This window comes from Jatrophihabitans fulvus, from assembly GCF_054781375.1.
The window spans coordinates 1,450,813-1,508,483 of sequence record NZ_BAAGUN010000001.1 but is presented as its reverse complement, the minus strand read 5'-3'; the positions used below and the strand labels follow the sequence as shown (position 1 = coordinate 1,508,483).

At 72.3% G+C, this 57,671-nt stretch carries 48 protein-coding genes (2 of these 48 only partly in view); 24 read left to right on the top strand and 24 right to left on the bottom strand.

What is annotated here, in order from left to right; genetic code table 11:
- The 7 genes from ACYVP9_RS07355 to ACYVP9_RS07325 form a co-directional block, all read right to left on the bottom strand.
- Positions 1 to 333, bottom strand: the 5' end (the start) of a protein-coding gene (locus ACYVP9_RS07355; protein ID WP_460604047.1) for a transglutaminase domain-containing protein. 1,902 nt of this gene lie to the left of the window's left edge; only the first 333 of its 2,235 coding nucleotides appear in the window; the start codon lies at positions 331 to 333; the stop codon falls past the left edge of the window.
- Positions 330 to 1,490, bottom strand: a complete 1,161-nt coding sequence (locus ACYVP9_RS07350; protein ID WP_460604046.1) for a DUF58 domain-containing protein — start codon at positions 1,488 to 1,490, stop codon at positions 330 to 332. The genes ACYVP9_RS07355 and ACYVP9_RS07350 overlap by 4 nt, the downstream gene beginning before the upstream one ends.
- Positions 1,491 to 1,492: 2 nt before the next feature.
- Positions 1,493 to 2,485 carry an AAA family ATPase gene (locus tag ACYVP9_RS07345; RefSeq protein ID WP_460604045.1) on the bottom strand — a complete coding sequence of 331 codons (993 nt, stop codon included), beginning with the start codon at positions 2,483 to 2,485 and terminating at the stop codon, positions 1,493 to 1,495.
- Positions 2,482 to 4,950, bottom strand: a complete 2,469-nt coding sequence (locus tag ACYVP9_RS07340) for a protein kinase domain-containing protein (RefSeq protein WP_460604044.1) — start codon at positions 4,948 to 4,950, stop codon at positions 2,482 to 2,484. The genes ACYVP9_RS07345 and ACYVP9_RS07340 overlap by 4 nt, the downstream gene beginning before the upstream one ends.
- Positions 4,951 to 5,031: 81 nt before the next feature.
- Positions 5,032 to 9,552: an FtsK/SpoIIIE domain-containing protein gene (locus tag ACYVP9_RS07335; RefSeq protein WP_460604043.1), complete on the bottom strand. Its 4,521-nt coding sequence runs from the start codon at positions 9,550 to 9,552 to the stop codon at positions 5,032 to 5,034.
- 30 nt (positions 9,553 to 9,582) lie between these two features.
- Complete coding sequence (locus ACYVP9_RS07330; RefSeq protein ID WP_460604042.1) at positions 9,583 to 9,840, bottom strand: WXG100 family type VII secretion target; 258 nt, start codon at positions 9,838 to 9,840, stop codon at positions 9,583 to 9,585.
- Positions 9,841 to 9,940: 100 nt separating this feature from the next.
- On the bottom strand, positions 9,941 to 10,681 hold the full coding sequence (locus tag ACYVP9_RS07325) for a hypothetical protein (RefSeq protein ID WP_460604041.1): 741 nt from the start codon (positions 10,679 to 10,681) through the stop codon (positions 9,941 to 9,943).
- Between the two features lie 129 nt (positions 10,682 to 10,810).
- On the opposite strand from ACYVP9_RS07325, the gene ACYVP9_RS07320 reads away from it, so the two are divergent.
- The 3 genes from ACYVP9_RS07320 to ACYVP9_RS07310 all read left to right on the top strand — a co-directional run bounded on the left by ACYVP9_RS07320 (position 10,811) and on the right by ACYVP9_RS07310 (position 15,717).
- Complete coding sequence (locus ACYVP9_RS07320; protein WP_460604040.1) at positions 10,811 to 13,699, top strand: PASTA domain-containing protein; 2,889 nt, start codon at positions 10,811 to 10,813, stop codon at positions 13,697 to 13,699.
- Positions 13,700 to 14,059: 360 nt separating this feature from the next.
- Positions 14,060 to 14,338, top strand: a complete 279-nt coding sequence (locus tag ACYVP9_RS07315; protein WP_460604039.1) for a hypothetical protein — start codon at positions 14,060 to 14,062, stop codon at positions 14,336 to 14,338.
- Entirely contained in the window at positions 14,335 to 15,717 is a 1,383-nt protein-coding gene (locus tag ACYVP9_RS07310) for a CHAP domain-containing protein (protein ID WP_460604038.1), read from the top strand. The genes ACYVP9_RS07315 and ACYVP9_RS07310 overlap by 4 nt, the downstream gene beginning before the upstream one ends.
- Positions 15,718 to 15,720: 3 nt before the next feature.
- Here ACYVP9_RS07310 and ACYVP9_RS07305 read toward each other — a convergent pair whose 3' ends face one another.
- The 5 genes from ACYVP9_RS07305 to ACYVP9_RS07285 form a co-directional block, all read right to left on the bottom strand.
- Positions 15,721 to 16,941 (bottom strand): ROK family protein, encoded by a 1,221-nt coding sequence (locus tag ACYVP9_RS07305; RefSeq protein WP_460604037.1) that lies wholly within the window; start codon positions 16,939 to 16,941, stop codon positions 15,721 to 15,723.
- A 31-nt stretch (positions 16,942 to 16,972) separates the two neighbouring features.
- A complete protein-coding gene (locus tag ACYVP9_RS07300) occupies positions 16,973 to 18,355 on the bottom strand; it encodes a sugar ABC transporter permease (RefSeq protein WP_460604036.1) in 1,383 nt (460 codons plus the stop codon).
- Positions 18,352 to 19,134: a sugar ABC transporter ATP-binding protein gene (locus ACYVP9_RS07295; RefSeq protein ID WP_460604035.1), complete on the bottom strand. Its 783-nt coding sequence runs from the start codon at positions 19,132 to 19,134 to the stop codon at positions 18,352 to 18,354. Before ACYVP9_RS07295 ends, ACYVP9_RS07300 begins: the two co-directional genes overlap by 4 nt.
- Before the next feature lie 103 nt (positions 19,135 to 19,237).
- A complete protein-coding gene (locus tag ACYVP9_RS07290) occupies positions 19,238 to 20,401 on the bottom strand; it encodes a sugar ABC transporter substrate-binding protein (RefSeq protein ID WP_460604034.1) in 1,164 nt (387 codons plus the stop codon).
- Between the two features lie 289 nt (positions 20,402 to 20,690).
- Positions 20,691 to 23,465, bottom strand: coding sequence for an aconitate hydratase (locus ACYVP9_RS07285; protein WP_460604033.1), 2,775 nt, complete (start codon positions 23,463 to 23,465; stop codon positions 20,691 to 20,693).
- A gap of 147 nt (positions 23,466 to 23,612) precedes the next feature.
- Here ACYVP9_RS07285 and ACYVP9_RS07280 point away from each other — a divergent pair, with 147 nt between their 5' ends.
- The 4 genes from ACYVP9_RS07280 (at position 23,613) to ACYVP9_RS07265 (ending at position 28,857) form a co-directional block, all read left to right on the top strand.
- Positions 23,613 to 24,605, top strand: a complete 993-nt coding sequence (locus tag ACYVP9_RS07280; protein ID WP_460604032.1) for a phosphatase PAP2 family protein — start codon at positions 23,613 to 23,615, stop codon at positions 24,603 to 24,605.
- 234 nt (positions 24,606 to 24,839) lie between these two features.
- Complete coding sequence (locus ACYVP9_RS07275; RefSeq protein ID WP_460604031.1) at positions 24,840 to 26,246, top strand: C40 family peptidase; 1,407 nt, start codon at positions 24,840 to 24,842, stop codon at positions 26,244 to 26,246.
- 43 nt (positions 26,247 to 26,289) lie between these two features.
- Entirely contained in the window at positions 26,290 to 27,330 is a 1,041-nt protein-coding gene (gene moaA, locus ACYVP9_RS07270; protein WP_460604030.1) for a GTP 3',8-cyclase MoaA, read from the top strand.
- 105 nt (positions 27,331 to 27,435) lie between these two features.
- Positions 27,436 to 28,857, top strand: a complete 1,422-nt coding sequence (locus tag ACYVP9_RS07265) for an Ig-like domain-containing protein (RefSeq protein WP_460604029.1) — start codon at positions 27,436 to 27,438, stop codon at positions 28,855 to 28,857.
- Positions 28,858 to 28,891: 34 nt separating this feature from the next.
- Here ACYVP9_RS07265 and ACYVP9_RS07260 read toward each other — a convergent pair whose 3' ends face one another.
- Positions 28,892 to 29,074, bottom strand: a complete 183-nt coding sequence (locus tag ACYVP9_RS07260) for a hypothetical protein (RefSeq protein ID WP_460604028.1) — start codon at positions 29,072 to 29,074, stop codon at positions 28,892 to 28,894.
- A 106-nt stretch (positions 29,075 to 29,180) separates the two neighbouring features.
- Positions 29,181 to 29,420 carry an acetone carboxylase gene (locus tag ACYVP9_RS07255; protein WP_460604027.1) on the bottom strand — a complete coding sequence of 80 codons (240 nt, stop codon included), beginning with the start codon at positions 29,418 to 29,420 and terminating at the stop codon, positions 29,181 to 29,183.
- Positions 29,421 to 29,566: 146 nt separating this feature from the next.
- On the opposite strand from ACYVP9_RS07255, the gene ACYVP9_RS07250 reads away from it, so the two are divergent.
- From ACYVP9_RS07250 to ACYVP9_RS07220, 7 genes are all read left to right on the top strand, one after another.
- Positions 29,567 to 30,667 carry an AAA family ATPase gene (locus ACYVP9_RS07250; protein ID WP_460604317.1) on the top strand — a complete coding sequence of 367 codons (1,101 nt, stop codon included), beginning with the start codon at positions 29,567 to 29,569 and terminating at the stop codon, positions 30,665 to 30,667.
- The gene (locus ACYVP9_RS07245; protein ID WP_460604026.1) at positions 30,664 to 31,680 is read left to right on the top strand and encodes a DUF58 domain-containing protein; all 1,017 of its coding nucleotides are present in this window, start codon (positions 30,664 to 30,666) and stop codon (positions 31,678 to 31,680) included. Before ACYVP9_RS07250 ends, ACYVP9_RS07245 begins: the two co-directional genes overlap by 4 nt.
- Complete coding sequence (locus ACYVP9_RS07240) at positions 31,680 to 32,633, top strand: VWA domain-containing protein (RefSeq protein WP_460604025.1); 954 nt, start codon at positions 31,680 to 31,682, stop codon at positions 32,631 to 32,633. Before ACYVP9_RS07245 ends, ACYVP9_RS07240 begins: the two co-directional genes overlap by 1 nt.
- Before the next feature lie 61 nt (positions 32,634 to 32,694).
- Positions 32,695 to 33,402: a 3-oxoacyl-ACP reductase FabG gene (fabG, locus tag ACYVP9_RS07235; protein ID WP_460604024.1), complete on the top strand. Its 708-nt coding sequence runs from the start codon at positions 32,695 to 32,697 to the stop codon at positions 33,400 to 33,402.
- A 26-nt stretch (positions 33,403 to 33,428) separates the two neighbouring features.
- A complete protein-coding gene (gene fabI / locus ACYVP9_RS07230) occupies positions 33,429 to 34,196 on the top strand; it encodes an enoyl-ACP reductase (protein ID WP_460604023.1) in 768 nt (255 codons plus the stop codon).
- A 2-nt stretch (positions 34,197 to 34,198) separates the two neighbouring features.
- Positions 34,199 to 35,245, top strand: coding sequence for a ferrochelatase (locus ACYVP9_RS07225; protein ID WP_460604022.1), 1,047 nt, complete (start codon positions 34,199 to 34,201; stop codon positions 35,243 to 35,245).
- Complete coding sequence (locus tag ACYVP9_RS07220) at positions 35,242 to 36,054, top strand: aminoglycoside phosphotransferase/kinase family protein (RefSeq protein ID WP_460604021.1); 813 nt, start codon at positions 35,242 to 35,244, stop codon at positions 36,052 to 36,054. Before ACYVP9_RS07225 ends, ACYVP9_RS07220 begins: the two co-directional genes overlap by 4 nt.
- 121 nt (positions 36,055 to 36,175) lie before the next feature.
- On the opposite strand, the gene ACYVP9_RS07215 is transcribed toward ACYVP9_RS07220, so the two are convergent.
- The 4 genes from ACYVP9_RS07215 to ACYVP9_RS07200 all read right to left on the bottom strand — a co-directional run bounded on the left by ACYVP9_RS07215 (position 36,176) and on the right by ACYVP9_RS07200 (position 41,348).
- Complete coding sequence (locus ACYVP9_RS07215; RefSeq protein ID WP_460604020.1) at positions 36,176 to 37,162, bottom strand: electron transfer flavoprotein subunit alpha/FixB family protein; 987 nt, start codon at positions 37,160 to 37,162, stop codon at positions 36,176 to 36,178.
- The gene (locus ACYVP9_RS07210) at positions 37,159 to 37,935 is read right to left on the bottom strand and encodes an electron transfer flavoprotein subunit beta/FixA family protein (protein ID WP_460604019.1); all 777 of its coding nucleotides are present in this window, start codon (positions 37,933 to 37,935) and stop codon (positions 37,159 to 37,161) included. The genes ACYVP9_RS07215 and ACYVP9_RS07210 overlap by 4 nt, the downstream gene beginning before the upstream one ends.
- 2 nt (positions 37,936 to 37,937) lie before the next feature.
- Entirely contained in the window at positions 37,938 to 40,454 is a 2,517-nt protein-coding gene (locus ACYVP9_RS07205) for a GcvT family protein (protein ID WP_460604018.1), read from the bottom strand.
- Between the two features lie 102 nt (positions 40,455 to 40,556).
- Positions 40,557 to 41,348 carry an IclR family transcriptional regulator gene (locus ACYVP9_RS07200; protein WP_460604017.1) on the bottom strand — a complete coding sequence of 264 codons (792 nt, stop codon included), beginning with the start codon at positions 41,346 to 41,348 and terminating at the stop codon, positions 40,557 to 40,559.
- A gap of 76 nt (positions 41,349 to 41,424) precedes the next feature.
- On the opposite strand from ACYVP9_RS07200, the gene purU reads away from it, so the two are divergent.
- A complete protein-coding gene (gene purU, locus ACYVP9_RS07195) occupies positions 41,425 to 42,288 on the top strand; it encodes a formyltetrahydrofolate deformylase (RefSeq protein ID WP_460604016.1) in 864 nt (287 codons plus the stop codon).
- Positions 42,289 to 42,379: 91 nt separating this feature from the next.
- Here the strand turns inward: purU and ACYVP9_RS07190 are convergent, their stop codons facing one another.
- Positions 42,380 to 43,819: a trimethylamine methyltransferase family protein gene (locus ACYVP9_RS07190; protein ID WP_460604015.1), complete on the bottom strand. Its 1,440-nt coding sequence runs from the start codon at positions 43,817 to 43,819 to the stop codon at positions 42,380 to 42,382.
- Between the two features lie 94 nt (positions 43,820 to 43,913).
- Between ACYVP9_RS07190 and ACYVP9_RS07185 the strand changes: the two genes are divergently transcribed.
- From ACYVP9_RS07185 to ACYVP9_RS07160, 6 genes are all read left to right on the top strand, one after another.
- Entirely contained in the window at positions 43,914 to 44,678 is a 765-nt protein-coding gene (locus tag ACYVP9_RS07185) for an IclR family transcriptional regulator (RefSeq protein WP_460604014.1), read from the top strand.
- A gap of 2 nt (positions 44,679 to 44,680) precedes the next feature.
- Entirely contained in the window at positions 44,681 to 45,346 is a 666-nt protein-coding gene (locus ACYVP9_RS07180; protein WP_460604013.1) for a corrinoid protein, read from the top strand.
- 10 nt (positions 45,347 to 45,356) lie between these two features.
- A complete protein-coding gene (locus ACYVP9_RS07175; protein WP_460604012.1) occupies positions 45,357 to 46,238 on the top strand; it encodes a pterin-binding domain-containing protein in 882 nt (293 codons plus the stop codon).
- Entirely contained in the window at positions 46,235 to 48,160 is a 1,926-nt protein-coding gene (locus ACYVP9_RS07170) for an ASKHA domain-containing protein (protein WP_460604011.1), read from the top strand. The genes ACYVP9_RS07175 and ACYVP9_RS07170 overlap by 4 nt, the downstream gene beginning before the upstream one ends.
- A gap of 79 nt (positions 48,161 to 48,239) precedes the next feature.
- On the top strand, positions 48,240 to 48,752 hold the full coding sequence (locus tag ACYVP9_RS07165; RefSeq protein WP_460604010.1) for a DUF1638 domain-containing protein: 513 nt from the start codon (positions 48,240 to 48,242) through the stop codon (positions 48,750 to 48,752).
- Positions 48,737 to 49,936: a PLP-dependent aminotransferase family protein gene (locus tag ACYVP9_RS07160; protein WP_460604009.1), complete on the top strand. Its 1,200-nt coding sequence runs from the start codon at positions 48,737 to 48,739 to the stop codon at positions 49,934 to 49,936. Before ACYVP9_RS07165 ends, ACYVP9_RS07160 begins: the two co-directional genes overlap by 16 nt.
- 156 nt (positions 49,937 to 50,092) lie before the next feature.
- On the opposite strand, the gene ACYVP9_RS07155 is transcribed toward ACYVP9_RS07160, so the two are convergent.
- The 3 genes from ACYVP9_RS07155 to ACYVP9_RS07145 all read right to left on the bottom strand — a co-directional run bounded on the left by ACYVP9_RS07155 (position 50,093) and on the right by ACYVP9_RS07145 (position 52,823).
- Entirely contained in the window at positions 50,093 to 50,965 is an 873-nt protein-coding gene (locus tag ACYVP9_RS07155; RefSeq protein WP_460604008.1) for a methylenetetrahydrofolate reductase, read from the bottom strand.
- A gap of 73 nt (positions 50,966 to 51,038) precedes the next feature.
- A complete protein-coding gene (locus ACYVP9_RS07150; RefSeq protein WP_460604007.1) occupies positions 51,039 to 52,049 on the bottom strand; it encodes an alpha/beta fold hydrolase in 1,011 nt (336 codons plus the stop codon).
- 39 nt (positions 52,050 to 52,088) lie between these two features.
- A complete protein-coding gene (locus ACYVP9_RS07145; RefSeq protein ID WP_460604006.1) occupies positions 52,089 to 52,823 on the bottom strand; it encodes a hypothetical protein in 735 nt (244 codons plus the stop codon).
- Positions 52,824 to 52,887: 64 nt separating this feature from the next.
- Between ACYVP9_RS07145 and ACYVP9_RS07140 the strand changes: the two genes are divergently transcribed.
- The 3 genes from ACYVP9_RS07140 (at position 52,888) to ACYVP9_RS07130 (ending at position 55,494) form a co-directional block, all read left to right on the top strand.
- Positions 52,888 to 53,733, top strand: coding sequence for a DUF3097 domain-containing protein (locus tag ACYVP9_RS07140; RefSeq protein ID WP_460604005.1), 846 nt, complete (start codon positions 52,888 to 52,890; stop codon positions 53,731 to 53,733).
- 66 nt (positions 53,734 to 53,799) lie between these two features.
- Positions 53,800 to 54,237: an NfeD family protein gene (locus ACYVP9_RS07135; protein WP_460604004.1), complete on the top strand. Its 438-nt coding sequence runs from the start codon at positions 53,800 to 53,802 to the stop codon at positions 54,235 to 54,237.
- Positions 54,238 to 54,249: 12 nt separating this feature from the next.
- Positions 54,250 to 55,494: an SPFH domain-containing protein gene (locus tag ACYVP9_RS07130; RefSeq protein ID WP_460604003.1), complete on the top strand. Its 1,245-nt coding sequence runs from the start codon at positions 54,250 to 54,252 to the stop codon at positions 55,492 to 55,494.
- Between the two features lie 4 nt (positions 55,495 to 55,498).
- On the opposite strand, the gene ACYVP9_RS07125 is transcribed toward ACYVP9_RS07130, so the two are convergent.
- Positions 55,499 to 56,986 (bottom strand): alpha-amylase, encoded by a 1,488-nt coding sequence (locus ACYVP9_RS07125; protein WP_460604002.1) that lies wholly within the window; start codon positions 56,984 to 56,986, stop codon positions 55,499 to 55,501.
- Between the two features lie 70 nt (positions 56,987 to 57,056).
- Positions 57,057 to 57,671, bottom strand: the final stretch of a protein-coding gene (locus tag ACYVP9_RS07120; protein ID WP_460604001.1) for a putative GNAT family N-acetyltransferase. The gene runs 648 nt beyond the window's last position; only the last 615 of its 1,263 coding nucleotides appear in the window; its start codon lies beyond the right edge, outside the window; it ends in the stop codon at positions 57,057 to 57,059.

The following is a 57,671-nucleotide window of genomic DNA, read 5'->3' as shown; positions in this document are numbered from 1 at the left end:
CAGCAGCCGGTACGGCCCGGCGGCCACGTCACGCCCGGGACGGGCCGCGAGCGCCACCGCGAGCACGGTGGTGACGAGCGCGGCCGCCGCCGCGGCGGTGACGGCGAGGCCGCAATGCCTCGCGATGCCGACGACGAGCGCCGGTGCGACCGCGCCGGCCGCGACCGCGACGAGCAGGCGTGCCGGCGCGGGGTCCGAGAGCGTGAGCGCGCCGCCGAACGCGGGTGACGCGGCGAGCCCGCACCCGAGCGCGAGCAGCGCCAGCACGGCCTGGGTCAGGGCCGCCCGCGCCGGGTGGGCCGGGCGCGACGGCGCCGCGAGTGAGTAGGTCATTCCGACTGACCACCGGCCATGTGGTTCCAGCGGGTCACGGCGTCGACGGCGCGCGCCGCCGTGATCACGGTCATCCCGGGACGGCGGTGCATGCCGTCCGCCCGGTCGTCTGACGCGGTCGCCATCTGCACGACGACGACGGGGTTGAACCGCCGCCGTTGGTCGGCGAGCCGCGGCAGCAGCGTGGGTCCGGCCGAGGTGACCACGACGAGCACGCCACCGCCGGGCAACCGCTGGATCGCGTCGAGCACGCCCGTGCTCTCGCCCCGGTGCAACCGGACGGCGGCGAGCAGATCCATCGAGTCGAGCGCGTCGCCGGCGACGGCGTCGTCCTCGTCGTGCACCAGGTGCACGCGCACGGGGCGTCCTTCGAGCTCCACGGCGCGGTAGATCGACGCGGCCACCTCGACCGCCTGCTCGAACACCTCGTCGCCGGGCAGCGACACGTTGTCGAGCAGCACCGTGGTGGTGGGTTCGGTGGTGTCGATGTGCTCCTTGACGACGAGGTGCCCGACGCGGGCGGTCGTGCGCCAGTGGATGCGCCGCGGGTCGTCACCGGCCACGTAGTCGCGCAGCGACGAGAACGTCAGCGTGCCCAGGCGGGCGTTCGCGGTGGTGCGCGCCTCGAAGTCGAGCACCACGCCGACCGGCAGGGTGGCCGCCGGGTGCACGCGCGGGTGCACCCACAGCAGCGCGGGGGACGCGACCCGGCGGGCCGTCCGCAGCAGTCCCAGGGGATCGCGCCGCTCGACGGTCAGAGGACCGAGCTCGACCCGTCCGCGGCGGGTCGTCGGGATCGGGTAGTAGACCGGGCGGGCACCGCCGGCGGGCAGCACGGGCACCGGCAGCTCGACCTCGTCGGACCCGACCCGGTCGACGGCCACGAACGGGACGGACGGCAGCCGGGAGCGGTTGCGCACGTCGATGCGGCCCAGCGCCGGCTCACCCACCGAGACGCGGTCGGGATCGACGGTGCGCACCAGGTCGACCCCCGGTCGCAGCACCACCCACAGCACGGCCAGCACGAGCATCGCCGCGAGCCCGACGCCGCACGCGGCGAGCAACCGGTAGCCCAGCAGGGCGCCGAGCGCGTAGGCGGCGACCGCGAGACCCAGGACGGTCCACCCGGCCGGGGTGACCGGGACGCGGCGGGCCACGGTTACCGGACGGCCGCGGGCGCGTCCGGGACGGGCACCGCCGCGACGGCCTCGGCGAGCACGGCCTCGGCGGAGGTGCCGCGCACCTCGGCCTGCGCCGTCACGACGAGCCGGTGCGTGACGACGTGCGGCAACACCGTGCGCACGTCGTCGGGCACCACGAAATGCCGCCCGTCGCAGGCGGCGAAGGCCTGTGCCGCGCGCAGCACCGCGAGCGAGCCCCGGGTGCTGAGCCCGAGACGCAGCCCGTCGGCCCGCCGGGTCGCCGCCGCCACCTGCGTGATGTACGCGGCGATCGCGGGCGCGACGTGCACCCGCGACACCGCGTCCTGGATCCAGCGCACCTGCTCGAGGGTCGCGATCGCCGGGACGGTCGGGGCCGGCGCCGCCGCGCGCTGCAGCAGGATCTGCTCCTCGACCTCGGCCGACGCGTAGCCCACCGAGAGCCGCATCAGGAACCGGTCGAGCTGGGCCTCGGGCAGCCGGTAGGTGCCCTCGAGGTCGATCGGGTTCTGGGTGGCGACGACGAGGAACGGGTCGGGCACCGGGTACCCGGTGCCGTCGACCGTCACCCGGCCCTCCTCCATCACCTCGAGCAGCGCCGACTGCGTCTTCGGCGACGCGCGGTTGATCTCGTCGGCGACGACGACGTTCGCGAAGATCGGGCCCTGGTGGAACTCGAACGTCGACGTGCGCTGGTCCCACACGGACGTGCCGGTGATGTCGGTGGGCAGCAGGTCGGGCGTGAACTGGATGCGCGTGCTCGTGCCGGTGACGCTCTGCGCGAGTGCCCGCGCCAGCGACGTCTTGCCGGTGCCGGGAACGTCCTCGACGAGCAGGTGCCCGCCCGCGAGCAGGCACACCAACGCCAGGCGGACGGTGTCGTGCTTGCCCTGCAGCACGCGTTCGACGCCCGCGCCGACCTTGCCGGCGAACTCGGCGATGAACCGCGCGCTGTCGGGCGACGCCGCGGACGGGGTGGGGGAGTTGGTCACGGACTCGTGCTCCTGGAGCTCGACGACGGCGATGACTTCTTCGGCGGGGTGAAACAGTCCTCCGGTTGGCCGGCGTCCTTCGGAGGCGCGATCTTGGGGTACCAGGCGCTGACCTGGACGCAGTCGTTCGGCTGCAACGTGCCGTCCCTGAAGGTCGTCTGGCCGAGGTCGGTGATGGCAGGCAGTTGGCGGTAGCCGCCGTCGTGCCGCACCTGCACGATCACCACGGTCTGCTCGGCCTTCACCGACTCGGGAACGGACCAGCTGATCGTGCGGTCGGCCGACACCTTCACCCGCAGGGGATACGGGTCGTTGGTCGGCCGGGCGTCCTTGTCCTTGGTCAGCAGCACGTACCCGAACCCACCGCCGAACCCGAGGACGACCACCGCGGCGGCGGCGAGCCAGAGCTTCGTCCGCTTGCGTCTCGGCGCCGGCGCAGCGGGTGGGGCGTCGTCGAGCGGGCGGGCGGACGCGGTCGTGTATTGCACGCCGCTGCCGGTGAGCAGCGCGCTGTCGGTACGCACCCCGGACCCGTCCGGCTCGGGCCACGACGGCACCCGGTCGTCGTCGGCGACGGGCACCGGCGCAGGCGTGGGCTGCCCGGCGGGGCGCGACGGCAGCGCGGCCGGCGCACCGTCGGCGACCTGCCGCCACGCCGCGGCGAGGTCGGCGGCGGACGGCCGGCGGGCCGGGTCCTTCTGCAGGCAGGCGGCCACGATCGCCCAGAGCTCGTCGGACATCCCTTCCGGACGCGACGGCGGCTCGTCGAGGTGGGCGCGCAGCAGCGCGGCGGTGCTGGGGGCCGCGAACGGGCGGCGGCCGGTGAGCACCTCGTAGGCGGTGACGCCGAGGGCGTACACGTCGACGGCGGGGCCGGGGGTGCGTCCGGCGACGACCTCGGGAGCGACGTAGGCGGGTGTGCCGACCAACTGGGTCACCCGTGTCAGTGCCGATGACTCGACGGCGCGGGCGAGGCCGAAGTCGGTGAGGCGGGCGCGGGTCGAACCCGCGTGCGGCTCGACGATGACGTTCTCGGGCTTGAGGTCGCGATGGACGATGCCGGCGTCGTGCACGGCGGCGAGCGCGGCCGCCGTGCCGGCCAGCAACCGTCCGGCATCGCGCGGGTCGAGGGGCCCGCCGGCGAGCTCGGCGCGCAGGTCCTTGCCGGGGACGAGGTCCATGACGATGGCGAGGGCGCCGCCCTCGGCGACGAGGTCGTGCACCGCGACGAGGTGCGGGTGCGACAGCCGCATCAGCGCCGCGCGCTCGCGCATGAACCGGGTGACGACCTCGGGGTCCTCGGCCAGTTCGGAGCGCAGCAGTTTCACCGCCACCGGCCGCCCGGTGTCGCGCTCGTGACCCCGCCACACGTGACCGGTGGCGCCGCGTCCGATGAGCGCGTCGAGCAGGTACCGGCTGCCCAGCGGGCGTCCGGAGTCGCCGACCGGACGGGTGGGGGCGAGCGTGTCCTGGCGCGCGTCGGCCCCGTCCGACCGCATCTCGGGACGTACCGGCACCCGCGTGGTCTCGGGTGCGTCGGCACGCGGCGCACCGGGCTCGAGGATGCGCGCGGTCGCCCGCGGCGGGGCGGCCACGGGCGACGACCCGTCGGCGACGATGCGCAGCGCGTGCGTGAGCGTGGCCAGCTCGGGACGCCGTCCGGGATCGGCGGCGAGCGCGGCGCGCAACGTGTCGGCCAGCGCGGGCGGCACGTCGGCGCGGACGAGCGGCGGCGGTTCGGCGGCGGTGAGCCGGGCGAGCCGGTCGTCCGGCGCGCCGAACGGCGGACGTCCGGTGAGCAGCGTCCAGGCGGTCGAGGCGAGCGAGAACACGTCGGCCGCCCACGTCGTCCCGCCGCCGCGCAGGACTTCGGGGGGTTCGTGACCGGTGCCGCCGGCGAGCGCGACGATGTCGGCCAGCGCGGCCGGCAGCGGAGCGACCAGGCGCACCCGTCCGCCGGGTTCGTCGATCAACGACTGCGGCGAGATCAGCCCGTGCGCGTGACCGTGCCGGCGCAGCTCGTCGAGCGCGGCGGCGCCGACGAGCGCCGCGGACACGACCTGCGCGACCGGCAACGGTCCGCGCAGCAGCCGGTCCGACAGGCTCGGCCCGGGCCGCTCGCACACCACGTACGGGCGCGGCGCCCGCGGGTCGCCGTACTCGAGCCAGGGCAGCAGGGTCGCGCCGTCGGCAGTCGCGCAGACCTCGCGCAGCATGCGGTCGAGTTCGGGCTGGTCACCGCGCAACCGGCGGCGCAGGTCCTTGCCGGCGCGGCCGTCGAGCGACCCGACGACCGTGAACAGCAGCCCGGGGCGGCCGTCCGGGCCGGTGACCCGCAGCCGCAGCACCGCGGCGGGCGAGGTGTCGTCGGACTCGGGCAGCGGATCGGCGGCACTCCAGCCGACCGGCACGACGGCAGCGCGGTCACCGCGCCGCGCCGCCCCCGTGGCTCCCCGTGCAGACACGCGCCTCCCGTCGCCGTGGCCCGCGCCCGGCGGCCGTCCGGCCTCGGCGGGGCGCAGTCCCGTGGGACACATGATCGCCGATCACCACCGGTCGCGCTCGGTGGCGTCGGGACGGGTCGGCAGGGGCGCGCCGTCCGGCCCGAGGATGCGTCCGGCGACCGGCGGCGCGACGGTGTCGTCGGCGGTGTCGTCGGCGACGGTGACGGCGGTGTCGCCGTTGGTGTCGCCGGTGTCGTCCGCGGTGTCGGGGACCGTCGCGACCTGCACCGTCGACACCGCGCCCGAGCGGACGAGCAGCGCACGTCCGGGCACCCAGCCGCCGCCGGTCGAACGGGGCAGACGCAGCTCGAACACCTCGCCGTCGACGTGGCTCGCGGGGTTGAGCAGCAGCCCGCTGCGTTCGCGCCGGGCCGTCGCCAGCCAGCCGCGGTACCGGTTGAGCAGGATGTCGTCGGTCGTGCCGGCCGCCAGCACGATCGACCCCGAGTCCCGGCTGTTGCGCACGAAGGTCTCGAGCACGCCCTGCAGCGCGTGGTCGTCGAGCAGCTCGGCGTCGTCGACGACCAGCGCCAGCGGCCCGCTCGCCGACTCGAGCGCGGCGCGCAGCCCGGCTGCCACGTCGGTGGCGAGCACGGTGACGTCGTCGCCGCTCACGTCGCGCAGCGGTGACGGGCGGGGGGCCGCGATCACGATCGGCAGCGGTCCGCCGCGCAACGACTCGACCATGGTCCGCAGCGCGGTCGACCGTCCGCTGCGGGCAGGTCCGGCGACGACGAGGGCGCCGCCCAGCTCGGCGACGTCCAGGTCGACCGGCGCCAGGTGGTCGCCGCCCACGCCGACGGTCACGACGGTCGGCGACGCCGGGCGCGGGCCGGTGCGCAGCGCCGCCACCTGCTCGGTGTCGATCTCCTCGGGCAGCGGGTCGAGGCGACGCGGCCGGTTCAGCGCGGGCAGCCCGTCCCACCGGCGCGTGAGGTCCTCGCCCAGCCGGCGCAGCTGGGCCAGTTGCGCGGTGCCCGACGGGTCGTCGCCGAGGATCGCGACCTGCACCTCCTCGCCGGTGGGAGTCCAGATCGCGCGCCCCGGCGGCATGTGACCCGGGACCGAGCGGTGGTCGACTCCGAAGTGCACGAGGTCGTCCGTCGTCGCCTGCGCGAGCACCAGACGGGCGCCCACCGCGGAACCCAGCCGGTGCGTGAGACCCGTCCGATCGGTGGCGAGCACGCACCCGACACCCACGGCCGGACCCGTCCGCAGCAGCGTCTCGAGCCGGTCGAGCAGCGCACCCGAGTCGTGCTCCTCGTAGCGGCCGACGAACGACTCGAGCCGGTCGAGCAGCAGCACGAGGTGCGGCAGACGGTCCTCGGCGGCGACCGCCGCGCGCTGTTCGGCCAGCGAACCGAACCCGGCGGACGAGAACAGCCGCTGCCGCCGGGCGATCTCCTCGCCGAGCATGCCGAGCAGCCGTTCGGTGCGTGCCTCGTCGGTGCCGTCGATGACCGCGCCGGTGTGCGGCAGCGCGTCGAGGGCGGCGAGCGCGTGGTTGCCGCAGTCGAGGGCGTAGAGGTGCAGGTCGGCCGGTGGCGTCGCCGAGGCGAGCGAGCCGGCGAGGGTGCGCAACGCGGTCGAGCGTCCCGACCGGACGGCGCCCGCGACGACGACCGGGCCGGTGGCGTCGAGGTCGATCGCGAACGGGTCCTGCGACTGCGCGGCCGGGCGGTCGACCAACCCGATCACCGCGCTGGTGGTGCTGCGCACCGGCTCGGGCAGCCAGGCCGCGGGCACCTGCGCCGGCAGCGGCGGCAGCCACGGGCGGCGCGGCTGCTCGAGCGCGAGCCCCTCGGCCGCGGTGGTGATGGCCGCGACGAGCTGGCCGAGGTCCGTCCGGCCGTGCTCGTCGACGTCGGTCGCGACGGTCTGCGCGGGCGGCAGTCCGAGCAGCGCGAACTCGCGCGGCGACACCTGCGGCACGGGGTCGGCCGCCGTCGCGGCGTCCTCCTCGGGCAGCGGCCAGCCGACGCGCGCGGCCTGGAACGCGGTGAGCTCGCCGTGGCCGGTGCGGACGTACCCGCGGCCGGGCTGCTTGGGCAGGATGCGCGCCGCGGCCGGCGTCTCGATGACGTCGTTGGACTCGGCGTCGGACGTGACCCGCAACGAGATGCGCAGGTTCAGGTTGGCGCGCATGTCGGCGCTGACGACCCCGCCCGGGCGTTGGGTGGCCAGCACCACGTGCACGCCCAGCGAGCGTCCGCGCATGCCGATGCCGACGACACCGGGCACGAAGTCGGGGACCTCCTCGACGAGCGAGGCGAACTCGTCCACGACGATCACCAGCCGGGGCAGGCGGGCGCCGGTGCGGGCCCAGTAGTCGGCGATGTCCTTGGCGCCGGCCTCGGCCAGCAGCGTCTCGCGGCGTTTGAGCTCGGCGGACAACGAGTCGAGGGCGCGGGTGACGAGGTGACCGTCCAGGTCGGTGATCAGCCCGGCGCAGTGCGGAAGGTCGGCGCAGGCCGCGAACGCCGACCCGCCCTTGTAGTCGACGAGCACGAAGTTCATGGCGTCCGGCGTGTTCGCCAGCGCGAGCGAGGCGACGAACGTCTGCAGCAGCTCGGACTTGCCCGAACCGGACGTGCCCGCGACGAGCCCGTGCGGGCCGTCCTTCACGAGGTCGACGACGACCGGTTCGCCCGCGGCCATGCCGAGCAGCGCGCGCGAGGAGCGTCCGCCCGGGGAGGTGGCCCAGCGGCGGCGGACGGCGTCGGCGTCGGCGGTGATGTCGGCGAGCTCGGTGAACCGGACGCGGTCGGGCAGCTCGCGGTCGGCGTCGCCGTCGCCGAGGGCGTGGAGCGGGGTGAGCGAGCGGGCGACCCGCTCGGCATCGGCGGCCGCGCAGCCGTCGAGCAGCACGTCCTCGACGGGCTCGGCGCCGTCGGCGCTGACGCGCGCGCGGGTGCCGGTGGCACTGGTGGCCACGACGGTCGCGCCGCACTCGTCGGGCAGCGCGGTCTCGTCCGCGTCGAGGCACAGCGCGTACACGCCGACGGCCGGTCCCTGCGCGAGCAGGCGCGCCAGCCCGGGCACGGCACGCATGCGGCGGGCACCGTCGAGCACGACCAGCACGGCGCGGCCGGGCGGCGGGCCCCCCGCGAGCCGGGCGCGCTGCTCGGCGCTGCGGTCCTCGATGAGACGCAGCAGTTCGGCCAGGCGGGCGCTCGCCTGGTCGCCGTCGACGGCGACGGTGCGGTGGCAGGCCAGGGCGTCCGAGGCGGGTCGCGTGTGCGGCAGCCAGCCGGTCCACCGCCAGTCGTCGGCGGTGTCGCCGCCGGTGACGACGGTGATGCCGAGGTCGCCGGGGGAGTGCAGCACGGCCGCCTGCACGACGAGCGCGCGGGCGGCGGCGAGCAGCGCGTCGCGGGGCGCGGCGACGCCGACGACTCCCGCGGTGCGGACGGCCACCGCCACCGGCACGTCGTGCACGGTCGGCACCGTCGGCGGCGGCGCGTCGCTCGAGGCGCGCTGCAGCGTCAGTTCGGCCGGACGGTCGGAGGTTCCCACCCGCAGCTCGAGGAACGACCCGCTCGCGCGGCGGCGCTGCCACAGGGTGGCGTCCGGCAGCAGGGCGCGGCGGATCAGTTCGGCGGGGTCGGGGGCGAATCGGCGGCTGTCGTGCTCGTCGGCGGCGGCCGCGGCGGCGACGTCGCGCTCGTAGGTCGCCAGGTCGGCGCGGTACTCGCGCAGCTGGGCGGCGTAGCTCTTCTTCCCGCCGCGGCGCTCGCTCAGGTAGTTGGCCACCAGCATCACCGGCGACAGCAGCATCATGATCACGAGGTACGCGCCGTAGCGCGGGAAGATCACGAAGATGACGGCACCGAGCACCAGCGGGGCCAGCGCGGCGATCCACGGCATGCGGAAGCCGGTCGGCTTCTTCGGCTCGGCGGGCTGCGTCAGGGTCACCCGACGTCGGGGCGGCTCGAGGTGCGGTGGACGGTTGAACGCGCGCCGCCCGGTGGCGGGGTCGTCGGTGAGGTCGGCCGGGCGGGCCTCGACCGGACGGGCCGCGACCACCGTCTCGCCGAGGCGGACGGGTTCGTCGAAGCCGACGTCCGTGGTGTCGGGCAGGCGCACCCCGTGCCGACCGACGCCGTTGCGCGAACCGAGGTCGCGCAGCTCCAGGCGGGACCCGTCCGCGGTGAGCCGGAACGCGGCGTGCCGACGGCTCACCTCCGGGTCGCGCAGGCGCAGCCCGCACGCCGGCGCGCGCCCCGCCTCCACGACCTCGCGCCGGCCGAGACCGACGGCCGGCCCGGCGTTCAGGCCTCCGACGGCGCTCAGCACCACGCCCTCCGGCGGGGGGACGGGGCCGTCGACCGGGGCGTCGAGCCCGACGACGGCGCCGCTGCGGACCTCGCTGCCGGCCAGTGGTTCGTCGGCCGACAGGAAACGGGATCCCAGCCAGAGTCCAGGACGGTCGGCCGCGCCGAGCGCCGTGCAGAGGTGCCCGATCGTGGTGCCGGCGGTGTCGTCCGTCCGGATCGTCACGTCACGGAGCTGCCGATGCGCGGCATCGGCAGCCCCGGTGACGACCGTCAGTTCGAGTTCCACGACGCGGTCCCGTGTCCGTCGGCGGCAGGGTCAGTTGCCGGCCCGGTCGAGGGCCATCTTGCGGTTGTTGACCTCGGTCGAGGCGTCGGTCAGCGCGGCGGACATCTGGTCGAGCGCCGGACGGAACTGCGACTCCCACGCCTCGCGGAACCGGGCGGCGGCGCCACCCTCCCAGTCGGTGCCCGAGATCAGCGCGGACAGGTTGGCCTTGAGGTCGTGCACGTCGCCGCTGCAGACGCCCAGGCGGCGGGAGAGGCTCTCGAGCTGGGGAAGGTCGGCCTTGATCATCGGTGCTCCTCGGGTTGGGGCGGGTCTGCTGCCCGCCTGACACCGACGACGTTATGAACGTCCCGGGGGCCGCGAAATCGGAAACCCTCCCCAGGAAGGGCTACCGGTGCAGCAGCTGCAGGTCCTCACGCGAGACCAGACCGGTGGTGAGCGCGTACTCGGCCAGGTTGTTGAGGGCGAACGGCCCGGTGAGGTTCGGGACGCCCGCGTTCGACAGCCGCGCGCGCAGGTACTCGATGCGCTTGACCAGCGTGGTGCGCGGCCAGCCGAGCCGGGCCGCTGCGGCGGCGTACGACTTCGGGTTCGGGTCGTAGCGCGGTCCCTCCTCCAGGTACCCCGCGAACAACGCGATGAGGGCGGCGCGGTCGGCGGGGTTGACGACGACCTCCTCGCCGATGGTGGTGGGCTGCCCGGCGACGGGGACGTCGTCGTCCGGCCCCGCCGCCGCGACGGGCAGATCGAGCGCGAACTCGTGCGTGCGGTCCTGGCCGTCGACGAGCACCCGGGTGGGGCCCTCGGCGGCCCGGCGGCGTCCGGGCGGCAGCACGCTGCGCAGCCCGTACTCGTCGACGATCGCCAGCGAGCGGGACGCGCTCGCGTTGACGACCCACCACAGGCCGCTGTCGCGTTCGAGGCGGCCGGCCAGGCGGGAGATCGCGAGGTCCCCGGGGTCGAGGCACAGCGTGCAGTCGGGGGAGCGGCCGAAGCTGAACTCGTCGCCCGGGTGCACCTCGAAGGTGGCCGTGCCGGCGCGGACGGTCAGCACCGCAGCCGCCACGTCGGCGGCGACGTCGGCGGGGGTGTCGGTGGGGTCGGTCGACGGACCGTTGTCGGGAGTCATCGTGGGTAGGGTTTCCCATTTCCGGGCGCGGGTAGATCACGGTCCACTGGATTCGGTCGCTCATCAGGACAACGACGGCGGCATTTGCGACGTTAAGGGACGACAGCTCATCGGTGGAGGTCGAGTCGGGTGGCACTGCTCCGATCCGGACGGACGGCCGGCGGCCTGGTCACGGTCGCCGCGCTCGCCGCGGGTCTCGCGGCGGCGCTCGGCGCCGGGTACACGGTCGCCGAGGCGGCCCTGTCGGACGGGTCCGCGTACGTCACCAAGGGCACGTCCGTCGCGCACGTGAACGGCGAGTCCCGCACCATCGACGGCACCACCACCCAGGCGGTCGGCGCGAACGGCGACCCCATCGAGGTGCGCCAGTTGCCCACAGGGCAGGTCATCGCCATCAACGGCCGCACCGGCAAGCCCGTCACGGTCGACCCGGGCACCCTGAAGACCCGGCCCACCGCGGGTCGCGGCGTGGCGATCGGAGGCAAGGGCGCGGTCGCGACGGTCGTGTCCGGCAACGGCGGCTGGCTGGTCGACTTCGGCAATCGCAAGGTCAGCCCGCTGCGCGGTGGCACCGCCACCACCTCGTACGCGGTGCCGGGCGACATCACCGACGCCGCCCCCGGCCCGGACGGGTCCGTCGTCGTGCTGCTGCGCGACGGCACGCTGCGGCGCATCGGCACCGACGGCGGGCAGCGGACGGTCGACGCGAACGGCACCCGCGGCGGCGCGCTCACCGTGGCCGGCGGCACCACGTATCTGGTGACGCGCGAGGGCGCCGTGCTCGACGTGAGCGGCGCGAGCGCCCGTTCCGTCGCCGGCGTCGGACGGTCCGTCCTCGACCCCACGCTCGGCGGCGTCCTCGTCGGGTCGCTGCAGGGATCCGGCCAGAACGTCCTCATCGTCGTCGGTGACGACCTGATCGTCGTCGATCCTGCGACCGGCAAGGTGGGCAGCCGCATCCAGCTCCGGGCGGACGGGCACGAGCTCGGCCGGCCCGTCGAGTACCGCGGACGGGTCTACGTGCCCGACTACGACGCCCACAAGATCATCGTGGTCGACCTGGCGCGCACGCAGCGCCTGCCCGACCTGCAGGACGTCCCCGGCGACCAGCAGCGCTTCGACCTGTTCGTCGAGGGCGGACGGTTGTGGGCCAACGACCAGTACTCCCGGCTGCTCGTGCAGTTCGACGGCACGACGCGCCACACCGTCGACAAGGGCCCGGGCGGCGGCGTCCGCGGCGACCGTCCGCAGCGCACCGGAACGGGGAGCACCGTGCCCCCCACCGGCGGGACGACGCTGCCGCCCACCCGCGGTTCGTTGCCGCCGACGGGTGGGTCGCTCCCGCCGACGGGTGGGTCGCTCCCGCCCACCGGCGGCACCCTGCCGCCGACCGGTGGCACCGCGCCCCAGGGCGGTGGCGGCGACCGTCCGACCGGCGGGTCGACGCGGGCGCCCGGTGGCGGGGGCAACGACCCGTCCCGGGCCACGCAGGTCGTCGTCCCCACGCCCGCCGCCGGCACGTTCCTCGACGAGTTCTGCGCCACGCTGCGCGACGCCGACCTGCGCTGCAATCCCATCGCCAAGGACGACCCGAAGGTCGAGTCCGACACCGTGACCGACGTGCCCCAGGCCGGACGGAAGGTCCCGGCGGGTTCCGCCGTCGACGTCTACTACGCCGGAAAGCCCGCCGTCCCGACCCCGAGGCAGGACGACACCGTTCGCAGCTACTGCGACACGGTGACCAAGACCGGCTTCACGTGCCGCTTCGAGGCTGCGCCCGGCCCGGCGGCCACCCCGGACGCCTTCGGGAGGGTGTCGGAAACCCAGCCGACGGCGGGCACCGATCTCGCAACGGGCGAACCGGTCACGATCGTCTACTACGCCACGTTCGCGCTGCCGAATCTGGTGGGCCAGAACGCCTCCACGGTGTGCACGCAGCTCACGCGGACGGCGGAGCTCCCGGTTCGGGGCGGTGCCTATAGCCAGGCGACAATGCGTTGCACGGTCGACGACGGAGATCCCGCGCCGAAGGGCAACCCGGGCGCGAAGGGCACGGTCCAGAGCCAGACTCCGGACGCCGGTGGGCCGGTCGCCGGCGGCGACACCGTCACCGTCCGCCAGTACACCGGTGACGCCATCGTGCCGGAGTACCGCGGGCAGAACGCCGACGTCGCGAACGCGGCCTGCAATCAGCAACCGTTCACCTGCCAGATCGTCGACGGCCAGATCGCCACCGCGAACGGGCAACCCGCCGCGAACCTCATCGGCCAGGTGTACGAGATGCAGAACGCGGACAACGCCTCGATCGCCGGCGACTCGAGACAACCGGTCGGCGCCACCATCAAGCTGGTCCGCTACGTCGGCCAGGGCGCGGTGCCGGACGTCAGCAACCGACCCCCGGACCAGGCCTGCGCCGAGCTGGCGGCGGCCGGCTTCAACTGCACGAAGAACGGCGGGCAGCAGACCGCGTCGTACAACAACGTGGTGGGGCAGAGCCCCGCGGCCGGCACCTCCGCGACCGTCGGCACGGTCGTCACCGTGAATTACAACGGCATCCCGCTCGTCGGGCTGAACCTGTACCAGAGGAACGAGAACGGCGGGTACGTGCAGATCGCACGCGTCGCCGATCGTCCCGCACCGGACGGCTTCACGCTGGTCGGCACCCTGGGCCGCGTCTACTACCCGAATTCGGGGACCGGCAACGGCAATTGGGAACTGCACGAGTTCACCGCGAACTGCGGTGGCCACACGCCCAACATCCTCTACTCGCACGGTGCGCCGGGCGGGTGCATGTCCGGCGGCGGTGGCGCGTCCGCGGCGGGGATGATCGTGCCGTCCGCCGTGTCCGGCGGCGGGTACACGTGTGACGTCCCGGGGTCGGTGTGGCTCTACCGCGTCACGACCGACACCCTCGGTCCGAACGGCACGACCGTCCGCAACTACAGCGTGTCGGGGCCGGTGAACGGCGCGCCTCCGGCGGGTTGGCAGGAGCAGCTCGGATGCATGTACTCGCCGTGACGTGCGGTCGGGCGCGTTCCGCGTGCGCCGCGGCGATGTTCAGGCGTTCCTGGTGCCCGGGCGCGTCCGCGGTCTGAAGATCCGCGCGGACGGGTGATGTTCAGGCCTTCCCGGTGCCCGGGCGCGTCCGTGGTCTGAAGATCCACGCGGACGGGCGATGTTCAGGCGTTCCCGGTGCCCGGGCGCGTCCGCGGTCTGAAGATCCACGCGGACGGGTGATGTTCAGGCGTTCCCGGTGCCCGGGCGCGTCCGCGGTCTGAAGATCCAGCCCGCCGCACCCGTGGGGAACCCTTCCGATTCCGCACCGCCCGTCCGCACGCCAGAGTCATCGGGAGAGACCGAGACCGGCAGGAGAACGAGATGGTCGCGAAGGATCCGCACGCAGCGCTGTGGGAGCAGGCCGAACGCAGCTTGCGCTACCGCATCGACCGCATGCACGACACCGGCTGGACCGTCGACCGGGCGCGTGACCACCTGAACTGGCGCGGGCCGTCGGCCGACCGGTTCCGGGCCGAGGCGGACGACCTGCACGACGCGCTGCACCAGCACAACGACGCCCTGCGGACGCTGTTGCGCTACGTGCAGCTGGCCGCCGAGGCGTCCGCGGCCGATGCCCGCCGGAAGGTCGTGGCGCAGTGAGCGACCCGATGAACGAGGTGACGTGGGCGAAGAGCCTGCTCGGCCACATGGGTTACGACGTGAACCGCAACAGCGTGACCGCGCTGGTCGCGTGGCAGTACGCCGAAGGCGGTCACCACGCCAACGACGCGCGCTTCAACCCGCTCAACACGACGCGCGACAGCAAGCTGAACGGCGGCGACTACCCCTACGTCAACGGCCACGGCGTGTGCAGTTACCCGAACCGGGACGTCGGTCTGGACAAGACCGTCGAGACGCTGAAGCTGCCCGCGTACGCCGACGTCCGCAAGGACCTCGAGCGCGGCGCACCGCCCGCCACCACACTCGGTGCCGTGGTCGCCTCGCCGTGGGGGACGTCGTCGCTCGCGACCGACGCCGGCGTGCTCGCCCGGGCGAAGAACGCCGTCGCCGACCGCCCGGACGTGACGTCGGGGCGTCCCGACGGGGGCGGCAGGAAGGGTGACGCCCCGGCGGGGTCCAACAAGGTGGTGCTCGACCTGCACGAGCTGCGCCGTCTCGACCGCACGTACCGCACTGCGAGCGACGAGATCGTCCGTCACCGGCAGGTCGTCGGCGACATCGCCTCCGCGCTCCAGCCGGCACTCGCGGCCCTGCACGACAGGGCGCTCGCCACGGTCATCGACGCCACCTTCGACTGGTTGCTCGCCCCCGGTGGCGGTCTCGACGCGGACGCACGGCAGCACGACCGCCTGTCGCAGCTCGCGGGCGACATCCGGCGGCTCGCCGAGGAGGCGGACGCCGATCACGACGGCCGCTGGTCGCGGGGCGAGGCGATGTCGTTCGCCTCGAAGCACAAGGGAGAGTCCGGCGCGGCCCTCGCCGCGGTCACCGCAGCCCTGGCAGGCGGCACGATCGTGAAGCGGGGCGCGAACCCCGGCGGCGGTACGGCGAACGGCGGCGGCACGTCCGGTGGTGGCGGCTCGTCCCGTCGCGAGCGGGTCGAGAAAATGCTCGACTTCGCGCAAAAGCAGAAGGCGACGGACGGCGGCACGAACACCACCAAGTACAACGACTGGTACGGCGTGGCCAACGGCCAGCCGTGGTGCGCGATGTTCGTCTCGTACGTCTTCGCGAAGTCGGGCAACCCGCTGCCGGCGATGCAGACGTCGCACACCGGCTTCGCGCACTGCCACTACGCGATCGCCTACGCGCGCGAGCACGGCCAACTCGACAGCAGGCCCCAGGTGGGCGACATCTTCATCCGCAAGGACGAGCAGCACACCGGCATCGTCAGCAAGGTCAACGCCGACGGCAGCTTCGAGACGATCGAGGGCAACGCCGGTCCGAACACCGACCGGGTGTGGCACGGCAAGCGCGAGAACGACGGCCAGTACTGGTTCTGGACCGCAATCCGCTGATCGTCAGCCGGCGGCCACGGGGGTGCCCACGCTCAACGGGTCCTCGAGCAGGTCGGCGAACGCGAGTTCGGCCGCGCCGAGCAACGGCGACTCGGCGCCGAAGTGCGGCTGCACCAGCTCGACGCTGCTGCGCGGTGCCACGAGGGCGTGATGATCCAGCGACGCCTCGATGTCGTCGCGCTGCAGGTCGAGCAGCTGCGACAGCGAGCCGCCCAGGAGCACCCGCTGCGGGTTCAGGGTGTTGACGAGCGTGGCGATGGTGCGCCCGAGCGGGTCGGCGACGTCGTGCAGTGCCTTCAGCGCGGCCCGGTCACCCGACCGCGCGTCGGCGAACAGCTGCGCCACCGCCTCGTCCGTCGGCGGCAGCGGGCGTCCGGCCCGCGCCAGCAGCGCACCGTCGCCGATGAAGGTCTCGGTGCACCCCCGCTTGCCGCAGTGGCAACGCTCGCCGCCGGAGTCGATGACGTTGTGGCCGATCTCGCCGGCGTGACCGTTGATGCCGCGCAACGGCGCCCCGTTGACCACGATGCCGGCGCCGACGCCGATACGGCCGAGCAGGTAGACGATGTCGTCGAAGCCACGGCCCGCGCCGCGCAGGTGCTCGACGTACACCGACAGGTCGGCGTCGTTGCCGATGTGGATGCGCCGTGCGGACGGCAGCGTGTCGGCCAGCTCGGACGCGAGCATCGCGCCCAGCTCGACGTCGTGCCACTCGAGGTTGGGAGCGACCCGGATGTGGCCGGAGTCGCGGTCGACGGTGCCCGGCACGCTGACGCCGAGCGCCATCGGGGGACCGGTGCGGCCGGCGGCGACGGCCACCGCCGTGATGGCCTCGGCGATGACCCGGACCACCTGCTCGGGCGGGTCGTGCTGCGGACCGGTCGGCACCAGGTGCCGTCCGAGCACCTCCCCGCCGAGCCCGACCGCGGCGGTGGCCACGTGCGTGACGTCGATGTCGACGGCCGCCACGTAGGGACCGCCCTCGTGCGGACCGACCACGTGGGACGGCCGCCCGACGCTGGAGCCGCCGGTCGGCACCACCTCGTCGACCCAGCCGAGGTCGAGCAGGTCCGCGACGAGCGCGCCCATCGTCGACCGGCTGACCCGCAGGCGCTGCGTGAGCTCGGCCCGCGTCAGCGCCCCGTCCCGGTGGATGTGCCCCAGAACGAGGGCCAGGTTGTGCCGCCGGATCGCGTCCGGACGCGCCGCTGGTGACGCGACCACGTCGTCGCCTTCCTCGATCGCCCGGTGTCGATCAGGTCGCGGCCGAGCGGCGCCGGGACAGCGCGTCGACCGCGGCGGCGAGCAGCAGCGCTGCGCCGGTCGCACCGAACTGCAGCGAGTTGCTCACCGCGGTGTTCTGGGTGTTGATGAGGTTCGCGGTGCCGTTGTAGATGACCTCGACGACCGCGCCGCCGATGATCGCGTCGATCATGCGTCCCTTGCCGCCGAAGAGGCTCGTGCCGCCGATGACGGCCGCGCCGACCGCGAGCAGCAGCGTGTTGCCGCCGTAGTTCTGCTGGCTGACCGACGACACGTTGGAGCCGATCATGATGCCGCCGACCGCCGCCATGAAGCCGCCGAGGACGAACACCGAGATGCGGATGCGGTCGACGTTGATGCCGGCGCGGCGCGCGGCCTCCTCGTTGCCACCGACGGCGTACAGGTGGCGGCCGTAGCGGGTGCGTCCGAGGATGAAGGTGAACACGACGAACAGCACGACGAGCACGGGGATGACCCACGGGACGCCCTCGACCGCCGGGGGCTTCACGAACTTGATCGTGCCGTTCACGTTGCGCGGCACCGGCTCCTGGTTCACGGCGCGGTTCAGGCCGAGCATGTAGATGACCCCGAAGGTCAGCACCGCGAGCACGAGGATCTTGCCGACCCACACGGCCACCGGCTCGGCGACGAGACCCTGCCGGCGTCGCGAGGCCACGGCCAGCGCCTTGAGCCCGGCGTAGCCGCCGACGATGACGATGCCGAGGACCCAGCCCGCCCAGATGGGCATCTGCTTGTTCGCGAACGCGAGCACCACGTCGTCGGTGATGCCGACGTCGCCGTGCTGGCCGGCACCGGTGTTCAGCACCAGCAGCATCAGACCCTGGAAGCCCAGGAAGCAGGCGAGCGTCACGATGAACGACGGGATGCCGACCTTGGCGCGGATCCAGCCGATGAACAGGCCGATCAGGGCGCCGGCGATCAGCGCGGCCGGGATGGTGACGTACCAGCTGTAGTCGTAGCCGACCATGAGCCGCACCATGATCGCGGCGCAGACACCGGCGGTGTAGCCGGCGGCGAGGTCGATCTCGCCGAGCAGCAGCACGAACACGAGGCCCATGGCGACGAAGATCGTGCCCGCGCCCTCGGTGAACATGTTGCCGAAGTTGAACAGCGTGCTGAAGCTCGGCTGCACGATCGTGAAGAAGATGGCGAGCACGATCAGGCCGGTGAGGGCCGGCAGCGAACCCATGTCGCCGCCGCGCACCCGCTGCACGTAGATGCGGAAGTAGTCACGCGGCCCGCCCTCGACGGGCGCGTTCGTGGCGGCCGCCGCGGCCAGGTCGGCCTCGGAGCTGATCGGCGACGCGGCCGGGGTCTGCTCCGCGGGCTGGTCGTCCTTCTTGATGTCGGTCACGCCGACGCTCCGCTCTTGGTCAGGGTGGGGCCGTCGGAACCCTCGAGCCGGCCCGTGGTGATCAGTTCGACGAGCTGCTGCTGGTTGACGTCGCTGCGACGCACGATCGCCGCGGTCTCGCCGAGGTACAGCACCGCGATGCGGTCGGCGACGCGCAGCACGTCGGACATGTTGTGGGAGATCAGGACGACGGCCAGCCCGCGGTCGGCCAGGCGGCGGACCAGCTGCAGCACCTGCTCGGTCTGCGCGACGCCGAGGGCGGCGGTGGGCTCGTCGAGGATGACGACCTTGGAGTTCCAGAGCACGGCCTTCGCGATGGCGACCGTCTGGCGCTGACCGCCGGACAGGCTCGACACCCGCTGGCGGACGGACTTCACCGTGCGCACCGACAGCGACGCGAGGGTCTCGGCGGCCGCCTGCTCCATGCTCGACTCGTTGAGCACGAGGTTCTTGTGACGTTCGCGGCCGAGGAACATGTTCTGGACGATGTCCAGGTTGTCGGCGAGCGCGAGGTCCTGGTAGACGATCTCGATGCCCAGCGCGCTGGCGTCGCGCGGGCTGTGCACGCTGACCTCGTTGCCGTCGAACAGGTACGTGCCCGAGTCGATGGTGTACGTGCCGCTGATGCACTTGACCAGCGTGGACTTGCCCGCCCCGTTGTCACCGACGAGCGCAGTCACCTCGCCGGGTGTCGCGTTGAAGTAGACCTTCTTGAGGACGTCGACGGGGCCGAAGCTCTTGTCGACGTCACGCAGTTCGAGGATGGGCTGGTCGGCCACGCTGATCCCTTTCAGGGTGAGAAGAACGACCCGGCGGTGGCCGCCGCCGCGATCCGGCCCGCGAGGGGACGGTGCAGACGGCGGCCACCGGTTCGGGAACTGCCTACTTGACGCCGGCCTTGGTGCACAGGGCGGCGTAGCTGCCCGTGCAGACGGTGTTCTTCGGCGTGTACTTGTCGTTGATCGGGTCCGCGACGTTGTCCTTGGTGATGACGGTCGGGGTCGCCAGGATGGCGGGGACCTTCTTCTTCGACTGCGTGTCCTCGATCGTCACGCCCTTGGTGTCGGGCGTCTGGCCGTTGGCCAGCTGCGCGATCGCCTCGATGGCCGGCTGGGCCTCCTTGGTCGACGGCTTGTAGATCGTGAAGCACTGGTTGCCCGCGAGGATCTGCTGCAGACCCGCCGCGGACGCGTCCTGACCACTGACCGCGACCTTGCCGTTGAGGCTCTGACGCTTCAGGTTGGTGATCACGGCGCCGGCCATCGTGTCGTTGGCGACCATGACGGCCTTGATGTTCGGGTTCTTGCTCAGCATCGAGTTGAACACGCGGCTGGCCGTGGGGGCGTCCCACTGACCGGTCTGCTTGGCGACGCGGGTCCAGCCCTGCTGCTTGCTCAGGACACTGTCGTAGCCCTGGGCGAACAGCGTGGCGTTGTTGTCGGTCGGGGCGCCGTCGATGTCGACGTACTGGACCGACTTCAGGTCCTTGACCTGCGGGCACTCGGTGAGCGCCTTGCCCTGGGCCTCGCCGACCTTGACGTTGTCGAACGAGATGTACAGCGACGCGGTGCCGCCGAGGGTCAGGCGGTCGTAGTCGACGGTGATGACGCCCGCCGAGGTGGCCTGCTTCTGGATCGCGGCACCCGACGCGGAGTCGAGGTTGACGATCATGAGGACCTTGACGCCGTCCGAGATCATCTGCTGCGCGATGGTCTTCATCTTCGACGCCGAGCCGTCGGCGTTCTTGATGTTGCAGTCGAGGTTGTAGGTCTTGCAGTTCGCCTCGAGCGCGGTCGGGTCCGCGGTGATCCACCGCGGCGAGGACGTCGTGTCGGGCAGGATGATGCCGACCTTCTTGCCCTGGCCGTCGATCTTGCCGCCGGTGTTACCGCCGCTGGTGCCGCCGGAGGGAGCCTGGCTGGCCGCCCCCGTGTTGGCCGGAGGGTTGCTGCTGCCGCCGCCGTCGCCGCCGTCCGAGCCGCACGCGCTCAGGACGGTGGCGGCTGCGATGCCGAGTACCGCAAGTGACACAGAGGTCTTGCGCATCTACGAATCCACGCCTCTCGAGTTCGGGCCTCCCGAATCCGCCCCGTCCGCCGGCGGAGGATTTGTTCGACCACTGAATGTTGTGCGCGCGAACATATATCAGGGTGGCCCCTATCACGGCAGATAGTGACCAGCCTGTTACCTACCGAGAAAAGTTCGGTTACGGAATCGGCCCGAGCTGCCACACACCGGACAGAACGCTCGCGCGCTCGGCTTCACATCACCTTTAACCGGCGCCGCCCCGGACCGTGACGGTCCGGGGCGGCGGGTGGTGCCTGCGGCTATCGGCTCAGAGCAGCGAGCGCAGCACGTACTGCATGATGCCGCCGTGCCGGTAGTAGTCGGCCTCGCCGGGGGTGTCGATGCGCACGCGCGCGTCGAACTCGACGTCGCCCGCCGTCACGTGGACGGTGTGCGGGATCGAGCCGTCGTTGAGTGCGGTGACCCCGGTGATCGAGAACGTCTCCTCGCCGGTGAGGCCCAGCGACTCGGCGCTCTGCCCGTCCGGGAACTGCAGCGGCAGCACGCCCATGCCGATGAGGTTCGAGCGGTGGATGCGCTCGTAGCTCTCGGCGATGACGGCGCGGACGCCGAGCAGGGCCGTCCCCTTCGCCGCCCAGTCACGTGAGGAGCCCGAGCCGTACTCCTTGCCCGCGAGGATGACGAGCGGCGTGCCGGCCTCGGCGTAGTTGACCGAGGCGTCGTAGATCGTCGTGACCTCGCCGCCGGAGGTGAAGTCGCGGGTGAAGCCGCCCTCGGTGCCGGGTGCCAGCTGGTTGCGCAGCCGGATGTTCGCGAACGTGCCGCGGATCATGACCTCGTGGTTGCCGCGGCGCGAGCCGTAGGAGTTGAAGTCGCGACGCTCGACGCCGTGCTCGGCGAGGTACTTGCCGGCGGGGGAGTCGGCCTTGATCGCGCCGGCCGGGGAGATGTGGTCGGTGGTGACCGAGTCGCCGAGGCGGGCGAGGACGCGGGCGCCCTCGATGTCGGTGACGTCGGACGGCTCGGTCGCCATGCCCTCGAAGTACGGGGGCTTGCGGACGTAGGTCGACTCGGTGTCCCACTCGAAGGTGGCGCCCTCGGGCGTGGGCAGGTTCTGCCACTTCTCGTCACCGGCGAAGACCTCGCCGTAGTTGCGGGTGTACATCTCGGACGCGATCGCGTCGTTGACGACCTCCTGGACCTCGGCGGGCGAGGGCCAGATGTCGGTGAGGAACACGTCGTTGCCGTCGGTGTCCTGACCGAGCGGTTCGGTCGTGATGTCGATGTCCATCGACCCGGCGATGGCGTAGGCGACGACGAGCGGCGGCGACGCGAGGTAGTTCATCTTCACGTCGGGGTTGATGCGCCCCTCGAAGTTGCGGTTGCCCGACAGCACCGAGACGACGGCGAGGTCGCTGTCGTTGACCGCCTGCGAGATCTCCTCCGGCAGCGGGCCGGAGTTGCCGATGCACGTGGTGCAGCCGTAGCCGACGAGGTTGAAGCCGAGCTTGTCGAGGTACGGGGTGAGGCCGGCGCGGTCGTAGTAGTCGGTGACCACCTTCGAGCCCGGCGCCAGCGTGGTCTTGACCCACGGCTTGCGGGTCAGGCCCTTCTCGACGGCCTTCTTCGCCAGCAGCGCGGCGCCGATCATGACCGACGGGTTGGACGTGTTCGTGCACGACGTGATCGCCGCGATCGCGACGGCGCCGTGGTCGAGCTCGCACTCGCCGCCGTCGGACAGGCTGACCGGGGTCGGCTTGGACGGACGTCCCTCGGCGTTGCCGACCGCGGACGTCCGCGCCGGCGCCGACTCGTGACCGCTGGGGCTGGACGGGTCGGAGGCCGGGAACGACTCGGCGCTGGCCTCGTCGACGGCGTCCTGCACGGAGTCGCCGTCGACGTAGGACGCGAGCGCCTCGCGGAACATCGGCTTGGCCGACTTCAGCGGCACGCGGTCCTGCGGGCGCTTCGGCCCGGCGAGCGACGGCTCGACGGTCGACAGGTCGAGCTCGAGGTGCTCGGAGAAGCTGGGCTCGACCGAAGCGTCGTGCCAGAGGTTGTTCTCCTTGGCGTACCGCTCGACGAGCTCGATCTGCTCGTCCTTGCGCCCGGTGAAGCGCAGGTACTTCAGCGTCTCGTCGTCGATCGGGAACATGGCCGCCGTCGAGCCGTACTCGGGGCTCATGTTGCCGATGGTGGCGCGGTTGGCCAGCGGCACCGCGGCGACGCCCGGGCCGTAGAACTCGACGAACTTGCCGACGACGCCGTGCTTGCGCAGCATCTCTGTGATCGTGAGGACGAGGTCGGTGGCGGTGGAACCGTCCGGCAGCTCGCCGTTGAGCTTGAAGCCGACGACGCGGGGGATCAGCATGCTGACCGGCTGGCCGAGCATCGCGGCCTCGGCCTCGATGCCGCCGACGCCCCAGCCGAGCACGCCGAGGCCGTTGACCATCGTGGTGTGCGAGTCGGTGCCGACGAGGGTGTCGGGGTAGGCCAGGCCGCCCCGCTCGAAGATCACGCGGGCGAGGTACTCGATGTTGACCTGGTGGACGATGCCGGTGCCCGGCGGCACCACCTTGAACTCGTTGAACGCGCCCTGGCCCCAGCGCAGGAACTGGTAGCGCTCGATGTTGCGTTCGTACTCGAGCTCGACGTTCTTCTCGAACGCGTCCGGCGTGCCGAACAGATCGGCGATGACGCTGTGGTCGATGACCAGCTCGGCCGGCGCGAGCGGGTTGATCTTGGTGGCGTCGCCACCCAGCTCGACGACCGCCTCGCGCATGGTGGCGAGGTCGACGACCGCGGGAACGCCGGTGAAGTCCTGCATCACGACGCGGGCCGGGGTGAACTGGATCTCGGTGTCGGGCTCGGCGGACGGGTCCCAGGCGGCGATCGCGGAGATCTGCTCGGCGGTGACGTTCTTGCCGTCCTCGGTGCGCAGCAGGTTCTCGAGCAGCACCTTCAGGCTGTAGGGCAGCTTCTCCCAGCCGTCGACGGCGTCGAGCCTGAAGTAGTCGAGCGAGCGGTCGCCGACACTCAGCGACGCTCGCGATCCGAAGCTGTTCTTGCTCTCTGCGGGCACGGGCTGCTCCTCTGCGCTGGGGGCGATGGGTTCGTTCCGGAGATCTCTTGACGTCAAGATACCACCGTCCGTCCGCCGTCAGGATCGGACGAAGGGTGGGTTGCGGCTGCCGGTCCTGCCAGTGACCGGACGGTAAAGTCCGCGTCCGTGACGAGCGAGCGGGCGCTGCCCTGGCGGCGGGTCCGCATCGCGGCGTACCTGCTGTACGCGGCCGCGCTCCTCGTGCTCGTCATCGTCGACGGCGTACCCACCGGCAGGGTGCTCATCGCGGCGATCATCGTCGTCGGTCTGCTGCTCACCCGCATCGGACTCGGGTGGCGGGCCGCCGGACGGGTGGTGCTCGACTGGCTGCCGTTCTCGGCCGTCCTCATGCTCTACGACCGCACCCGGGCCGCGGCCGACGCCATCGGGCTGCCGGTGCACGTCGGCGACGTGCTCGACGTCGAGAAGACCCTGTTCGGCGGGGGGAGCACGATTCCCACCGTCTGGCTGCAGCAGCACCTGTACGACCCGGGGACGGTGCACTGGTACGACGTGGCGTGCACGCTGATCTACACGTCGCACTTCCTGATGACGCCCGTGCTCGCCGCGGTGCTGTGGCTGCGCAGCCGTCCGCTGTGGCTGTCGTACATCGTGCGGGTGGTCGCCCTGTCGGCCGCAGGGCTCGTGACGTACGTGCTCTTCCCGCAGGCGCCGCCCTGGTACGCCTACGCCGACGGGCTCACCGAGCCGATCGCACGCCTGTCGTCCCGCGGCTGGATCCCGCTGGGGCTCGGGGGAGTGCAGCAGAGCCTCGAGACCGCGCAGAAGGTCAGCGCCAATCCCGTCGCCGCCATGCCGTCGCTGCACACCGCCTTCGCGGTTCTCGCCGCGATCTTCGTCATCTCGCACCTGCGCTCGCGCTGGCGCTGGCTGGCGCTGCTCTATCCCTTCGCGATGGGCTTCACGCTCGTCTACACCGGTGAGCACTACGTCATCGACCTGGTCGCCGGCGCGCTCTACGCCGTGGTCGTGCACCTGCTCGTGTCCCGCTGGGAGGCGCGCCGCGCCCGCCGGCGCGCCGTCGCGGTTCCGGTCGAGGCGGACGGGACCCCCGCCGGCGCACCGTCCGAGCAGCTCTCACCCTCCGCCCGCGCCTGACGCCGGGCGAGGGCGGACGCCCGCCCTCGCTGCGTGGGGCCGATCTTCATGGCCCCGCGGCGCGATGGAGCCGCCCGGCCATGAAGGTCCGCGACCGTTCCGTCCACCTCTGTGACGTCTGGGACCAATGTTTCGCGTGTTACTACTGGCGCTGGTGGGGCGCAACTGGCAATCTGAGGCTGCTGAGTTCTGCACGGGGGGAACCGTCCTGGAACCGCAACGGAGAGAGCTGCTGTGCCGAATCGCAAGTTCAGGCGTGTCGGGGTACTGACCGTCATCGCCGCGCTGACCGCCGAGCTGTTCGTCGGCTCGCAGCTCGCGTCCGCCGCGCCGACCCCGCCGCCGAACCCGACGGACGGCCAGATCAGCAAGGCCAGCGCCCAGAAGGCCGCACTCGCGACCCAGGTCGGCCAGTTGAGCGGCCAGCTCGCCGCCGCGCAGCAGGAACTGGACCGGCTGCAGAACCAGGCCGCCCTGGCCGAGCAGAAGGTGGCCTACGCGATCACCAAGTACCGCGAGGCGGCCGACGCCGAGCAGAAGGCCATCAAGGCGGCCGAGAAGTCGCACGCGGACCTGCTGCGCACGAACAAGGAACGCCAGGACCTGCAGACCAACTTCGCCCGCTACATGCAGGCGGTCTACATGGGCGGTCAGCCCGACGGCCTGACCGGTTCGCTGCTGACGGCCGACGACCCCTCGCAGCTGCTGCAGGCCTCGACGTACGCGCAGTACGAGGTCGAGCGCAAGGCGGGCGTCATCGGTTCGGTCCAGCTCGCCTCGGTCAAGGTGTCGAACGCCGAGGCGCGGGACCGCGCGGCCAAGCAGCGGCGGGCGGCGGCACGCCGCGCGGCGGAGAAGCGCAAGCAGGAGTCGATCGAGGCCCAGCAGGCGGCGGCCCTCGCGGTGCAGAACCAGGCGCAGACGGAATCGGCCCTGCAGGCGACGGTCGACCAGACGCAGCAGACCCTGGACGCCGCGAGCGAGCAACTGGCCACCCTCAACGGCCAGCGCACCAGGTACATCGCCTACCAGAAGGAACAGGCCCGGCTGCGCGAGATCGCGCGCCAGCGCCGGCTCGAACAGCAGCGTCGCGCGGCCGAGGCCGAACGGCAGAAGCGCCTCGCGGCGCAACGCGCGGCCAACGCCGGCCCGTCCTACAACCCGCCCGCGCCGCCGCGCTTCAACCCGCCCGCCCCGAGTTCCGGCGGCTGGACGGCGGCGAAGGGCTATGCGGCCGTCCGCCGCGCCAAGACGACGCTGGGCACGCCGTACGCGTGGGCCGGCGGCGGCGCATGGGGGCCGTCGTACGGGGCCTGCGTGCCCAGCGCGGGCGCGCCGTTCGACTGCAACGTCTACGGCTACGACTGCTCCGGACTGGCCATGTTCGCGTGGGGCAAGGGCTGGGACCACTACGCCGCGACCCAGTACACGCAGGCGGGACGGTTCCACCCGTCCACGTCGCAGTTGTTGCCGGGCGACCTCGTCTTCTACAGCAACGGCGGCATCGCGGGCATCCACCACGTCGCCATCTACGCCGGAGGCGGACAGATCATCGAGGCCCCGTATTCCGGCGGGTACGTGCAGTACAACAGCCTGATGGCCTACTCCGACTACTTCGGCGCCACGCGGCCCCTGACCTGACGATCAGGTGTCGCGCGCGCGGTGCGCAGGTAACCTCGATCCGATGACGTCGTCGCGCCGGGCCGCCCGCCCCTCCGGGGAGTTGCGGGACCGGTTCGGCCGGGTCGCCACCGACCTGCGCATCTCGCTGACCGACCTGTGCTCGCTGCGCTGCACGTACTGCATGCCGGCCGAGGGCCTCGACTGGCTGTCGAAGGCGCAGCGGCTGACCGACGACGAGTTCGTGCGCCTCGCCGACCTGTTCGTGGGGTTGGGCGTGCGGACGATCCGGTTGACCGGTGGCGAGCCGCTCGTGCACCGGACGCTGTCGGACGTCGTCGCCCGGCTGGGCGCGCTCGAACCACGGCCCGAGCTGTCGTTGACCACCAACGGGGTCGACCTGCGCCGCCACGCGCAGCGGCTGGCCGACGCCGGCCTGGCCCGCATCAACGTCTCGCTCGACACCCTCGACCGCGACCGCTTCGCCGCCCTGACCCGCCGCGACCGGCTGCCCGACGTGCTCGACGGCATCGAGGCGGCGGCCGAGGCCGGGTTGCACCCCGTCAAGATCAACGCCGTGCTCGTGCGCGACAGCAACCTGCACGAGGCGCCGGCCCTGCTCGAGTGGGCGCTGCGCCGCGGCTACCGGCTGCGCTTCATCGAGCACATGCCGCTCGACGCCGACCACACCTGGTCGCGCGACGAGATGGTCACGGCGGACGAGATCCTCGACGTTCTCGCGCCGCACTTCACCCTGACGCCGCACGGAGCTCGGGGGAACGCGCCGGCCGAGGAGTTCGACGTCGTCGACGGTCCGGACGCCGCCTCGTGGCCCGTTCCCGGACGGGTCGGCGTCATCGCCTCGGTCACGCGACCGTTCTGCCGCGAGTGCGACAGGCTGCGTCTCACCGCCGACGGCCAGCTGCGCACCTGCCTGTTCGCGCAGGGCGAGACCGACCTGCGCGGCCCGCTGCGCGCCGGCGCGAGCGACGACGACCTGGCCGACATCATCCGGGCCGCGGTCGACGGCAAGCAGGCCGGTCACGGCATCGACAGCCTCGCCTTCGTACAGCCGACGCGCTCGATGTCGGCGATCGGCGGCTGACCCGGGCGCTCGCGCCTGTGGTTTGTCGGCCCTCCGTCCGGCGGTCGTCCACAGGTGCGGGCGGACGGCCGCCGGCGTCCAGCCGATCCGGCCAGGGTCTGCGGCATGACTCTTCTCCACCCGCGCGTGCTGCGCCGGGCCCTGCTGTTGCTCGCCGTCGCAGGCTGCGTGCTCGCCCTGCTGTCCGTGGCGTGGTCTCGGGACGACGCCAGAGCGGCCCGGGCCGGGTTGCGGCCCGGCGCAGGATTCATGCTCCCGGCGGGGGAGTTCGTCGGCGCGTACGTCACGCCCGCCGGCACCCGCGTCTGGTGCCTCAGCCCCGACAAGGCGCTGCCGTCCGGAGTCGTGCTCTCGACGCGGACGTCGTGGCCGGGCACGAGCGCGACCCGGGCGGCGGCCATCGCCTACGCCCTCGCGCGCTGGGGCGCGCCGCGCAACCGCGTCGCCGGCGCGGTGCAGAGCCAGGTGCTGAACACGCTCGCGGGCAACACCCGCGACGTCGCCCGGCGCGCCCGGCTGCTGCCCGCCGCCTACCGGCAGGCGATCGCCCGGCAGGTCGCGGCCCACGTCGCGGCCGCGCGCCGGTTGCACGGTCCTTACCGGGCGCGGGTGTCGTTGCCGTCGGCCGTCACGCCCGGACGCAGCGGCCGCGGCACGGTCACCGTCTCGGCCGCGGACGGAAGGCCGGTCGCCGGCGTGGCGGTCACGCTGAACCACACCGCCAACGCCACCGCGCCCGCACGCGTGAGGACGGACGCCCACGGCCGGGCCCGGTTCACGTACTCGGTCACGGGCACGGGCGAGGTGCGGGTGCGGGCGACCGCCGCCCTGCCCTCGCGCTCGGTACGGGTGAGCAGCCCGCGTCCCGGAGAGCAGCGCATGGTTGCGGTCGCCCCGGCGGTCCGGGCGACGGCGGTGACATCGTTCCGGGCCCGTCCGGGCGGCTTCACGCACCGGTACTCCTGCGACACCGACTGCGACGGACGGCCCGCGACCGTGCTGCGGGCCTGTGCGCCCGCGGCCAGGACGGCGAGCCGGCTCGTCTACCGCGTCGGGCCCAGGTCGGTGGTGGCGTCGTTCCCGGCGGGCGCGCGCCGCACGTGCGTGGAGACCCGGCTCGTCAGCCGCGACGGTGACCGGGTGAGCGCCGCGTGGCAGTGGCGGGTGCACGGACGATGGTCGGCACCTGTGGCGGCCGCGGGCACCTTCGTCGTCGACTGCCCGGCGCCGCCGCCCGTCGCGGTGACCATGACCGCCGGGTGCGTGAACGCCCGCGTCACGCTCGGGCTGGCGCAACCGGGTGCCGGTGGTACCTGGACGCCGTTCCGCAACACGTCGCGGCACGCGATGGTGCTGCTCGTGTCCGGCGACCGCACTGCGCGGGTCGTCGCCGCCCGGGGTGGTGAGGCGATGTGGACCGCGACGGTGCCGTGCGGCGCCGGCCTCGCTCTGACGGCCCGCCCGGCCGTCCAGCGCGCGTCCGGTGGCTGGAACTACGGGCCGTCGATCGCGATCCGCACGCCGTGACGCGACCGGTGGCGCTCGCGCCGTCGCGCGGGCGCTACCGGCGGCGGTCGGACGGGTAGTCGCTGCGCCGCTGGTCGTCCAACTGCCGCGACTCGGCGCGGGCGGTCCCGAAGAGGCCGCGCTTCGAGCGCAGCGCGGGCACGACACCGCTCAGCGCCGGCCCGATGTTGGCCAGGCTCTCGGCGATCCGGCTCAGCACCGACTGTCGTTGCGACATGGCGTCCTCCCTGGCCTCGGCGGGACGGATGGCCGTCCCCGTGTCGGCTCAGTGTGCTCCCTGACGCGTATCACCGCGAGGAGGCGCGGTCGGTTCGATGGACGGGTCAGCGCAGCGGGCCGCGTTCGAGCAGGAAGTCGCGACGGTGCAGGAAGTCGGCGAGGTGGTCGGCGTGGTCGCCGCACGCGAGCCAGTGTTTGACCCGTCCGCCGTGGTGCAGCGACGGGTTGCGCCACGTCAGGTCGATCGTCGCGACCGCCCGACACCCCTTCGCCGAGCAGATCAGCTGCGGTCCGGTTTCCCCGGATTCCGCCCCGGTCGACTCTTGCCCGGCGCCCAGCGACACCCAGGCACGGTACAGCGCAGGTCCCGTACCGTGGGTTTCACCCGCGCCCGCTCGGCGCGATCACCCCGCACCACTCCTGGGAGCAGCCCGTGAGCGAGTCCGACCTCCAGACGCCCGCCGCCGACGCGTCCGCCATCGAGCGGGTCATGTTCGAGGTCAAGCGCGTCATCGTCGGGCAGGAGCGGCTGGTCGAGCGGCTCGTCGTGAGCCTGCTGGCGCAGGGTCACTGCCTGCTCGAGGGCGTCCCCGGCGTCGCGAAGACGCTCGCGGTCGAGACGCTCGCCAAGACGGTCACCGGCTCGTTCGCGCGGTTGCAGTTCACCCCCGACCTGGTGCCCTCCGACATCGTGGGCACCCGCATCTACCGTCCCGGTGCCGAGCAGTTCGACACCGAGCTCGGCCCGATCTTCGCGAACTTCGTGCTCGCCGACGAGATCAACCGGGCGCCGGCGAAGGTGCAGTCGGCGCTGCTCGAGGTCATGGCCGAGCGCCATGTCTCGATCGGCGGCAAGCGCTACGACGTTCCCCGTCCGTTCCTGGTGCTGGCCACGCAGAACCCGATCGAGTCCGAGGGCGTGTACCCGCTGCCCGAGGCGCAGCGCGACCGGTTCCTCATGAAGATCGTCGTCGACTACCCGAGCGCGGCCGAGGAGCGGGAGATCATCTACCGCATGGGCTCGCAACCGCCCACGGCCAGCCCGGTGATCAGCACCGACGACCTGCAGCGGCTGCAGGCCACCACGAGCCGGGTGTTCGTGCACCACGCGATCGTCGACTACGTCGTCCGCCTCGTCCTCGCCACCCGCTCGCCCGAACAGCTCGGCCTCAACGACGTCAAGCAGTGGGTGTCCTACGGCGCCAGCCCGCGTGCGTCGCTCGGCCTGATCGCGGCCTCGCGGGCCATCGCGCTGACCCGTGGCCGCGACTACGTGCTCCCGCAGGACGTCCTCGACATCGCCGTCGACGTGCTCGCGCACCGCATGGTGCTCAGCTACGACGCGATCGCCGACGGCGTCCCGGCGGCGCACGCCGTCCGCCGGGTGCTGCAGGCGGTGCCCTTGCCGCAGGTGTCGCCGCGGCAGCGCTCCGGCCAGCCGAGCATGGCCCCGCCGCCCGGCCAGTCGTTCGGCCCGGCACCCGGCCAGCCGGGGCAGCAGAACCAGCCGGGCCAGCAGAACCAGCAGCCGTTGGTGTACGGCCAGGCGGCGCCGCAGCAGACGCCCCCGTGGGGTGAGCGCTCGGCGTGAGCAGCCCCGCAGACGGCGGGTCGGCCGCGGCGGCGGCGACCCCGCCACAACCGTCCGACCACGGCCCCGAGCTCGACCTGCACGGCGCCGATGCGCTGCTGCGGCGGCTCGAGCTCGCCGTCCGGAACAAGCTCGACGGCCTGCTGCAGGGCAACTACCAGGGTCTGGTCCCGGGTCCCGGCAGCGAGGCGGGGGAGTCACGGCCCTACACGATCGGTGATGACGTACGCCGCATGGACTGGCCGGTCACGGCCCGCACCACGGCACCGCACATCCGGCAGACCGTCGCCGACCGCGAACTCGAGTCGTGGGTGGTCGTCGACCTCTCACCGAGCATGGACTTCGGCACCGGCAACACCGAGAAGCGTGAGCTGGTGCTCGCGGCGATCACCGCGATCACCCAGCTGACGGTGCGCGGCGGCAACCGGGTCGGCGCGATCGTCGGCAACGGCGAGAGCGTGCAGGTCATCCCGGCACTCGGCGGCCGCGCCCACGCCCGGCACCTGGTGCGGCGCATCGCCGCCACCCCGCGCGCCGCCGGCGCCGGCGGCAACGACCTCGCCGGACTGCTCGAGCGGCTGCGCCGCCCCCAGCGGCGGCGCGGACTCGTGGCCGTGGTGTCCGACTTCATGGACAGCACCGCCGAGGCGGCCGTGCCCGGCGCCGAGCCCCGGTGGGAACGCCCCCTGCGGGCGTTGTCGGCGCGCCACCAGCTGCTCGCCGTCGAGGTCGTCGACCCGCGCGAGCTCGCGCTGCCGTCCGCCGGGCTCGTCACCTTCGTCGACACCGAGACCGGAGAACAGCTCGAGGTGCAGACGTCCGACCGCAAGGTTCAGGCCCAGTACGCCCTGGCCGCGCAGCGGCAACGGGAGCAGATCGCCACGGCCCTGCGCCACGCAGGTGCCGCCCGGCTGCAGCTGCGCACCGACCGCGACTGGGTCTCCGACGTCGTCCGTTTCGTGCTCGCCCAGCGCCGGTTCGTCGTCGGCGCCGTGGGGGCGGGGGTCCGCTGATGTTCCTGTCACCCGCCTACCTGCTGCTGCTGATCGTGGTCGCGGCCCTCGCCGCCGTGTACGCGGTGCTGCAGGTGCGCCGCAAGCGCTACGTCGCGCGGTTCAGCAACGTCGCCCTGCTCGGCAGCGTCGCGCCGCGACGTCCCGGCTGGCGGCGGCACCTGACCTTCGCGCTGCTGCTCATCGGCCTGGCCACGCTGTCGGTCGGCGTCGCGAAGCCGTCCAAGGCCGTCAAGGTGCCGCGCGAGAACGCGACGGTCATGCTGGCCATCGACGTCTCGCTGTCGATGAAGGCCACCGACGTGCTGCCGTCGCGCATCGAGACCGCGAAGACCGCCGGCAAGCAGTTCGCCGACCTGCTGCCGCCGCGCATCAACCTCGGCCTGCTCAGCTTCGCCCGCGCCGCGAGCGTCATCGTCGCCCCGACCGTCAACCGCGAGCAGGTGAAGAAGGGCATCGACTCGCTGAAGCTGCAGAACTACACCGCCATCGGCGAGGCGATCTTCGGGTCGCTGCAGGCCATCGACGTCTACACGAAGTCGACCCTGGCGCAGGGTTCGAAGCCCCCGCCGCGGCGCATCGTGCTGCTCTCCGACGGCACGAACACCGTCGGACGCAGCGTCACGTCCGCCATCGCCGCGGCCCGGAAGGACAAGGTGCAGGTGTCGACGATCGCGTTCGGCACCCCGAACGGCACCGTCACCGACCAGGGCCAGACCGTGCTCGTCCCGGCCGACAACACGACCCTCAACCGCATCGCCCGCGAGACCGGCGGGTCGTTCCACACCGCCGCGTCCGAGTCGGAGCTGCGTGACGTCTACTCCGACATCGGCTCGCAGATCGGCTACACGACCGAGAAGCGCGACATCAGCTGGGGCTTCATGCTCACCGGCCTGCTCGTGCTGTTCGCGGCCGGCGGCACGGCGATGCTGTGGTCGGGCCGGCTGGTGTGACCGATCGGTAACCGACGCCCGCGGACCGGCCCGTCCGCAGCGATCCGCTAGCGTCGCTGACGTGACTGGACGGACGGTGCTCGTCACCGGAGGCAACCGCGGCATCGGACTCGGCATCGCGCAGGCGTTCGCCGCACAGGGCGACCGCGTCGCGGTCACCCACCGCGGCAGCGGCGCGGCCGAGGGACTCTTCGGCGTCGAGTGCGACGTGACGTCGGCCGAGCAGGTCGACTCCGCGTTCTCGACGGTCGAGCAGGAACTGGGGCCGGTCGAGGTGCTGATCTCGAACGCCGGCATCACCGACGACACCCTGCTGCTGCGCATGGACGAGGACTCATTCGGCCGGGTCGTCGACGCGAACCTCGCCGGCGCCTACCGGGTGGCGAAGCGTGCCGCGAGCAAGATGATCCGCGCCCGCAAGGGCAGGTTGATCTTCGTGTCGTCCGTCGTCGCCTTCGTCGGCTCGCCCGGCCAGGCCAACTACGCCGCCAGCAAGGCGGGCCTCGTCGGTCTCGCCCGGTCGATCTCCCGCGAGCTCGGCAGTCGCAGCATCACCGCCAACGTCATCGCACCCGGCTTCATCGAGACCGACATGACCGCCGCGATGACCGAGGCGCGGCGGGCCGAGGTGCTCAGCGGCATCCCGCTGCAGCGCTACGGCGCGGTCGACGACATCGCGGCCGCGGCGCTGTACCTCGCCTCGGACGCCGCGGGATACGTCACCGGGGCGGTGCTGCCGGTCGACGGCGGCGTCGGCATGGGTCTGTAGTCGGCTCGGGTCTGAAGGAGGAGCACATGGGTCTGCTCGACGGCAAGCGGCTGCTGGTCACCGGTGTCATCACCGACGGCTCCATCGCCTTCGCGATCGCGAAGCTGGCGCAGCAGGAGGGCGCCACCGTGGTGCTCACCGGCTACGGCCGGCTGTCCCTGGTCCAGCGGGTCGCCAAGCGGCTGCCCGAACCGCCGCCGGTGGTCGAGCTCGACGTCGCGAACCCCGAGCACCTCGACACCCTCGCCGACCGGGTGCGCGACCACGTCGACGGTCTCGACGGGGTCGTGCACTCGATCGGTTTCGCGCCGGCGTCCTGCCTCGGCGGCAACTTCCTCGAGACCCCGTGGGAGGACGTCGCCACCGCCGTGCAGGTGTCGACGTACTCGTTGAAGTCGCTGGCGGTGGCGACGCTGCCGCTGTTCGGCGAGGCGGGCGGCGCGCTGCTCGGCCTCACCTTCGACGCGACCGTCGCCTGGCCCGGCTACGACTGGATGGGGGTGGCGAAGGCGGGTCTCGAGTCGGCCAACCGCTACCTCGCCCGCGACCTCGGCGGACGGAACATCCGCTGCAACCTGATCTCGGCAGGGCCGTTGCGCACCATGGCGGCGAAGAGCATCCCCGGCTTCTCGACCTTCGAGGACGCCTGGCACACCCGCGCCCCGCTCGGGTGGAGCAACTCCGATCTCGAGCCGGTCGCGCGCAGCTCGGTGGCGCTGCTGTCCGACTGGTTCCCGGCCACGACGGGCGAGATCGTGCACGTCGACGGCGGATTCCACGCGACGGGCGTCTAGCCGTGCCCGACCACTCCTCTGACTACCAGGCCCTGCTGCTGCTGTCGTTCGGCGGCCCCGAAGGTCCTGACGACGTCATGCCGTTCCTGCGCAACGTGACGCGCGGGCGGGGCATCCCCGACGAGCGGCTGGCCGAGGTCGCCGAGCACTACCAGCACTTCCACGGAGTCTCGCCGATCAACGAGCAGAACCGCGCCCTCATCGACGCCCTCGGACCGGCGCTGAGGTCGCGTGGGTTGGAACTTCCGATCTACTGGGGCAACCGCAACTGGAAGCCCTACGTGGCGGACGCCGTCCGGCAGATGCGCGACGACGGTGTCCGACGCGCGGTGGTGTTCGCGACGAGCGCCACGACGTCGTACTCGGGGTGCCGGCAGTACCGCGACGACCTCGACCAGGCCCGCCGGGTCAGCGGCGAGGGTGCGCCGGTGCTGGTCAAGTTGCGGCACTACTTCGACCACCCGGGGTTCATCCGCGCGAACGCCGACGCCGTGGCCCAGGCACTGCAGTCGCTGCCCGACGCGGTCCGCGACGACGCCCGGTTGGTGTTCACCGCGCACTCGATCCCGGTGTCGATGAACGAGACGTCCGGGCCCGAGGCCAACGGGCTCTACGAGAAGCAGCATCGCGAGACCGCACGGCTCGTCGCCGAGGCCGTGCGCGGGGCCGGCGCCGAGTTCGACCTGGTGTGGCAGTCGCGGTCCGGGCCGCCGCAGGTCCCGTGGCTCGAGCCCGACATCAACGACCATCTGCGGTCGCTGTCCGAGGCCGGCACGCGCGCGGTCGTCGTCACCCCGACCGGGTTCGTGTCCGACCACGTCGAGGTGCGCTGGGACCTCGACACCGAGGCGGCCGAGACCGCGCAGGAGCTCGGGCTCGAGTACCGCCGCGCCGGCACCGCCGGCACCCACCCCGCGTTCGTCGAGTGCGTCGTCGACCTGATCGAGGAACGTGTCCGCGACCGGGAGCCCGCCCACCTCGGCGACCTCGGCGTGTGCGGTGTCGACTGTCCGATCGGCTGCTGTCCCGCTCCCCGCCGCCGGACGTGAACCACGCCTTCCCCGACGGTCCCGAGATCGTCCTGCCCGCGGGCGACGTCACCGAGGGCGTGGTGCGCATCGGCGACACCGTCCGCCGTCCGCACCAGGACACGTCCGAGCAGGTCGCGGCCTATCTGGCCCACCTCGAGCACGTCGGCCTCGACGGCGTGCCGCGCTACCTCGGCCGCGACCACCTCGGCCGCGACGTGCTCACCTTTCTCGACGGCGACGTCCCCGGCGACCCCGTCGAACCCTGGGCCGCGGACGATCGTGTCCTGCCGGGCGTCGCGCGGCTGCTGCGGCGGCTGCACGACGCCAGCGAGGGCTTCGAGCTGCCCCCGGTCGAGCCCGTCCCCGGACGTCCGCAGCCGGTCTTCCCGCAGGGCGAGCCGCTGCTGGTCACGCAGCGCGACGTCACGCCGCAGAACACCGTCTTCCGCGACGGCGAGGCATGGGGGCTGGTCGACTTCGACCTGTCGAACTGGACGACACGTCCGACCGACCTGGCCAACACCGCGATGCACTGGGTGCCGCTCACCGACCCGTCCGACCGGCACGAGGTGTACGACGGCATCGACGTGTCTGCGCGCTTCCGCGCGATGTACGACGCGTACGGACGTGACCGGTTCGACGTCGACCGCCTGCTCGCCGCGACGCGACTGCGCTTCGCCGGCTCGTACGACGTCATGAAGTGGAACGCCGACCACCTCGGCGGCGGCTGGCGGCGCATGTGGGACGAGGGCCTCGGTGACGTGCTCGTCCGGCGCCTCGCATGGTTCGACGCCGTGCGCGACGACCTGCACGCCGCCCTCGCCTGACTGGTCACGTGCCGACTTGACTGGTGATCTTCACCCCTGACTGGACGGGTAAAACTTGCCAGTCAGGCTCAGAAGTCACCAGTCAACGAGCGAAGGTGCCAGTCACCGGCGGGCCGTCGAGTCAGCCGCGACGCTTGCGCAGCTCCTCGTTGATCGCGGGGACGATCTCGTGCAGGTCGCCGATGACGGCGTAGTGCGCCTTGGTCACCATCGGCGCCTCGGCGTCGGTGTTGATCGCGAGGATCGTCTTCGCCGACTGGCAGCCCGCCCAGTGCTGGATGGCGCCGCTGATGCCGCACGGGATGTAGACGTCCGGGGCGATGCGGCTGCCGGTCTGGCCGACCTGCTCGCTGTGCGGACGCCAGCCGAGGCTGGTGACCACGCGCGAGACGCCCAGGGCGCCGCCGAGCAGCTTCGTCATCTCGAGCAGCTCGCCGAACCCGTCCGGACCGCCGGCACCACGACCGGCCCCGACCACCACGCGGGCGCTGGTGAGCGCGCCGGTGTCGTCGGTCTCGGTCTCCTCCGTCCGCACGACCCGGGCGACGAGGTCGCGGTCGGCGACGGACGGCTCGAACGCGACGGCCTCGCACGTCGCCGGCTCGGCGGCGACCTGCGGATCGCAGGCGTGGCCGGCGATGGAGAGGACGGCGAGCTGGTCGGGCAGCACCATCTCCTCGAGCGCGGCACCGCCGACGACCTGCCGGGTGACGGTGAACGGCTCGACCTGGTCGACGAGCGTCACGTTCGCGGCCATGGCGACCTCGAGGCGGGTGGCGACGTGGGCGAGGATCTCGAGCCCGCGCGGCGTGCCCGTGGCCAGCAGCACGTGGGCGGCCTGGGACTTGACGACATCGGCGACCGCAGCGGCCCACGCGGCGGCGGCGTAGGTGCCGAGCCGTTCGTCGGAGGGCACGTGCAGCTGCGCCACGCCCTGCTCCCCGAGGCCGGCGAGGACGGACTCCCGGTGGGCCTCGGGCAGCACTCCGGCGTGCACGGCGGTCACCGCGTAGTTCGCGCGGCGGCCCAGCTCGCGGGCGAAGGTCAGCGCCTCCTGCGAGGCCAGGCTCAGGCCGGAGGCGTCCGACTCGACGAGGACGACGATCATGACGCCACCACTCCGATCTCCACGAGCTTGTCGACGACGGCAGCAGCGGCCTCGGGGCCCCGTCCGAGGATCTCGACGGTGCCGGGTCGCGGGGGAGGGAGCGTCAGTTTCGCCCGTCCGGACCCGACCGGCTCGAGGGACGGCGCGAGGGTCTCGACCGGCGCCCGCTTGGCCTTCATGCGCCCGGGGACGGAGGGGTAGCGCGGGCTCACGCCACCCTCCATGACCGCGACGACCGCGGGCAACGGCACCTCGTAGTGCTCGGTGCCCAGACCCGACGCGTCCGACTGGGCGAGCAGCTGCGGACCCTCGACACTGCACTTCGAGACACCGGTGACGACGGGCCGGTCGAGCTTGTACGCCAGCCGGATCGGCACCTGGAAGTCACCGGTGTCGGCAGCGTCGTTGCCGAGCAGGATCACGTCGTAGCTCTTGCCGGCCTCGGCGCGCTTCTGCACGACGTCGGCGATGGCGGACGCGACGTCGGCCGGGCCGTACGCCTCGGTCTCGGCCTCGATGAGCACGCCGTCGGCGCAGCCGAGGGCGAGCGCGTTGCGCAGCTGCTCGACGGCGTCGGCGGGACCCAGCGTGAGCACGGTGGCGGTGCCGCCGGTCGCGCCCGCGATCTGCACCGCGAGCTCGACCGCGCACTCCTCGTGCGGGCTGACGGTGAACCCGACGTGGCGCGCGTCCACTGTTTGCGCGTCATCGCTCAGAAGCACCTGACCGGACACGTCCGGCACGCGCTTGATGCACACAAGGACATCCGCCATGACTACGCCTTGATCCGCTCGTTGCTCGGGTCGAACAGCGACGTCGCGTCGGCCGAGCCGACGGTGACGGGGTACCGCTCGCCGAGGTACTCGACCGAGAGCTTCGTGCCGACCGAGGCGACGTCCGGCGGCAGGTAGGCCATCAGCACGTGCTTGCCGAGCGACGGCGCGGAACCCGCGGACGTGACGTACGGGTGGTGGCCGTGCCCGTCGGTGAGCGGACCGCCGTCCGCGGTGAGGATCGGTTCGCCACCGAGCATGTAGCGCTTCTCGCCCGACGCGGACGTGTGGTCGTCGACGGTCAGCGTGCACAGCACCGTCTCGGGCGCGTTGTCGCGCTGCTTGAGGTAGGCCTCGCGACCGACGAAGTCGGCGTCCTTGACCCGCGGCCGCTGCATGCCGGCCTCGACGATGGTGCGCTCGCTGTCGAGCTCGGCACCGTAGGCGCGGTAGCCCTTCTCGAGGCGTCCGGTGGTGCCGTAGACGCCGATGCCGACCGGCACCGCGCCGTGCTCCTTGCCCGCCTCGCGCACGAGGTCCCACAGCCGCGCGCCGGACTCCATCGGCACGTACAGCTCCCAGCCGAGCTCGCCGACGTAGCTGATGCGCGAGGCGAGCACGTCGAGCGACGACACCTCGATGGTGCGGCAGGTGCTGAACCTGAACGCGTCGTTCGACACGTCGGCGGACGTGATCGCGCCGAGGATGTCGCGCGCCCGCGGGCCCCACAGGCCGATCGTCGTGAACGACGACGTCAGGTCGACCAGGTACGCCGACCCGTCGGACGGCAGGTGGTCGCGGAACCACTTGCGGTCGAGGTTGCCGTGCGCACCACCGGTGACGACACGGAAGTGGTTGTCGTCCAACCGCATGATGGTGAGGTCGGCGCGGAAGCCGCCGCGGGCGTCGAGGACCGGGGTGTAGACGACCCGTCCGACGGGCACGTCGCACTGCGCGACGGCGATGCGCTGCACCGCGTCGAGCGCCCCCTTGCCCAGCACGTCGAACACCACGAACGCCGACAGGTCGACGTAGCCCGCGCGATCGCGCATGGCGAGGTGCTCGGCGTTGATGATCGGCGACCACCAGCGGCTGTCCCACTCGGCGGTGCGCGGCATGACGGCGTCGCCGTACTCGCCGAGCAGCGCCTCGTTGGACGCGTACCAGTGCGGACGCTCCCAGCCGGCGGTCTCGTAGAAGTACGCTCCGAGCTCCTTCTCCGAGGCGTGCATGGGGGAGAGGCGGACGTTGCGCTCGCCGTCCCACTGCTCGGCCGGGTGCACGATGCCGTACGTCTTGTTGAACGCCTCGCTCGTGCGCGAGCGGATGTGGTGCTTGGTGCGCTGATGCGGGTAGAAGCGCGCGATGTCGGCGCCGTGGACGTCGATCTCGGGGTTGCCGTGCGTCATCCACTCGGCGACCGCGCGGCCGCAGCCCGGGCCTTCCTTGATCCAGATCGCGGCGGCCGACCAGACGCCCTTGACCTCGGGCGACTCGCCCATGATCGGGTTGCCGTCGGGCGTCAGCGACAGCAGACCGTTGATGGCGTACCGGATCTCGGCGCTCTCGTCGCCGAGGATCTCCGGCATGAGCTCGAGCGCCTGCTCGAGCTGCGGGTCGAAGTCGTCCTCGGTGAACGGCATCTCCGTCGGCGAGAGCTTGGCCTCGTCGATGGACGGGATCTCCTCGGCGTCCATGAGGATCGCGCGGTGCGCGTAGGAGCCGACCTCCATGTCGCTGCCGTGCTGACGCTCGTAGCAGAACGTGTCCATGTCGCGGACGATCGGGTAGCTGATCTCGCCCGGCTTCTCGGCCAGCACGGGGATCGGGCCGACGCTGATCATCTGGTGCACGGCCGGGGTCAGCGGGATGTGCACGCCGGCCATGGCGGCGAGCTTGGGGCTCCACACGCCGCAGGCGATGACGACGGTGTCGGTCTCGATGTCGCCGCCGGTGGTGCGGACGGCGGTGATCTGCCCGTCGACCACCGTCATGTCGGTGACCTCGGTGTTCGGGACGATGGTGACGGCGTCCAGCTCGAGCGCGCGCTCGCGCATGATCGTGCCGGCCCGCAACGAGTCGACGACACCGACGGATGCGGTGTGGAAACCGCCGAGGATGACGGACGGGTCGAGGAACGGCACCTTCTCGACGACCTCGTCGGGCGTCAGCATCTCGGACTCGATGCCCCACGCCTTCGAAGAGCTCATGCGGCGCTGCAGCTCCTGCATCCGCTCCTCGGTCCGCGCGACCTCGATGCCGCCGGACTCGGTGAAGACGCCCATCTCCTTGTACTGGCGCATCGAGTCGAGCGTCAGATCGGTGATCTCGCGGCTGTGGTCGACCGGGAAGATGAAGTTCGAGGCGTGACCGGTGGAGCCACCCGGGTTGGGCAGCGGGCCCTTGTCGAGCTGGACGATGTCGCGCCAGCCGAGCTTCGCCAGGTGATAGACGAGGCTGTTGCCGACGATGCCGGCGCCGATGACGACGACGCGTGCGCTGGTGGGGACGGGAGCCATGAGCGGCCACCTCTTCGTGCCGGATGCGGATGACGGTGTTGCGGATACTACAACTCTGCGCGCCATACGCAACGCCCTCGCGACGGGACGCGCGGGCCGTCCTCAGCCCCAGCCGAGCCGGTGGGACGCCTCGTCCCCGGCCCTGCGGAGCACGGGGACGATCGCGTCCACCCGCGACTGGTCGAGCCGGAACGTCGGCCCCGACACCGACAGCGACGCGACGATGTCGCCGTGCGCGTTGCGGACGGGCACGGCCACCGCGGTCAGGCCGGTCTCGAGCTCGTCGACGGCGACGGCCCAGCCGTTGTCCCGGACGGCGGCGAGCTCGTCGCGCAGCTTCTTGCGGCTGGTCAGCGTGTTCTGCGTGTACGCCCGCAGTTCGCGCACCATGCGCTCGACCTCGCCGGCCGGCAGCTCGCTGATGAGCACCTTGCCGTTGGACGTGGCGTGCAGCGGGATGCGCTGGCCCACCCAGTTGTGCACCTGCAGCGTGGCCGAACCGGCGACCTGGTCGACGTAGAGCGCGGCGCCCTCGCTGAGGACGGCCACGTTCACGGTCTCGCCGGTGTCGAGGGCGAGCTGCCGGCAGATCGGGCGGGTCTCGGCGACGACGTCGAGGCGGGCGGCGGTCGCGGCGGCGAGGCGCAGGACGCCCATGCCCAGGCGGTACTTGCCCCGCTCGGACGTCTGCTCCACCACGCCGCCCTGCTCAAGCGTCGCGACCAGGCGCTGCGCGGTGCTCTTGTGGACGCCCAGTTCCTGCGCGATCGTCGTGACACCGGCCTCACCGGAACGGGCCAGGATGTCGAGGATCACCAGCGCGCGCTCGACGGACTGCACGCCACCGGTCGCGTCCGATGCCGTCTCGGACTCGGTCGACTCGCCGCTCGCCACGTCCGCGAGCCTAGCGCGAGCGTGTTGCGTATTGCACACTTCGAGCTGCATCGCGCAACTGCTGCAGGAGGCTGCCATGACCGACGCCGCGCCGGAGTACGTCCTCACCATCGTGTGCCCGGACCGTCCGGGCATCGTGTTCACGGTCGCCAGCTTCCTGATGCACCACTCGGGCAACATCATCGAGAGCCAGCAGTACGACGACCTGCCCGAGGACCGCTTCTTCATGCGCGTCCACTTCCAGGTGCTCGACCCGACGGTCACGCTCGAACGGCTGCGGACGTCGTTCGGGCCGGTCGCCCAGGCGTCGTCCATGGAGTGGCAGATGTGGTCGGCCGACGCGCGCTACCGCACGCTGATCATGGTGTCGAAGGAAGGCCACTGCCTCAACGACCTGCTGTTCCGGCAGAGCATCGGCGCGCTGCCCATCGAGATCCCCGCGGTGGTGTCGAACCACACCGACCTCGAGCACCTCGCGAAGTCCTACGGCATCCCGTTCCACCACGTGCCCGTCACCGCTGCGACGAAGGACGACGCGGAGGCCGAGGTGCTCGGTCTCGTCGACTCGCTGGACATCGACCTCGTCGTGCTCGCCCGCTACATGCAGATCCTGTCGGACGGGATGTGCCGAGCGCTCGAGGGCCGCGCCATCAACATCCACCACTCGTTCCTGCCGAGCTTCAAGGGCGCCAAGCCCTACCAGCAGGCGTTCGACCGGGGCGTCAAGCTCGTCGGCGCGACCGCGCACTACGTCACCGCCGACCTCGACGAGGGTCCGATCATCGAGCAGGACGTGACCCGCGTCGACCACTCGCTCAGCCCGAAGCAGCTGGTCGCCGCCGGCCGCGACGTCGAGAGCCAGGTGCTCTCGCGCGCCGTCCGCTGGCACGCCGAGACCCGCGTGCTGCGCAACGGCAACCGCACCGTCGTCTTCCGCTGAGCGACCCCGCCTCCCCGGAACTCTTCTGCTGTCGTCGCGTTCCGGGGAGCCTCGCGGTCCGCTGTTGCCGGTCGTACCGGCGTTCGGTCCGTCAGTCGCCGAGCTCGGCCCGGCGGCGGACGACGTACTCCTCGAGCTCCTGGCGGATGGCGTCGTCGAGCGGGGGAGCCTCGTACTGCTCGAGCTTCTGCTGGTAGATCTTCGTCGCCCGGGCGGACGTGTCGAGCGACCCGCCCCGGGCGAAGCGCTCGAAGTTCTCCGACGACGAGACGAGCGGACGGTAGAAGCACGTCCGGAACCGCTCCATCGTGTGCGCGGCGCCGAGGAAGTGACCGCCGTGCCCGACCTCGACGTGGGCGTCGAACGCCAGCGAACCCTCGTCGATCTCCAGCGGCGTGAACTCGTGCTTCAGCATCTGCACGAGCTCGACGTCGACGATGAACTTCTCGTACCCGGCGACGAGCCCGCCCTCGAGCCAGCCCGCCGAGTGCATGACCCAGTTGGCGCCGGCGAGGAACGTCGGCAGCAGCGTCATCAGCGCCTCGTAACCGGCCTGCGCGTCGGTCACCTGCGAGGACGTCATCGCGCCGCCGGAGCGGAACGGCAGACCGAAGTGACGTGCGATCTGACCCGTGCACAGCAGCCCGAGCCCGGACTCCGGCGTGCCGAACGTCGGCGAGCCCGACTGCATGTCGATGTTGGACAGGAACGAGCCGAACACGACTGGGCACCCCGGACGGACCAGCTGGGCCAGCGCGATGCCCGACAGCGCCTCGGCGATCTGCTGCACGAGCGCGGCGGGGATCGTCACCGGCGACATGGCACCCATGAGGATGAACGGCGTCAGCACGACCGGCTGCGCCGCCTCGCAGTACTCGATGAGCGACTCGAGCATGCGGTCGTCCCACCGCAGCGGCGAGTTGCAGTTGATCAACGAGATCGACACCGGGGTCTTCTCGATGGCCTCGCGGCCGCCGAAGAGGATCTCGCCCATGGCGATGGTGTCGCGGGCGTTGACGCCCGACACCACGTTGCCCATGTAGACCTTGTCGGTCAGCGTCTGCAGCGCGTAGACCATGTCGAGGTGGCGCGAGTCGAGCGGCGTGTCGTTCGGCTCGCAGATGACGCCGCCGGCCGAGTCGAGCGCGTCGAACGACTGCGCGAGCTTGGTGAAGTTGCGGAAGTCCTCCATCGTCCCGTCGCGGCGCACGTCGCCCTCGCGGACGAAGGGCGGGCCGTAGACGGCCGAGAACGCCATGGCGTCACCGCCGATGTGCACGTTGTTGGCGGGATTGCGCGCGGCGAGGTCGAACTCCTTCGGCGCCTTCGCGACCTGCGCCAGCACGAAGTCGGGATCGAGGAACACCGTCTCGTCCTCGACGCGCTGCCCGGCCTCGCGGAACAGCGCGAGAGCGCGCTCGGACGCGAACTGCACGCCCACCTCGGAGATCAGCCTGCGCCAGCCCTTGTCGAGCGACGCCATGGCGTCCTGGGACAGGACCTCGTAGCGCGGCATGGCGTTGCGGAACATTCGGCTGGCCTCCTTGACCGGGTACGGGTGCGGTCGCATAGTAGACCCGCATAGTGGAAGTTGAGTTCCACGATATGAAACAGATCGGGACTGCATGTCGTCACCCACCGGCACCCAGGCCGTCGACCGGGCCGCCCAGCTGCTGCGCCTGGTCGTCGAGGCCGACGGGCCGATCAGCTTCACCGAGCTGGTCGACGAGACGGGCCTGGCCCGCTCGACGGTGTCGCGGCTGCTGGCCGCGCTCGAGGCCAACTCGCTGCTCGAACGCAACAGCGCCGGGGGATACCGGTCCGGCTCGCTGTTCGCCCTCTACGCCGCGCGCCACGACCCGTGGTCGCAGGTCGCCCGGCTGGCCGAGCCCATCCTCGAGGCCGTCGTCGAGCAGGTCGGCGAGACGGTGAACCTGGCGGTGCCGCGCGGCGGCGACGTCGTCATCGTGGCGCAGGCCGATTCCGCGTACCTGCTCAGCGCCCGTGACTGGATGCAGTCGCACGTCCCGGCGCACATGTCCGCACTGGGCAAGGTCTTCTACGCCCACGACCGCATCTCCGCGCCGTCCGGCGAGTTGGAGAAGTGGACGGACTTCACGATCGATTCGGCGGTCGAGCTCGGGCGTCAGCTCGCGTCCATCCGCCGCACGGGTTACGCGGTGTGCCGCAGCGAGCTCGAGGTCGGCCTCGACGCGGTCGCGGTGCCGGTGGTCGGCGCCGACGGCGAGGTCGCCGCCGCTCTCGGCGTGTCGGGCCCGAGCGCCCGACTCGAGCGCCGTCTCGACGACATTGGACGACAACTGATCGGGCACGCGACAGCCGTGTCGCGCCTGCTCCGTCCCAAGGAACGCAGGAAGGGCGTGGCCTAGCAATGGAACCCGAGGAGATCCTCAAGGGCCTGTACGACGAGACCCTGGTGGGCAACGCTCCTGCCGTCCTGGGGCTCACCGATCAGGCGCTGAAGCTGGGCATGGAGCCGCAGTCGCTGCTGTTCGACGCCCTCATCCCGTCGCTCGAGGAGGTCGGCGCCCGCTTCGAGCGCGGCGACTTCTTCGTCCCCGAGATGCTCATCGCCGGACGGGCGATGGCCGGCGCCATGGAGGTGCTGCGTCCGCTGCTCGCCGACACCGGAGCGCAGACGGTCGGCAAGTTCCTCATGGGCACGGTCAAGGGCGACGTCCACGACATCGGCAAGAACCTCGTGAACATCATGCTCGAGGGCGCCGGTTTCGAGGTGATCGACCTCGGCGTGCAGGTGGCGCCGGAGAAGTTCGTCCAGGCCATCGAGGAACACCAGCCCGACATCGTCGGCTTCTCGGCGTTCCTCACCACGACCATGCCGATGTTCAAGGCGAACATGAACGCGCTGCAGAAGGCAGGCATCCGCGACTCGGTCGCCGTCATGGTCGGCGGTGCGCCGGTCACGCAGGAGTACGCCGACGCGGTCGGGGCCGACGGCTACGCCGCGGACGCGTCCGCCACCGTGAAGAAGGCCAAGGAACTCGTGCAGAAGCGCCGCGCCACGGCGTCGGTCTGAGAGGCAGCACATGACCACGATCCAGAGCGCGCACACCGTCATCCGCTCGGAGAAGAAAGAGGTCGTGCTCGGGCACGACAAGCCCTTCTGCATCATCGGCGAGCGCATCAACCCGACCGGTCGCAAGATCTTCCAGGAGCAGCTGCGCAGCGGCGACATGTCCGCCATCGAGCGTGACGTCGCCGCGCAGGTCGCCGGGGGTGCCGACGTCCTGGACATCAACATGGGCGTGCCGCTGACCGACGAGGCCGACCTGCTGGCCCGCGCCGTCACGATGGTGCAGGAGCTCACCGACCTGCCGATCTGCATCGACTCGTCCGTGGTCGAGGCGCTCGAGGCCGGCCTCGCGGCGTACAAGGGCCGCGCGCTGGTCAACTCCATCACCGCCGAGGACGAGCGGATGGCCGAGATCCTGCCGCTCGTCAAGAAGTACGACGCCGCCGTGGTCGCGCTGCCGAACGACCACGACGAGATCCCGATGGAGGCCGACAAGCGCATGGAGCTCGTCGCCAAGATCGTGCGGGTGGCGACCGAGGAGTACGGCATCGCGCGCGACGACATCGTCATCGACCCGCTCGCCATGCCCATCGGCGCCGACACGAACTCGGCCATCGCGACGCTCGAGACCATGCGCCGCATCCGCGACGAGTACGGCCTCAACATGACGTGCGGCGGTTCGAACGTCTCGTTCGGCATGCCCGGACGGCACGCCATCGGTGCCGCGTTCCTGCCCATCGCGATGGCCAACGGCCTCACCAGCGCGATCATGGACGCCCGCACGCCGCTGATCGTCGAGGCCGTCCGCGCCGCCGACCTGGTGTTCGGCAAGGACGAGTGGGGCATGAACTGGATCGCGAGCCACCGCGCCAAGCAGGCGGCCGCAGGCTCATGAGTGCCCGTCCGGTCGACCCGGACGAGATCTACGGGCGCTTCGGCCGCGAAGGGCTCCTGGTCCCGCCCGTCGGCACCAACCCCGACGCCGGTGCCGCGCACGACGGCACCGGCCGGGTCGAGCTGACGCTGCTGCCCGCCGACCGCAAGATCCGCGTTCCCCCGGGCGTCACCGTCTTCGACGGCGCGAGCTGGAACGGCATCGCCATCGACTCGACGTGCGGCGGCCACGGCACCTGCAAGAAGTGCAAGGTGCAGATCACGTCCGGTTCGGTTCCGATCTCACGGCTTGACGCCCGCGCGTTCACCGCGGACGAGTTGCGCGGCGGATGGCGGTTGGCCTGCCTGGCGCAGGCCACCGCCGACCTCACCGTCGAGGTCCCGCCGCTGCAGACCCGTCCGAAGGCGGCGACGGTCGGGGTCGGACGGCAGGTGATCCTGCGACCGGCGGTGCAGAAGCGCTACCTCGAGTTGGACGAACCAACCCTGTCGGACCAGCGCAGCGACCTCGAGCGCGTCCTCGACGCCATCGACGACCTCGAACTCCACGCCGACCTGCACGTGCTGCGGCGACTGCCGAAGGTGTTGCGCGAGTCCGACTTCAAGGTCACCGCGGTCGTGGTCGACGAGACGCTCGTCGACGTCGAGCCCGGCGACACCCGGCAGCGGATGTTCGGCCTCGCGGTCGATCTGGGCACGACCACCGTCGTCGCGACCCTGCTCGACCTCTCGACGGGTACCCCGGTGGCGGTGAGCTCGCGCCTGAACCGGCAGCAGCCGTTCGGCGGCGACGTCATCACCCGCATCAGCGCCACGATGATGGACCCCGAGGCACTGGGACGGCTCGAGAAGGCCGCGCACGAGACGCTCGCCGAACTGTGTTCCGAGGTGTGCGCCGAGGGCGGCGTCGACCCGTCCGAGGTCTACGAGGTCGCGCTCGCCGGCAACGCGACCATGACCGCGCTCGCCCTCGGCATCGACCCCGAGCCGCTCGGCGTCGCGCCGTTCGTGATGACGAGCCCGGCGCCGCCGGTGGTGCCGGCGTCCGACATCGGGCTCGCGCTGCACCCGGGCGCGCGCGTCACCGTCTTCCCGGCGCTCGGCGCGTACGTCGGGGGCGACATCGTCGCCGGCATCCTCGCCACCGGCATGGACCGCGACAAGCGGCTGCGGCTGTTCGTCGACGTCGGCACCAACTGCGAGATCGTCCTCGGCGACGGCGACCGCCTGCTGGCCACCGCGGCGCCGGCGGGACCCGCGTTCGAGGGCGGCGCGATCCGCTGCGGCATGCGCGCCGCGGAGGGCGCCATCGAGACCGTCCGCATCACCGACGAGGGCGTCGACCTCGGCGTCATCGGCGACGTCGCCGCCGCGGGCCTGTGCGGGTCCGGGCTCGTCGACGCCGTCGCCGAACTCGTCCGCGTCGGACTGATCGACAGGTCCGGGCGGTACGTCACCACCGAGCAGGCCGCCGAGCTGCGCCCGGGGCTCGCGCACCGGCTCACCAGCATCAACGACGAGCGCATCTTCCGGCTCGACGACCGCGAGGACGGCGTCTACCTGTCGCAACGGGACATCCGCGAGCTGCAGTTCGCCAAGGCCGCCATCGCCACCGGCTGGCAACTGCTCGTCGAGGAGTTCGGCATCGAGCCGTCCGAGATCCAGCAGGTGCTGCTCGCCGGGTCGTTCGGCAGCTACCTCTCGCCCGCCGCGGCGATCCGCGTCGGGCTCGTCCCCAAGCTGCCGGTGCTGCGCATCGTGTCGGCCGGCAACGTCGCCGGCGAGGGCGCGAAGATGGCCCTGCTCAGCCGCCGCGAGCGCGAGGGCGCCGCGGCCCTGCGGGAGGAGGTGCGCTACGTCGAGCTCAGCGACCGTCCCGACTTCAACGACAAGTTCGTCGACCAGCTCGCCTTCCCGGTCTGAGCGCACCGCGCTGATCGCGTGCGGCGCCCTGTCACAGCCGGCGCAGGAGATCGTCGCCCGCCGCGGCTGGCCGGTCGACGTGCACCCCCTGCCGCCGCTGCTGCACAACCAGCCGCAGCGCATCGCCGGTGCCGTCGAGACACTGGCGGACGAGCTTTCGCGCGCCTACGCGCATATCGCGGTCGGCTACGCCGACTGCGGCACGTACGGCGCCCTCGACGAGGTTTGTGAACGGCGTGGCTTCCGTCGGCTGTCGGGCCTGCACTGCTACGACGTCTTCGGCGGGGCCTCGCGGGTGGCGCAGTTGTTCGAGGCGCAACCCGGCACCTACGTGCTCACCGACTTCCTCGTCCGCTCGTTCGCCCGCACGGTCGTGCAGGAACTCGGCCTCGACCGGTATCCGGAGCTGCGGGACGACTACTTCGGCAGCTACACGCGCGTCGTCTGGCTCGCTCAGCAGCCGGACGACGAGCTGCATGCGCTCGCGCGGCAGGCGGCCGATCGCATCGGCCTGCCCCTGACCGTGATCGACACCGGACACGCAGGCCTGGAACGGGAACTGGCAGCCTTGGTGGCGTGTCCCTCGATGTAGCCGCCGTCCGTTCGGCCTTTCCGTCCCTCGCGTCCGGCACCGCCTTCTTCGACGGTCCCGGCGGCTCGCAGACACCGTCGGTCGTCGCGGCCGCCGTCGCCGGCACGATGACGTCGGCGATCGCGAACCGGGGCACGGTCACGGCGGCCGAGCGGACGGCCGAGGCGGTCGTCCAGGACGCGCGGTCGGCCATGGCCGACCTGCTCGCTGCCGACCCGCGCGGTGTCGTGTTCGGACGCAGCATGACCCAGCTGACGTTCGACCTGGCGCGCACGCTCGCGTCCGGATGGGGTGAGGGCGACGAGATCGCGGTGAGCCGGCTCGACCACGACGCGAACGTGCGTCCGTGGGTGATCGCCGCCGAGCGGGCCGGGGCGGCCGTCCGCTGGATCGACTTCGACCCCGACACCGGCGAGCTGGCGCCCGAGCACGTCGCCGCCGCCGTCGGCGACCGCACCCGGCTCGTCGCCCTGACGGGCGCGTCGAACCTGCTCGGTACGCGTCCGGACCTGCCCGCGGCCGCCCGCATCGCGCACGACGCCGGAGCACTGTTCTTCGTCGACGCCGTGCACCTCGCCGCGCACACGTCGATCGACCTGGCCGCGACCGGCGCCGACGTGCTCGCCTGCTCGCCCTACAAGTTCTTCGGCCCGCACTGCGGGGTGCTCGCCGCCGCCCCCCAGCTGCTCGAGACGCTGCACCCGGACAAGCTGCTGCCCTCGAGCGACGCCGTGCCCGAGCGCTTCGAGCTCGGCACGCTGCCCTACGAACTGCTGGCCGGCACGGCCGCGGCCGTCGACTTCATCGCCGGGCTCGGCGGTGCGGGCACCACCCGGCGTGAGCGCATCGTCGCGTCGTTCGCGCTCGCCGAGGAGCACGAGGACACGCTGCGCCGCCGTATCGAGGCAGGGCTGGCCGAGCTGCCCGGCGTGACGGTCCGCTCGCGCGCGGCGCATCGCACCCCGACGCTGCTCGTGACGTTCGACGACCGTCCGGCGCGCGACGCGTACCTGTTCCTCGCCGGCCGCGGCGTGAACGCCCCCGCCGGCAGCTTCTACGCCGTCGAGCCCGCCCGCCGCATGAACCTGCCCGACGGCGGCCTGCGCATCGGCCTCGCGCCCTACAACGACGACGCGGACGCCGACCGCCTGCTCGACGGCCTGCGCGCCTTCTGCGGGGTCTGAAGATCCACGCAGGCGCGCGATCTTCAGACCGATGCGGCGCCCCGGCGCGTCCGAGGTCTGAAGATCCACGCAGGCGCGCGATCTTCAGACCGATGCGGTGCCCCGGCGCGTGCGGGGTCTGAAGATCCACGCAGGCGCGCGATCTTCAGACGGCGCTCAGCGCGACCCGGCGGCGACCTTCTCCTGCAGCCGCGCGAGCCATTGCGTGCGCCAGGCCTCGGTCTCGGCGATCTGGTTGAACGTGTAGACGTGCAGCCCGGCCACGTCGGCGCCGGGCTCGGCGAAGGCGGGAGCGGCCTTCTCGAGGAACTGCTGCCCGGTGAACCCGCCCGGCGCGGCGAGCCGGGTGAGCGTGCGACGGTGCTTGGTGAGGAACTTCGTCGACTCGCCGACGCCGATCTTCGTCGCCATGAGCAGCAGCTTGGCGCGGTCGATGGGTCCGGGGACGCCGACCAGCAGCGGCATGGTGATGCCGCGCTGCCGCATGCGCCGCAGCCACGTCGCCAGCAGGTCCGCGTCGAAGGTCAGGTTCGACACCACGTGCGCCGCGTGGTGGCGCTTGTCCCACATGGCCTGCACGACGACGTCGTCGGTGATGGTCGGGTGCGACTCGGGATAGCCGGTGACGCCGACGTGCGCGAAGGGACGGCCGAGCGCGGCGAGGTCCTCGAGCAGGTCCAGCGAGGCGCGGTAGTCGCCGGCGGGCGGGTCGGCGTCGCCGGCGGGCACGAAGACGGTGTCGATGCCCAGGGGTACGAGCCGGTCGCAGATCTCCTGCAGCTCCGTGCGCCCGGACACCATCCGGGCCGCGAGGTGCGGCACGACGCGGTACCCGGCGCCCGCGAGCCGCTCGGCGAGATCGAGCGTCGCCGCGAGCCCCTTGGACGGCGACGCGGTCACGGTGACGGGGATGTCGGTGCTCAGGTGCTCGCGCACCTGGTCCTCGCACGAGGCGGTGGGCAGCACTTCGTACCGGGTGTGGGACAGCAGCCGGACGAGGGTCTCCGTCCGCCCGCGACTGTTGCGCATCATGCAACTCGATTCGTATCGCGCACCGAATGACGTCACGGTACGACTCGGGTGCCCGGCCGACAAGAGGCGTTCAGGTGGCCGATCGTTCGGACGCGGCGCGCAGCCGGTCCTCGACCTCGGACGACTCCTCGCGGACCACGCCGGGCCGTCCCGCCCGCAGCAGTTCGCGCCAGCCGTCGACGCCCCAGCGCGACGGTTCGGTCGTCGAGAGGAAGTGTTCGAGCACGGCCACGAAGCGGTTGGGGTCGGTGCGGAACGGGAAGTGCCCGGCGCCCTCGAAGATCTCCAGCCGGCTCCCCGGCATGGCCGCGTGGGCCTGGTGCGCGTGCCCGATCGGCAGGACGCTGTCGCGCGACCCCCACATCAGCAGCGTGGGCAGCGCCCGGACGAGGTAGCAGCGGTCGAGCATCGTCACGACCTGCCCGCGCCAGTCGACGACCGCGCGCAGGGTGCGGATGAACGCCGCGCGCGCGGTCGCGTCCGGCAACGCCTCGACGACGCGGCGCAGGTCCGCGGCGTCGAGGGCCAGGCCGGCGTCGAGGCGGCCCAGCAGCGCGATGAGCGCGGTGGCCGCGACCCGCGAACCCGGCAGTCGCAGTGCCGCCAGCAGACCCTGCGCGCCGGGCAGCGTCGCCGCCCGCAGCAAGGGCGACACCCCGCGACCGGCGCCGCCGGACGCGACGAGCACCATGCGCTGCGTCTTCTCGGGGAACTGGTAGGCGAACTGCATCGCGACCCCGCCGCCGAGGGAGTGGCCCACCAGCGTCACCTCGTCGACGCCGAGCACGCCGAGCAGGTCGCGCATGCCGTTGGCGTACGCCGCGACCGAGTAGTCGGCGCGCGGCTTGTCGGACGCGCCGTGCCCCAACAGGTCCGGCGCGATCACCAGGTGGTGGCGTGCGAGGGCGGGAAGCACCGTCCGCCAGGTGGCCGAGCTGTCACCGATGCCGTGGATGAGCAGCAGCGGCGGTCCCTCACCGCCGATGCGGAAGACCCGCTTGTAGCCGTGCACCATCCGCGACTCGACACGGACCGAGGGGCCGCGCACCGGCACCGCACCGTCGATCACGCGCAGCGTCATGCCGTGATGGTCGCGTGCTCCGGTTGCGTCCCTGTTTCGTCAGAACGCGTCGGCGTTGTACCCCGTGGCCCGGCCGCGGCGGACGGCGGTGGCGAGCGGACGCAGCGCTGCGGCGCGCACGCCCACGCCGTGCGTGTCGACGGCACCGCCGACGGGGTCGGCGAGGGCGAGGTCGAGGACGGCCTGCATCCGCTCGGCCTGCGCGAGCAGCGCCACCGCGCGCGGCGGGTAGCCGGGCGGCAGGTTGAGACGCTCGCCGGCACGGCGGGCGTCGCCGAGGGCGGCCGAGAGCTCGTCGCGCCACGCGCCCACCTCGGCGGCGGCCAGAACGCTCGCCGACTCGCGGATCGCCGTCGTCAGCTCGTACTGCGCGTCGGGCACCGACTGGAAGTCCGGCGGTGCGGGGTGCACGTCGTAGACCCACCACGTGACGGCCGCGGGCGCGCTGGACGGGTGGAACTCGACCACCTCGGGCACCGCCCCGAGGCCGCCCGCGACGATCGCCTCGCCCGCCTCGAGCGCGGCGTCGCGGAACTCGGCCGGCCCGGGCAGTCCGCGCACGTCGCCCGCGGCCGGCAGCACCAGCCGGCACGGCTCGCCGGCACGGCGCAGGGCCGCCAGCAGGTCGAGCAGCGCGCCGTCGCCGAGCGACCCGGTCACGCGGTGCGGCGCGTCGTCACCGGCGACGGCGTCGAGCACCTCGTCGGGGCTCGCCGCCCCGGCGACCCAGGCGCGCGCCCACGCGGCGAGCGGGCCGGAACGCAGATCGGACACGCTGTCCGAGGGTACGGGCGTGGTTGCCGGACGTCCGCCGCTGCCACCCGTAACGTCGCTGGACGTGTCCGACAGGTATGCCGACGTCCTCGCGAACCCCCGCACCGCGGGCCGCCGTCCGCCCGTACCCGAGGTGCCCGCCGACCGCGACCTCGTCGTCGAGACGGCGGACGGGCGCTTCTGCGGCGCCGTCGTCGCGGTCGGCCGCGCCGTCGACGCGGGGGAGAAGCGCGATGTCGTCACCCTCGAGGACCGGCACGGGAAGCGCCGCGACTTCGTCATGCTGCCCGCCGCGTTCCTCGTGGACGGACGTCCGGTGACCCTCGTGCGGCCGGCTGCGGTGCAGGCCGCGCCGAGCGCGCCCGTCCGCACCGCCTCGGGGTCGTACGCGGTGACCGGGGCGAAGGCCCGCACCGCCCGGGCCAGCCGCATCTGGGTCGAGGGAGTGCACGACGCCGCGCTCCTCGAACGCATCTGGGGTGACGACCTGCGCATCGAGGGCATCGTCGTCGAGCCGCTCGGCGGCATCGACAACCTGGCCGAGGCCGTCGCCGAGTTCGGCACCGGACCCGCCCGCCGGGTCGGCGTGCTCGTCGACCACCTCGTCGCCGGCAGCAAGGAGTCGCGCATCGTCACGGCGCTGCGGGACGAGAACGTCCTCGTGACCGGCCACCCGTACGTCGACGTGTGGCAGGCGGTCAAACCCACCGCGCTGGGCATCGACGCCTGGCCGGTCGTGCCGCGCGGCACCGACTGGAAGACGGGCATCTGCGCGGCGCTCGGCGTGTCCGACCCGCGGGAGATGTGGCGCCGGGTGCTGGCGTCCGTCGACACGTACGCCGACGTCGAGGTGCCGCTGCTGCGCGCCGTCGAAGAACTGATCGACTTCGTGACGGCCGTCGAGAGCTGAGCGTCGGCCACCCCCTGTCCGGCGTCGACAGCGGCGCCGCACAGGCCCCGGTGCGATCATGGAGGGATGCCGGACTGGTTGCTGTGGCTCATCGGGGCGGGGGTGCTCGCCGCGGCGGAGACCGCCACGCTCACGTTCGTGCTCTCGATGTTCGCCGGCGGAGCCGCCGCCGGCGCGGTCACGGCCGCGCTCGGCGGGCCGGTCGCGCTGCAGATCATCGTGGCGCTGGTGGTCACGGGGCTGCTGCTCGCGACGCTGCGCCCGGTGGCGCGCCGCCACTTCACCGCGGTGGGCCCGACCCGCACCGGCACCGACGCGTTGATCGGGATGCCGGCGGTGACGTTGACGGCGGTCGACGCGCGCGAGGGACGGGTGCGGCTCAACGGCGGCGAGTGGACGGCACGCTCGTTCGACGACAGCCCCATCGCGGCGGACGTGTCCGTCCGCGTGGTGCGCATCAGCGGGGCGACGGCGTACGTACTCGCCGACGACCCCTCACTCTGAGGGAGGCAGGACATGTCCGGTGGTGTGATCGCGCTGATCGTGGTGTTGGCGCTGCTCGTGTTCGTCGTGGCCAGATCGGTGCGCATCGTGCCCCAGGCACGGGCCGGCGTGATCGAACGGCTGGGTCGCTACACCCGCACGCAGGACGCGGGGTTGACGATCCTGGTGCCGTTCGTCGACCGCATGCGTCCGCTCATCGACATGCGCGAGCAGACGGTGAGCTTCCCGCCGCAGCCGGTGATCACGTCCGACAACCTGACCGTCGGCGTCGACACCGTCATCTACTACCAGGTCACCGACCCGCGGGCGGCGACCTACGAGATCGCCAACTACATCCAGGCGGTCGAGCAGCTCACCGTCACCACGCTGCGCAACGTGATCGGCTCGCTGAACCTCGAGCAGGCGCTCACCAGCCGCGACTCGATCAACGGTCAGCTGCGCGGCGTGCTCGACGAGGCGACCGGCCCGTGGGGCATCCGCGTGGCCCGCGTCGAGATCAAGGCGATCGACCCGCCGCCGTCCATCCAGGACGCGATGGAGCAGCAGATGCGCGCCGACCGCAACAAGCGCGCGCTCATCCTCAACGCCGAGGGCCAGCGCGAGTCGTCGATCAAGACCGCGGAGGGCCAGAAGGCCGCCGCCATCCTCGAGGCCGAGGGCCGCAAGCAGGCCGCGATCCTCGCCGCCGAGGCCGACCGGCAGGCCCGCATCCTGCAGGCCGAGGGCGAGCGGGCCGCCCGCTACCTCAGCGCGCAGGGACAGGCCAAGGCCATCGAGACGACCTTCAACGCGATCCACGCCGCCAAGCCCGATCCGGCGCTGCTGGCCTACCAGTACCTGCAGACGCTGCCGCAGATCGCGCAGGGCGACGCCAACAAGATGTGGATCGTGCCGAGCGAGTTCAGCAAGGCCCTCGACGGCCTGGCCAAGCTCACCGGCAACGACGACGACGGCACGCCGTCGTGGCTGGCGCAGCAGGGCACCGGTGGCGCGCACGCGGCGACCGAGTCGACGCTCGACACCAGCGACTGGTTCGACTCGAACCTGCCGCCGGCCAAGGACCAGCCCGAGGCGCAGAACCTGCGCGCGTCCGACGATGATCCCGCGTCCATCGAGGCCCGCGTCGGCTACGGCACCGGCGCCCTGGACGAGAGTCCGCTCCCGCCCGGCGAGACCCCGCTGCCGCCGGCGGGCGACGAGGTGCCCGGCTACACCCCGCCGCCGCCGACCCAGCCGCCCTACCCGCCGCAGGGCTGACGCGTCAGCGCAGGATCGCCACCGTGTCCTTGGCCGGCACGGTGACGGTCGCCTTGCCGTTCGGTCCGACGCGGACGGTCCCGCCGTGGACCAGGTCGCGGTAGCTGCCCTGACGCAGCCCCGTCGTGAACGTCATCGTCTTCGCCTCGGTGCCGTTGTTGATCGCGACCCAGCCGCGGTCGCCGCGGGCGAAGCCGATCAGGTTGGCGCCGTCGTCCTGCCAGTTGCGGACGCGGGCGTCGCCGACCTCGTTGTGGAACCGGACCATCGCCCGCACGCCCGGGTCACGGTCGACGCACACCCAACCCGACGAGCAGTCGGTGTCGGTGATGATGCCGTCGGCCGTGGCCGGCGGTGAGTCGTCCGTCGTCTGCCAGGCGAAACCGGAGAAGACCTGCGGACGGCCGTAGCCGTAGGCGAGCACGAACTGGTTGGCGATGATGTTGGTGCGACCGTCCTTGTAGTTGAGACCGTCGCCGTTGCGTTCGGTGTCGTGGTTCTGCACGAAGCTGAGCGTGCGTCCGGACGGGGTCAGTCCGGAGTTCTCGCCGAAGTCGCGCAGCGTCGCGATGCTGCCGACGTGCTCGGCGGGGTAGCTCTTGAAGGCCGCCTGCAACTGCTTCACGCCGTCGAGTCCGAGCACGGTGCCGGAGCGGACGAACGCCTGCGGCGACAAGGTGCCGGGGCCGCCGCCGAACACCTCGAGCGCCCAGTACGGACGCGTCCCGTCGACGGTCTTGCGCAGTTTCGCGTAAATCGCGTCGAGGTCACGCTGCCCGACGTGCTTCGCGGCGTCGACGCGGAAGCCGGAGACGCCGTACGAGAGCAACTTGTTGAGATACCCGGCGAGGGTGGCGCGCACCTTCGGGGTGTCGGTGCGCAGGTCCGAGAGACCGACCAGCTCGCAGTTGAAGACCTGCTGCTGGTTGTTGAAGTCCTCGATGCCGCCGGACGCCGACGGGCAGTCGCCCGAGTACTTGTGGAAGTCGCGGTTCTCGTAGAGCCCGGCGTACCGGTAGCGCTCGTAGGTCACGCCGCCGTAGGACGTGTCGCCCTGCCCGGTCATGTGATTGAGGACGGCGTCGACGATGACCTGCACACCTGCCTTGCGGCAGGTCGTGACCATCTGCCTGAACTGCCGCTCGGTGCCCATGCGACTGGTGAGGGCGTAGCGCACCGGCTGGTACACCTCCCACCACGGGTTCAGCACCGTGTCGCTGCCGTCGCCCAGCTTCGTGCGCTTCAGCGAGTCGGCCGGGGGCGACACCTGCACGGCCCCGTACCCGGACGGGCCGAGCACGGTGCGGCACTCGCGTGCCACGGAGTTCCAGTTCCACTCGAACAGGTTCGCGACCACGCTGCGCGCCTCGCGCGCCTGTGCGGGACGGTGGCTCTCCGGCCGCGCCTGCGTGGGCTGGACCGCCACCGCCAGCGTCCCTGCCGTGGCCAGTGCGATCGCTGCGGCCGCGAATCCGACGTGCCTGCGCCTCATGGGTCCCCCTCGACCTCGATGTCCGGAATGGGCTTCCTATCCCGAGGCCGAGCCGGCAGTCAACGTCCGGTCAGAAATGCGTCTGGTTGATGGGCGGACGCGGTGTCGAGAACATCAGGTCCGCGAGGGCGAGGGCTCCGGGCGCGAGCTCCTCGACGCCGCCGGCGAGGGCCAGGGTCGCGAGCCGGTGACCACCCAGGTACGCCGACGCCAGCGACCGCTGGGTGACGCGCAGCTGCGCGGCCGCCGCGGTCGGTTCGCAGTGCGCCCCGTCGGCCGACGCCGTCAGGGCGACGGTGCCCGCGCCGTAGCCGGCACCGTCGGTGTCGACGACGTCGAGCACCAGCTCGCCCGGCACCGCGTACGCCCGAGCGCCGAGCGCCGCGGGCACGTCGAGCAACCGCACCCACAGCGCGTCCAGGGTCGCCGTCTGCAGCAGCGCACGTCCGTCCGGCAGCAGCCAGCGCACGGGCTCGTCGACCGGACGGTCGTCGAGCAGCACCTCCTCGACCGCGTCGATGCCGGCGAGGTAGGACCACAGGTCGCGGTACGCGGTGTCGGACGCCGCGACGAACTCGGTGACCGTGACGGCGCCGAAGCGGTTGTCGAGGTCGAAGTCGCGGGTCACGCGCCACCCCAGCAGGCCGTCGACCGCGCCGTCGGTCTCGTGCACGACCCACATCGC

Bases quoted from the DNA above. Each gene is read 5' to 3' on its own strand.
- ACYVP9_RS07330 (WP_460604042.1), bottom strand. From the start codon at position 9,840: ATGATCAAGGCCGACCTTCCCCAGCTCGAGAGCCTCTCCCGCCGCCTG.
- ACYVP9_RS07325 (WP_460604041.1), bottom strand. From the start codon at position 10,681: ATGACTCCCGACAACGGTCCGTCGACCGACCCCACCGACACCCCCGCC.
- ACYVP9_RS07315 (WP_460604039.1), top strand. From the start codon at position 14,060: ATGGTCGCGAAGGATCCGCACGCAGCGCTGTGGGAGCAGGCCGAACGC.
- ACYVP9_RS07290 (WP_460604034.1), bottom strand. From the start codon at position 20,401: ATGCGCAAGACCTCTGTGTCACTTGCGGTACTCGGCATCGCAGCCGCC.
- moaA (WP_460604030.1), top strand. From the start codon at position 26,290: ATGACGTCGTCGCGCCGGGCCGCCCGCCCCTCCGGGGAGTTGCGGGAC.
- ACYVP9_RS07265 (WP_460604029.1), top strand. From the start codon at position 27,436: ATGACTCTTCTCCACCCGCGCGTGCTGCGCCGGGCCCTGCTGTTGCTC.
- ACYVP9_RS07260 (WP_460604028.1), bottom strand. From the start codon at position 29,074: ATGTCGCAACGACAGTCGGTGCTGAGCCGGATCGCCGAGAGCCTGGCC.
- ACYVP9_RS07250 (WP_460604317.1), top strand. From the start codon at position 29,567: ATGTTCGAGGTCAAGCGCGTCATCGTCGGGCAGGAGCGGCTGGTCGAG.
- ACYVP9_RS07240 (WP_460604025.1), top strand. From the start codon at position 31,680: ATGTTCCTGTCACCCGCCTACCTGCTGCTGCTGATCGTGGTCGCGGCC.
- fabI (WP_460604023.1), top strand. From the start codon at position 33,429: ATGGGTCTGCTCGACGGCAAGCGGCTGCTGGTCACCGGTGTCATCACC.
- ACYVP9_RS07215 (WP_460604020.1), bottom strand. From the start codon at position 37,162: ATGATCGTCGTCCTCGTCGAGTCGGACGCCTCCGGCCTGAGCCTGGCC.
- ACYVP9_RS07210 (WP_460604019.1), bottom strand. From the start codon at position 37,935: ATGGCGGATGTCCTTGTGTGCATCAAGCGCGTGCCGGACGTGTCCGGT.
- ACYVP9_RS07205 (WP_460604018.1), bottom strand. From the start codon at position 40,454: ATGGCTCCCGTCCCCACCAGCGCACGCGTCGTCGTCATCGGCGCCGGC.
- purU (WP_460604016.1), top strand. From the start codon at position 41,425: ATGACCGACGCCGCGCCGGAGTACGTCCTCACCATCGTGTGCCCGGAC.
- ACYVP9_RS07190 (WP_460604015.1), bottom strand. From the start codon at position 43,819: ATGTTCCGCAACGCCATGCCGCGCTACGAGGTCCTGTCCCAGGACGCC.
- ACYVP9_RS07185 (WP_460604014.1), top strand. From the start codon at position 43,914: ATGTCGTCACCCACCGGCACCCAGGCCGTCGACCGGGCCGCCCAGCTG.
- ACYVP9_RS07180 (WP_460604013.1), top strand. From the start codon at position 44,681: ATGGAACCCGAGGAGATCCTCAAGGGCCTGTACGACGAGACCCTGGTG.
- ACYVP9_RS07175 (WP_460604012.1), top strand. From the start codon at position 45,357: ATGACCACGATCCAGAGCGCGCACACCGTCATCCGCTCGGAGAAGAAA.
- ACYVP9_RS07170 (WP_460604011.1), top strand. From the start codon at position 46,235: ATGAGTGCCCGTCCGGTCGACCCGGACGAGATCTACGGGCGCTTCGGC.
- ACYVP9_RS07155 (WP_460604008.1), bottom strand. From the start codon at position 50,965: ATGCGCAACAGTCGCGGGCGGACGGAGACCCTCGTCCGGCTGCTGTCC.
- ACYVP9_RS07150 (WP_460604007.1), bottom strand. From the start codon at position 52,049: ATGACGCTGCGCGTGATCGACGGTGCGGTGCCGGTGCGCGGCCCCTCG.
- ACYVP9_RS07135 (WP_460604004.1), top strand. From the start codon at position 53,800: ATGCCGGACTGGTTGCTGTGGCTCATCGGGGCGGGGGTGCTCGCCGCG.
- ACYVP9_RS07130 (WP_460604003.1), top strand. From the start codon at position 54,250: ATGTCCGGTGGTGTGATCGCGCTGATCGTGGTGTTGGCGCTGCTCGTG.
- ACYVP9_RS07125 (WP_460604002.1), bottom strand. From the start codon at position 56,986: ATGAGGCGCAGGCACGTCGGATTCGCGGCCGCAGCGATCGCACTGGCC.